This window comes from Aeromonas australiensis (assembly GCF_000819725.1).
In the GTDB taxonomy this organism is placed as follows: Bacteria; Pseudomonadota; Gammaproteobacteria; order Enterobacterales; family Aeromonadaceae; genus Aeromonas; species Aeromonas australiensis.
This window is the reverse complement of the sequence record NZ_CDDH01000056.1, coordinates 57,672-107,970: the sequence shown is the minus strand read 5'-3', so window position 1 is coordinate 107,970 and position 50,299 is coordinate 57,672. Positions and strand designations below refer to the sequence as shown.

General features: G+C 55.9%; 47 protein-coding genes, 2 tRNA genes and 1 pseudogene (1 of these 50 running past the window's edge). 23 read left to right on the top strand and 27 right to left on the bottom strand.

Annotation, left to right across the window (positions count from 1 at the left end):
- Positions 1-2,673 (top strand): type I secretion C-terminal target domain-containing protein (locus tag BN1117_RS19935; RefSeq protein WP_156129934.1); only part of this gene is annotated, 2,673 nt, incomplete at its 5' end.
- Positions 2,674-2,750: 77 nt separating this feature from the next.
- On the opposite strand, the gene BN1117_RS08890 is transcribed toward BN1117_RS19935, so the two are convergent.
- A complete protein-coding gene (locus BN1117_RS08890; RefSeq protein WP_040096642.1) occupies positions 2,751-3,245 on the bottom strand; it encodes a hypothetical protein in 495 nt (164 codons plus the stop codon).
- A 186-nt stretch (positions 3,246-3,431) separates the two neighbouring features.
- Here BN1117_RS08890 and BN1117_RS08885 point away from each other — a divergent pair, with 186 nt between their 5' ends.
- Positions 3,432-5,387 carry a sensor domain-containing protein gene (locus tag BN1117_RS08885; RefSeq protein WP_040096640.1) on the top strand — a complete coding sequence of 652 codons (1,956 nt, stop codon included), beginning with the start codon at positions 3,432-3,434 and terminating at the stop codon, positions 5,385-5,387.
- 63 nt (positions 5,388-5,450) lie between these two features.
- On the opposite strand, the gene rraB is transcribed toward BN1117_RS08885, so the two are convergent.
- Positions 5,451-5,786, bottom strand: a complete 336-nt coding sequence (gene rraB / locus BN1117_RS08880; RefSeq protein WP_026034893.1) for a ribonuclease E inhibitor RraB — start codon at positions 5,784-5,786, stop codon at positions 5,451-5,453.
- A gap of 265 nt (positions 5,787-6,051) precedes the next feature.
- On the opposite strand from rraB, the gene BN1117_RS08875 reads away from it, so the two are divergent.
- From BN1117_RS08875 to BN1117_RS08860, 4 genes are all read left to right on the top strand, one after another.
- Positions 6,052-6,127, top strand: a tRNA-Phe gene (locus BN1117_RS08875).
- A 4-nt stretch (positions 6,128-6,131) separates the two neighbouring features.
- A tRNA-Asn gene (locus BN1117_RS08870) sits at positions 6,132-6,207 on the top strand.
- Between the two features lie 370 nt (positions 6,208-6,577).
- The gene (locus tag BN1117_RS08865) at positions 6,578-7,852 is read left to right on the top strand and encodes an alpha/beta fold hydrolase (protein WP_040096638.1); all 1,275 of its coding nucleotides are present in this window, start codon (positions 6,578-6,580) and stop codon (positions 7,850-7,852) included.
- Positions 7,853-8,202: 350 nt separating this feature from the next.
- Entirely contained in the window at positions 8,203-8,928 is a 726-nt protein-coding gene (locus BN1117_RS08860) for a carbonic anhydrase (RefSeq protein WP_040096637.1), read from the top strand.
- Positions 8,929-9,014: 86 nt separating this feature from the next.
- Here the strand turns inward: BN1117_RS08860 and BN1117_RS08855 are convergent, their stop codons facing one another.
- Complete coding sequence (locus BN1117_RS08855) at positions 9,015-9,923, bottom strand: pseudouridine-5'-phosphate glycosidase (protein WP_040096635.1); 909 nt, start codon at positions 9,921-9,923, stop codon at positions 9,015-9,017.
- Positions 9,917-11,008 carry a PfkB family carbohydrate kinase gene (locus BN1117_RS08850; protein WP_040096633.1) on the bottom strand — a complete coding sequence of 364 codons (1,092 nt, stop codon included), beginning with the start codon at positions 11,006-11,008 and terminating at the stop codon, positions 9,917-9,919. Before BN1117_RS08850 ends, BN1117_RS08855 begins: the two co-directional genes overlap by 7 nt.
- 203 nt (positions 11,009-11,211) lie before the next feature.
- Here BN1117_RS08850 and BN1117_RS08845 point away from each other — a divergent pair, with 203 nt between their 5' ends.
- Entirely contained in the window at positions 11,212-11,712 is a 501-nt protein-coding gene (locus BN1117_RS08845) for an RNA methyltransferase (RefSeq protein ID WP_052441464.1), read from the top strand.
- Here the strand turns inward: BN1117_RS08845 and BN1117_RS08840 are convergent.
- Complete coding sequence (locus tag BN1117_RS08840) at positions 11,678-12,427, bottom strand: substrate-binding periplasmic protein (protein WP_040096631.1); 750 nt, start codon at positions 12,425-12,427, stop codon at positions 11,678-11,680. The genes BN1117_RS08845 and BN1117_RS08840 overlap by 35 nt on opposite strands.
- Positions 12,428-12,616: 189 nt before the next feature.
- Between BN1117_RS08840 and BN1117_RS08835 the strand changes: the two genes are divergently transcribed.
- Positions 12,617-13,048: a universal stress protein gene (locus BN1117_RS08835; protein WP_040096629.1), complete on the top strand. Its 432-nt coding sequence runs from the start codon at positions 12,617-12,619 to the stop codon at positions 13,046-13,048.
- 77 nt (positions 13,049-13,125) lie between these two features.
- Here BN1117_RS08835 and BN1117_RS08830 read toward each other — a convergent pair whose 3' ends face one another.
- From BN1117_RS08830 to crp, 4 genes are all read right to left on the bottom strand, one after another.
- On the bottom strand, positions 13,126-13,755 hold the full coding sequence (locus BN1117_RS08830) for a murein L,D-transpeptidase catalytic domain family protein (RefSeq protein WP_040096627.1): 630 nt from the start codon (positions 13,753-13,755) through the stop codon (positions 13,126-13,128).
- A 177-nt stretch (positions 13,756-13,932) separates the two neighbouring features.
- Positions 13,933-15,021, bottom strand: a complete 1,089-nt coding sequence (locus BN1117_RS08825; RefSeq protein ID WP_040096626.1) for a porin — start codon at positions 15,019-15,021, stop codon at positions 13,933-13,935.
- 326 nt (positions 15,022-15,347) lie between these two features.
- Positions 15,348-16,148 carry a putative RNA methyltransferase gene (locus tag BN1117_RS08820; RefSeq protein WP_040096624.1) on the bottom strand — a complete coding sequence of 267 codons (801 nt, stop codon included), beginning with the start codon at positions 16,146-16,148 and terminating at the stop codon, positions 15,348-15,350.
- A 125-nt stretch (positions 16,149-16,273) separates the two neighbouring features.
- Positions 16,274-16,912 (bottom strand): cAMP-activated global transcriptional regulator CRP, encoded by a 639-nt coding sequence (gene crp / locus BN1117_RS08815; protein WP_005335304.1) that lies wholly within the window; start codon positions 16,910-16,912, stop codon positions 16,274-16,276.
- Between the two features lie 300 nt (positions 16,913-17,212).
- Here crp and BN1117_RS08810 point away from each other — a divergent pair, with 300 nt between their 5' ends.
- On the top strand, positions 17,213-17,617 hold the full coding sequence (locus BN1117_RS08810; protein WP_040096622.1) for an OsmC family protein: 405 nt from the start codon (positions 17,213-17,215) through the stop codon (positions 17,615-17,617).
- Positions 17,618-17,677: 60 nt separating this feature from the next.
- Positions 17,678-17,974: an MliC family protein gene (locus BN1117_RS08805; RefSeq protein WP_040096621.1), complete on the top strand. Its 297-nt coding sequence runs from the start codon at positions 17,678-17,680 to the stop codon at positions 17,972-17,974.
- 132 nt (positions 17,975-18,106) lie between these two features.
- Here BN1117_RS08805 and BN1117_RS08800 read toward each other — a convergent pair whose 3' ends face one another.
- The 3 genes from BN1117_RS08800 to BN1117_RS08790 are packed head-to-tail and all read right to left on the bottom strand — an operon-like array spanning position 18,107 to position 19,802.
- Positions 18,107-18,640, bottom strand: a complete 534-nt coding sequence (locus BN1117_RS08800; RefSeq protein WP_040096619.1) for a DUF4136 domain-containing protein — start codon at positions 18,638-18,640, stop codon at positions 18,107-18,109.
- Between the two features lie 15 nt (positions 18,641-18,655).
- Positions 18,656-19,525 carry a phosphoribulokinase gene (locus BN1117_RS08795; RefSeq protein WP_040096617.1) on the bottom strand — a complete coding sequence of 290 codons (870 nt, stop codon included), beginning with the start codon at positions 19,523-19,525 and terminating at the stop codon, positions 18,656-18,658.
- 52 nt (positions 19,526-19,577) lie between these two features.
- The gene (locus BN1117_RS08790; protein WP_040096615.1) at positions 19,578-19,802 is read right to left on the bottom strand and encodes a YheU family protein; all 225 of its coding nucleotides are present in this window, start codon (positions 19,800-19,802) and stop codon (positions 19,578-19,580) included.
- Positions 19,803-19,899: 97 nt separating this feature from the next.
- On the opposite strand from BN1117_RS08790, the gene BN1117_RS08785 reads away from it, so the two are divergent.
- Complete coding sequence (locus BN1117_RS08785; RefSeq protein WP_040096613.1) at positions 19,900-21,051, top strand: GGDEF domain-containing protein; 1,152 nt, start codon at positions 19,900-19,902, stop codon at positions 21,049-21,051.
- Here BN1117_RS08785 and BN1117_RS08780 read toward each other — a convergent pair.
- The 3 genes from BN1117_RS08780 to BN1117_RS08770 all read right to left on the bottom strand — a co-directional run bounded on the left by BN1117_RS08780 (position 21,030) and on the right by BN1117_RS08770 (position 23,796).
- Positions 21,030-22,016: a hydrolase gene (locus BN1117_RS08780; protein WP_040096611.1), complete on the bottom strand. Its 987-nt coding sequence runs from the start codon at positions 22,014-22,016 to the stop codon at positions 21,030-21,032. The two genes, BN1117_RS08785 and BN1117_RS08780, sit on opposite strands and share 22 nt — an antisense overlap.
- A gap of 67 nt (positions 22,017-22,083) precedes the next feature.
- Positions 22,084-22,983, bottom strand: coding sequence for a chemotaxis protein (locus tag BN1117_RS08775; RefSeq protein WP_040096610.1), 900 nt, complete (start codon positions 22,981-22,983; stop codon positions 22,084-22,086).
- A 153-nt stretch (positions 22,984-23,136) separates the two neighbouring features.
- Positions 23,137-23,796: a hypothetical protein gene (locus tag BN1117_RS08770; protein ID WP_040096608.1), complete on the bottom strand. Its 660-nt coding sequence runs from the start codon at positions 23,794-23,796 to the stop codon at positions 23,137-23,139.
- Between the two features lie 39 nt (positions 23,797-23,835).
- Here BN1117_RS08770 and BN1117_RS08765 point away from each other — a divergent pair, with 39 nt between their 5' ends.
- Positions 23,836-24,039: a YheV family putative zinc ribbon protein gene (locus tag BN1117_RS08765; RefSeq protein ID WP_005335287.1), complete on the top strand. Its 204-nt coding sequence runs from the start codon at positions 23,836-23,838 to the stop codon at positions 24,037-24,039.
- A 144-nt stretch (positions 24,040-24,183) separates the two neighbouring features.
- Entirely contained in the window at positions 24,184-24,822 is a 639-nt protein-coding gene (slyD, locus tag BN1117_RS08760; protein WP_040096606.1) for a peptidylprolyl isomerase, read from the top strand.
- Between the two features lie 504 nt (positions 24,823-25,326).
- On the opposite strand, the gene BN1117_RS08755 is transcribed toward slyD, so the two are convergent.
- The 4 genes from BN1117_RS08755 to BN1117_RS08740 form a co-directional block, all read right to left on the bottom strand.
- Positions 25,327-26,805 (bottom strand): carboxypeptidase M32, encoded by a 1,479-nt coding sequence (locus BN1117_RS08755; RefSeq protein WP_040096604.1) that lies wholly within the window; start codon positions 26,803-26,805, stop codon positions 25,327-25,329.
- Between the two features lie 138 nt (positions 26,806-26,943).
- Complete coding sequence (gene smrA / locus BN1117_RS08750) at positions 26,944-27,525, bottom strand: DNA endonuclease SmrA (RefSeq protein WP_040096603.1); 582 nt, start codon at positions 27,523-27,525, stop codon at positions 26,944-26,946.
- Between the two features lie 189 nt (positions 27,526-27,714).
- On the bottom strand, positions 27,715-27,909 hold the full coding sequence (locus BN1117_RS08745; RefSeq protein ID WP_040096601.1) for a DUF3149 domain-containing protein: 195 nt from the start codon (positions 27,907-27,909) through the stop codon (positions 27,715-27,717).
- A 121-nt stretch (positions 27,910-28,030) separates the two neighbouring features.
- On the bottom strand, positions 28,031-28,933 hold the full coding sequence (locus tag BN1117_RS08740) for a TraB/GumN family protein (RefSeq protein WP_040096599.1): 903 nt from the start codon (positions 28,931-28,933) through the stop codon (positions 28,031-28,033).
- An 88-nt stretch (positions 28,934-29,021) separates the two neighbouring features.
- On the opposite strand from BN1117_RS08740, the gene BN1117_RS08735 reads away from it, so the two are divergent.
- Complete coding sequence (locus BN1117_RS08735) at positions 29,022-29,354, top strand: DUF1904 family protein (RefSeq protein ID WP_040096597.1); 333 nt, start codon at positions 29,022-29,024, stop codon at positions 29,352-29,354.
- A 91-nt stretch (positions 29,355-29,445) separates the two neighbouring features.
- Here the strand turns inward: BN1117_RS08735 and BN1117_RS08730 are convergent, their stop codons facing one another.
- From BN1117_RS08730 to BN1117_RS08715, 4 genes are all read right to left on the bottom strand, one after another.
- Entirely contained in the window at positions 29,446-30,273 is an 828-nt protein-coding gene (locus BN1117_RS08730) for an SDR family oxidoreductase (RefSeq protein WP_040096595.1), read from the bottom strand.
- Between the two features lie 141 nt (positions 30,274-30,414).
- Positions 30,415-31,818: an OprD family outer membrane porin gene (locus BN1117_RS08725; protein ID WP_040096594.1), complete on the bottom strand. Its 1,404-nt coding sequence runs from the start codon at positions 31,816-31,818 to the stop codon at positions 30,415-30,417.
- A 501-nt stretch (positions 31,819-32,319) separates the two neighbouring features.
- The gene (locus BN1117_RS08720) at positions 32,320-34,257 is read right to left on the bottom strand and encodes a methyl-accepting chemotaxis protein (protein ID WP_040096592.1); all 1,938 of its coding nucleotides are present in this window, start codon (positions 34,255-34,257) and stop codon (positions 32,320-32,322) included.
- Positions 34,258-34,362: 105 nt separating this feature from the next.
- On the bottom strand, positions 34,363-35,247 hold the full coding sequence (locus tag BN1117_RS08715; protein ID WP_040096591.1) for a DMT family transporter: 885 nt from the start codon (positions 35,245-35,247) through the stop codon (positions 34,363-34,365).
- 18 nt (positions 35,248-35,265) lie between these two features.
- On the opposite strand from BN1117_RS08715, the gene BN1117_RS20030 reads away from it, so the two are divergent.
- Together BN1117_RS20030 and BN1117_RS19840 are read left to right on the top strand one after the other, a co-directional pair.
- Positions 35,266-35,577 (top strand): YagK/YfjJ domain-containing protein, encoded by a 312-nt coding sequence (locus BN1117_RS20030; RefSeq protein WP_040096589.1) that lies wholly within the window; start codon positions 35,266-35,268, stop codon positions 35,575-35,577.
- A gap of 567 nt (positions 35,578-36,144) precedes the next feature.
- On the top strand, positions 36,145-36,756 hold the full coding sequence (locus BN1117_RS19840; protein ID WP_244463529.1) for a Fic family protein: 612 nt from the start codon (positions 36,145-36,147) through the stop codon (positions 36,754-36,756).
- 31 nt (positions 36,757-36,787) lie between these two features.
- On the opposite strand, the gene BN1117_RS19005 is transcribed toward BN1117_RS19840, so the two are convergent.
- The gene (locus tag BN1117_RS19005; RefSeq protein WP_234887775.1) at positions 36,788-36,853 is read right to left on the bottom strand and encodes a DUF4113 domain-containing protein; all 66 of its coding nucleotides are present in this window, start codon (positions 36,851-36,853) and stop codon (positions 36,788-36,790) included.
- A gap of 302 nt (positions 36,854-37,155) precedes the next feature.
- On the opposite strand from BN1117_RS19005, the gene BN1117_RS08700 reads away from it, so the two are divergent.
- The 7 genes from BN1117_RS08700 to BN1117_RS08670 are packed head-to-tail and all read left to right on the top strand — an operon-like array spanning position 37,156 to position 48,957.
- Positions 37,156-37,992: a WYL domain-containing protein gene (locus BN1117_RS08700; protein ID WP_209435235.1), complete on the top strand. Its 837-nt coding sequence runs from the start codon at positions 37,156-37,158 to the stop codon at positions 37,990-37,992.
- 51 nt (positions 37,993-38,043) lie between these two features.
- Entirely contained in the window at positions 38,044-41,319 is a 3,276-nt protein-coding gene (locus BN1117_RS08695) for an SNF2-related protein (protein WP_040096586.1), read from the top strand.
- A gap of 11 nt (positions 41,320-41,330) precedes the next feature.
- The gene (locus tag BN1117_RS08690) at positions 41,331-42,011 is read left to right on the top strand and encodes a DUF4391 domain-containing protein (protein WP_052441459.1); all 681 of its coding nucleotides are present in this window, start codon (positions 41,331-41,333) and stop codon (positions 42,009-42,011) included.
- A gap of 49 nt (positions 42,012-42,060) precedes the next feature.
- Positions 42,061-44,028 (top strand): site-specific DNA-methyltransferase, encoded by a 1,968-nt coding sequence (locus BN1117_RS19430; protein ID WP_040096584.1) that lies wholly within the window; start codon positions 42,061-42,063, stop codon positions 44,026-44,028.
- A gap of 9 nt (positions 44,029-44,037) precedes the next feature.
- Positions 44,038-45,144, top strand: a complete 1,107-nt coding sequence (locus BN1117_RS19425) for an AAA family ATPase (RefSeq protein WP_040096582.1) — start codon at positions 44,038-44,040, stop codon at positions 45,142-45,144.
- Positions 45,137-45,820 (top strand): DUF4276 family protein, encoded by a 684-nt coding sequence (locus BN1117_RS08675; RefSeq protein WP_040096581.1) that lies wholly within the window; start codon positions 45,137-45,139, stop codon positions 45,818-45,820. Before BN1117_RS19425 ends, BN1117_RS08675 begins: the two co-directional genes overlap by 8 nt.
- Positions 45,817-48,957 (top strand): type III restriction-modification system endonuclease, encoded by a 3,141-nt coding sequence (locus tag BN1117_RS08670; RefSeq protein ID WP_040096579.1) that lies wholly within the window; start codon positions 45,817-45,819, stop codon positions 48,955-48,957. The genes BN1117_RS08675 and BN1117_RS08670 overlap by 4 nt, the downstream gene beginning before the upstream one ends.
- A gap of 341 nt (positions 48,958-49,298) precedes the next feature.
- Here the strand turns inward: BN1117_RS08670 and radC are convergent, their stop codons facing one another.
- From radC to BN1117_RS08655, 3 genes and pseudogenes are all read right to left on the bottom strand, one after another.
- Complete coding sequence (gene radC / locus BN1117_RS08665; protein WP_040096577.1) at positions 49,299-49,784, bottom strand: RadC family protein; 486 nt, start codon at positions 49,782-49,784, stop codon at positions 49,299-49,301.
- A 110-nt stretch (positions 49,785-49,894) separates the two neighbouring features.
- Entirely contained in the window at positions 49,895-50,152 is a 258-nt protein-coding gene (locus tag BN1117_RS08660) for a hypothetical protein (protein WP_040096576.1), read from the bottom strand.
- Positions 50,153-50,191: 39 nt separating this feature from the next.
- Positions 50,192-50,299 (bottom strand): annotated as a pseudogene (locus BN1117_RS08655) (DUF932 domain-containing protein) (its annotated part continues 228 nt past the right edge of the window); the annotation flags it as partial.

The following is a 50,299-nucleotide window of genomic DNA, read 5'->3' as shown; positions in this document are numbered from 1 at the left end:
GGTGGTGCCGGGAACGACATTCTGATCGGCGGCAAGAACGCTACGTCGTCGGTGACTCTGGATGGCGGTGCGGGCAACGACACGCTGATTGCGCAAAGCCTGAAGGCGACCACGACCTATTACGGTGGGGACGGGCAAGATGTTGCCTATATGCCGGGTTCGATGAAGGACCTTAAGCTGGTGATGACAGGTTTGCCAAAGGACTGTAATTACCGGCTGGTTTATAAGGACCCGGTCACCGGGGCGGAGACCAACCACGACTTCTACAGCGTTGAGACCCTTTACCTGCAAGATGGCAAGTATGAGTTCAAGGATGGTCAGCTGACTAAGGTGGCAGATCTGGCGACCTTGAAGGTTGACGTCGATCTGATTGATACCGATGGCAGCGAGCGCTTCACCGATCTGACCATTACCGGCCTGCCGACTGGGGCCGTGGTGCAAGGCGGCAGCCTGCAGGCCAACGGCAGCTGGAAGGTGCCGGCCAGCATGCTGGATAAAGACGGGAAAGTGTCGCTGCAGGTGGAGTTGCCGACCGGTAGCGAGAACCTCAAGGTGACGGTCAAGGCCGGCTCGCAAGAGTATGACATGAATGGTCAGCCGATAGCCGGTGAAGTGAGATATACCGAAGCGGATACCGGCTTTATGGTCAAGCCCAGCAATCCGAACGGCGATAACACTGTCGAGGGGGGGCGTGGTGATGATGTATTGCTGGGAGATATAGGTGGTATCAAGACCTCGGTTGATCCGGGCAAAAACTACAATATCGCCCTGATTGTAGATACATCAGGCAGTATGAAATTTGGCCTGGATGGAAGGGAAAACCCGCCAGCAGGCCAGGACAGAATGACCTTGACGATTAACGCCCTGAAAGCGTTGGCCAATCAGTTGGCAGGCCATGATGGTGTCGTTAACGTGACGCTCATTGGCTTTAGTACCTCGGCGAGTTCACTGTTGACGATTAACGATCTGTCCAGAAGTAATGTGCAGTCGTTTATCGACAAGATCAGCTCGTTGAAGGCCGACGGGGCGACCAACTACGAGGATGCCTTTATCAAGGCTGCCGCGTGGTTCAACAGCCAGCCGGGCAGTGGCAGCGGGAAAACGTTCGAGAACCTGACCTACTTCCTGACTGACGGTAACCCGACGGTTTATAACGGGGATACTTCGGGCAGTGGTGGCACAACCAACGATATCGATATGCAGAAGGCCATCGACGCTTTTGCGAATCTGTCCGGCCAGAGCGAGGTCAAGGCGATCGGCATCGGTAATGGCGTGACCCAGGGGAACCTGGCGTATTTCGACAATACCAAGGTGGTCGGTTCTGGCAGTAAATATGAGAACGCTCAGTTGCTGAATGATTTTTCCGGCAATACGGGGCCGTGGAGCGCGAGTAGCTGGAGCAAGACTGGCGACCCATCAGGCTCAGTTGGAAGGTACAGCGGCTGGCTGGCGCTGACGGATAGACATGGTAATGGAGCATCGGTCTTTACTAGCGACAAACTCACCGTAGTAGCAGGGACTCAGACTGGTTTTAGCTTCGTTTTGAGCAAAGGAGTAGATCTCAATTCCGGGGATACTTTCTCGGTACAGCTGCAACGTTGGAATGGTTCGTCATGGGTCAGTGTAGGGGCCGCCATCACTAATGATGGAATTATTCAGAGCGGTCCATTGGTGAGTGGTGATTATCGTTATGTATTCACGATAAATGATGTGCAGCAGTATTGGGGAGATGATTCGACGGCAACATTGTGGATCGACAATCTGAACAAGGTGACCTACCCGCCGGTTGGCCAACCCGACATCATCACCACGGCAGACCAGCTTAAGGCGGTGCTGGTTGGCAGTTCGACCACCAATACACCTGCTGAGGTGGGGAATGATGTTCTGCACGGTGGCGCGGGCAACGATATCCTGTTCGGGGATGCCATCAATACCGATCACCTGCCGTGGGGCACGGCCGGCAACCCGACCAAGCCGGCAGACTGGGTCAATGGCAAGGGGCTGGATGGTCTGACCCAGTTCCTGACCTTGAAAAATGGCTATGCACCCAGCTCCCTTGAGCTTTACGAGTACATCAAGGGGAATGCCAAGTCATTTGATGTGGCGGGCGATACCCGAGGGGGCAACGACAAGCTGCACGGTGGTCTTGGGGACGATATCCTGTTTGGCCAGGGCGGTGACGATGAGCTCTATGGTGATGATGGCAAGGATATCCTTTATGGCGGCACTGGCAACGACAAACTGGATGGTGGTGCCGGGAACGACATTCTGATCGGCGGCTTGGGCAACGATATCCTGACCGGTGGTGATGGCGCAGATATCTTCGTATGGAACAAGGGGGATACCGAATCAGGCAAGTTGATGGTTGATACTGTCACTGACTTCAACCCAAGCCTGGGTGATCTGACACAGCGCGACAAGCTGGATCTGCGCGATCTGCTGGATCATGATGGGTCTAAAGATGAATCGTCATTGAAAGGTTTGCTGTCTGTGTTTGAAGAGAACGATGGTGTGCATCTCAAGGTTAGCGAGTCGGGTGTTGTGACCCAGGTCATCGTGTTGTCTGGTCACAACTTTGATTCTCTGACCGGTAATAGTGGTGCAACGGCTAGTCAGGTGATCGATTACATGTTGGCCAACAACATGCTGGATATCGACAAGTTGAACGGATAATCCAAAGGATATAGCTGTTCAAATACAAAAGCGGCAGAGCAATCTGCCGCTTTTTTTATCTTTGCAGGGAAGCGAAATCAGTTGCCGAGGGTGGCAAACAGGCTCTGCTCCAGGGTGCCGCGAGAGACACAGACCGGCTTGATGGAGGGGGCAGGTATGCGCTCGCCTGAGGATTCAACGAAGAACAGGTCGGTGTTGCCCTTGACGTTGACGGTGGCCACGCTGCTGTTGCCGCTTTGGGTGATGATCAGGTTGATCTGCAGGTTCGGGTTGCCCAGTGCAACTTTGGACCCCATGGTGCCGCAGTCCAGCCACTCCAGTCCGTCGGCTGACTGGTTGACGTTGGCGGTCATCAGGCCGGCACCGCGCTGGCTGTTTTCGATGGTGAGTCCATGATCGTTGAACCACTTCTCGGCGCGAGCCCACACCAGGTCCACCGGGATCGCCATCTCCTGAGTGTTGTTGGTTGCCTTGGCAATTGGCGGATTGTAGCGATAGGCTTCGCCACCATTATTATCGCCGGCACAACCAACCAGCAGCAGCGCCAATGCGCTCCCCATCATCTTTTTCATCTTGTTTCTCTCGTCCATATCACCAGGCCATTGGCCAACCGGCGCCTATTATCGCCGGAGCGACAATCTCTGTCAGCAACCATCCAGCGTTCGGTGTTATGGGGAGGTGATCGGGGTGCTTTACAAAATTGGTTTGCTATCATAGATTTGCTCGAAATTCCTCCATAAGCGCCCCATGTGAACAACATGATTACCCCGGATCTGCTGCAGCAGATCATCGACCAATTGCCAATGAGTATCTTCTGTCGAGATAGTCATGGGCGCTATCTGTTCGCCAATCGTGAGTTCGCCCGTGAAGCCAAGCTAGGGTCGCCTGCCGAGGTAATCGGCAAGACAGACGCAGAGCTGCCCTGGGGCGATGTATTTCGTAGTGAGGATGGGCAGCTGTTTGCCGGGGGCGTGCCGATGCTGTATCAGCAGCTCCATTGCAACCGGGGTGGTGATACCTGCTGGATGGAGGTGCACAAGGTGCCTCTTTACACCCCGCAGGGTGAGGCGTGCGCAGTATTCGGCGTGGTTAACGAAATTGCCCAGCGCAAGAGCCTTGAACAGACGGTCAAACAGCAGCAGTTGTTGCAGCGTTTTTTGCTGGATGCTATCCCGGATCTGATCCGTTTTGATGACCATGATGGCGTGCTGCTGGAGTGCAATCAGGCGTTTCTCGACTTTATCGGCCAGGAGGCGGATGAGGTACTGGGGCAGCAGCTGCCGTTCCGGTTGGCGGCGCCCCAGGGGATGGGGCACGGCGAGTGTTGTCTGCTAGATGCCCGTGGGCAGGGGCGACACATGGAGATCACCCGGGTCGATGTATCCGATGGTGATGGCCATTCCCTCGGAGTATTGACTCTTGGCCGTGATATCACCGGCCTGCGCACCACCCAGGCACAGTTGCAGCAGGAGCAACACTACGACAGCCTGACCGGGCTGCTTAAACTCACCCGGTTCTTGCAGACCAGTCGCCATCTGGGTAGCCGCGGCGCCACCCTGGTACTGGTCGACCTGCATCATTTTCGCGAGATCAACGATCGTTTCGGGATCCGGGTCGCCGACCGCCTGCTCAGTCAGGTGGCCAAGCGGTTGCAACAGCTGGTACCGCCGCGCTCTCTGCTCTGTCGGGTTGCAGCAGATGATTTTTGTCTGTTGCTGCCCGATTTCAATGAATCGCTGTCGGCATGGAGCCAGCATCTGCAACAGCAGCTGATGGAACACTATCAGGTGGAAGAGCATCGTATCCAGATCCCGGTGTTTCTGGGGCTGGCGCAAGGGCGGGCCAGTGATGCCGAGCGGTTACTCAGCCATGCCGAGGCTGCGCTGGCGCAGGGCAAGCGGCAGCAGCAGTACTGCACCCTGTTTGATCCCGAGCTGCATGCCCGGCTCAAGCGGCGTCAGCTGATCGCCGCCCAGTTGCCGCTCGCTATCAAGTCCGCCCAGCTGGTTGCCGTCTATCAGCCCATTATCTGTACCCGCACTCACCGGCTGCACGGCGCCGAGCTGCTCTGTCGCTGGCCCCATCCTGAGCTTGGGATGATCTCCCCCGACGAATTCATTCCGTTGGCGGAAGAGATGGGGATCATCGGCCAACTTGGCCAGCTGATGCTGGAGCAGGGGTGTGCCCAGCTGGCGCAGTGGCAAACTGCGCAGCCGGATATGGTGCTCTCCATCAACCTCTCACCGCTACAGTTCCGTGATCCGGCGCTCTGTGAACGGGTCTCTGCCTGCATCGCTCGCCATGGTCTCAAGGCCAGTCAACTGGAGCTGGAGATCACCGAAGGGGTGTTGATGGAGAACGCCGAAGAGATTGAGACCAACCTCGACAACCTGATTGCCGCCGGTTTTCAGCTGGCCATCGACGACTTTGGTACCGGTTACTGTTCGCTGGCCTATCTGCCGCGTTTGCAGGTGGCGACCCTCAAGCTGGATCGCAGCTTTACCCAAGGGCTGGCCAGCAACAGTGCCACGACAGCCATTGTGCGTTCTGTGATTGGCCTTGCCCATGAGCTTGGGATCCGGATCACCGCCGAAGGGGTGGAAACACCCGAGCAGCAGTTGTGGCTGACTGAGGCGGGGTGTGATCGGTTACAGGGCTATCTGTTCAGCCGCCCCCTGCCGCCGGCGGAGTTTGCTGCCAGCTATCTGGTGTGAGAGATCGTCAGAAACAACAAGGCCACCGCAAGGTGGCCTTGTTGTTTTACGATGGAGGCAGGATCAATCCTGGAAGTAGGTGCCCCAACCATCGTAATCCACCCCGTATTTTTCCAGGATGGGCAGCATCTTGGCGATATCGGCAACGATCGCTTCGACATTCAGCTTGCACTCGATGGTGGCATCGAAGCAGAAGATGGTGGCGCCGTCATCCAGCTCCATCTCTTCGGCATCGGTCACTTCAAAACCGGCCTTGAACAGGTCAACCGCTGCTTTTTCCAGACGGTCGAAATCCTGGCAGGCGAAGTGGTGCTCGATGTCGTAATCCGCATCGGGATTGCTGCCATCGGCCAGCAGTTCGTTGACGATCTCGGTGGTCTCATCACGCCACTCTTGCATATTCAGACTCATGTTGCCTCCAGGCGGTATCATTGCGGCAAAGCATACTCGCAGAGTGGATTCGGCTCAATGCGGCGGACCCACTGAACCTCGAATTTCCATCATATTGGCGCAGACTGCAGGGTGTTCAGAGGCCAGCAAGTGCATGAAACGGGACTGGAGTGGATAATAAATGGTCGCTTCGTTCGGTTGTTGAGCGAACGCACTTTTTATCGTGCCATCATGGTTGACACTCTGCGCTGGAAAGGGTTTAATGCGCGCCGTTGCCCAGATAGCTCAGTCGGTAGAGCAGGGGATTGAAAATCCCCGTGTCGGCGGTTCGATTCCGTCTCTGGGCACCATAATTCCTCCTTAGTTCAGTCGGTAGAACGGCGGACTGTTAATCCGTATGTCACTGGTTCAAGTCCAGTAGGAGGAGCCAAATTCGAAAAGCCCGCTCAATCGAGCGGGCTTTTTTCATTTCTCAGTTATTGCTTCATGTTGCCAGGTATGGCGGCTTATCTTCTCCCTCTTTGTGGCCCTGTTTCTCATTGGTTTCATCAGGTTCCCTTATCCATGCGGTCGGCCGGAATGGCTGCACACCTTTGCAGGTGAGCCATCTTTGGTGAATGACGCCATGGCGTCTATCTGCCCTGCAAAACAATTAATTCAGCACTGTTGAAGAGCGGCTTGTCTGGTGATGTTTCGATCTTTAAGCCATTGTTAACATTTTGGAAAACCGGAGTGACCCTGTGGCTGGGCGGGGATATGATGGGTTCAATGATGTTCCCATCCTGACGGAGAGATCCCAGATGAGCAGCCCCTTGAGCTATGTATTGGACGGCATTCATTGCGAGCCGCACTTTTTTACCGTTCCCCTCGATCATGATGAGCCGGATGGCGACAGCATTACCCTGTTTGCCCGCACCCTCTGTCGCAAAGAGAAGCTCGATGAGAAGCTGCCCTGGTTGCTGTTTCTGCAAGGGGGGCCGGGATTCGGGGCGCCGCGCCCGACGGCTAACAGTGGTTGGCTCAAGCGGGCGTTGCAGGAGTTTCGGGTGCTGCTGCTGGATCAGCGTGGCACCGGGATGTCGAGCCCCATCCACGGGCAGATTCTTGCCAAAATGACCCCAGCCGAGCAGGCTGAGTATCTCGGCTATTTTCGCGCCGACAGCATAGTGCAAGATGCCGAGTTCATCCGCCAGGAGCTTAGCCCCAAGCATCGCTGGAGCCTGCTGGGGCAAAGCTTTGGCGGCTTTTGCTGCCTGACCTATCTTTCGCTCTTTCCTGACAGCCTGAGGGAGGTCTATATCACTGGCGGCATCGCGCCGATTGGCCGCAGTGCCGAGGAGGTTTACCGCGCTACCTACCAGAGGGTGGCTGACAAGAACCGCGCCTTCTTCGCCCGCTTCCCCCACGCTCAACCCATCGCCAACCGGCTGGCCAACCATCTGCACCAGCACGATGTGCGGCTGCCCAACGGCCAACGCCTGACGGTGGAGCAGTTCCAGCAGCAAGGGCTGGATCTCGGTGCTACGGGTGCTTTTGAGGCGCTTTATTACCTGCTGGAAGAGGCCTTTATCGGCGACAAGCTGAGCCCGGCCTTTCTCTATCAGGTGCAGAGCATGCAGCCATTCAATAGCAACCCGCTGTTTGCCATTCTGCACGAAGCTATCTACGCCGAAGGGGAGGCGACTCGCTGGGCGGCGGAGCGGGTCAGAGGGGAGTTTCCTGCGGTGAACTGGGCTCCGGGCAAGGATTTCGCCTTCACCGGCGAGATGGTTTACCCCTGGATGTTCGAGCAGTTTTGCGAGTTGCTACCCCTGAAAGAGGCGGCCCATCTGCTGGCCAACAAGGCGGACTGGGGGGCGCTCTATGACTCGGCACAGCTGGCCCGCAACAAGGTGCCGGTAGCCTGCGCCGTCTATGCCGAGGATATGTACGTGGAGTTTGATTACAGCCGTGAGACCCTGCGTGGTCTTGGCAGCAGTCGCGCCTGGATCACCAATGAATATGAGCACAACGGTTTGCGCGCCGATGGTGAAGCGATCCTTGATCGCCTGATCGCCTTGAATCGCGACCGTTAATTGCCGTTATCGGCAACCATCGCGGGAGCCCGGACTCCCGCGATGGTCGTTATGGATGGTTGTTATGAAAGCGTGACTCCCTGAACCTTGCTCCGCGCCTGCCAGACGATGAGTGGATAGCCGGCTGATTAATTTTCCCCTCTTTCACTGTCTCTGCCGATCCCTCACCATATACTTGCCAAACGACTCTGTAGTGAGCCACGGTCAAACCGATTGACCAACTCGTGCTCGTTACTATTAGAAAGTCGCCCTGATGCTCTGTATCCCGCATATCTGATATGCCATCTCTGCATGCCCCGCTATCCGGGGGAGGGGGTGGTTGTGCTTTTCAATCAAGATAAGGATGTATGATGAGAAAGTCTCTGTTGGCCTGCTCCCTGTTGCTGTGCCCTGTCGTGTTTGCTGCGACCCCCCATTGGGGATATAGCGGTGAGGCGGGGCCTGCCCACTGGGCCAAGCTGACCCCGGAGTTTGGTCAGTGTGCGGGCAGCAATCAGTCACCGGTTAACCTGAGCGGATTGGTCGAGGCCAAACTGGCCCCGCTGGTACTCCACTATCTGGCGGGTGGCAACACAGTGGTCAACAACGGTCATACCGTGCAGGTCGGTTATGCTCCGGGTAGCACCTTGCAACTCGATGGCACCAGGTTTGAACTCAAGCAGTTCCACTTCCACGCCCCGAGTGAAAACCTCATCGAGGGCAAATCCTATCCGCTGGAAGGGCATCTGGTGCACGCCAGTGACAAGGGAGAGATCGCCGTGGTGGCGGTGATGTTCGAGGCTGGCAATGCCAATCCGGTGCTGGCGGCTGCCTGGGGTGAACTACCGGCCAAGGTGGGGGAGATCCAGGCCCTTAAGGCGCCGCTCTCTGCTGAGCAACTGCTGCCCAAGAATCGTGACTACTATCGCTTCAGCGGTTCCCTTACTACGCCTCCCTGCTCGGAAGGAGTGCGCTGGCTGGTGATGAAGCAGCCTGTTGAGGTCAGTCAGGCCCAGATCGACACCTTCAAGGCGGTGATGCACCACCCCAACAACCGGCCGGTACAGCCCCTCAATGGGCGCGTGGTACTGCAATAACACAGCGTTGCAATAGCGCAGTCGATAGCAAAAACAACAAAGAGGGCCGTGAGGCCCTCTTTGATATGGCTGGGTTTTGGTGTGGATTAAAGCGCGGCAGCGATCCGGGCACCGAGCGCCGCGTTGTTCAGTACCAGCTGGATGTTGGCCGCCAGCGAGTTGCCGCCGGTCAGCTCGCAGACGCGGGCCAGCAGGAAGGGGGTTGACGCCTTGCCCTTGATCCCCTGCTCGTCCGCTTCATGGAGCGCCCGGGCAATGGCCGCGTCGATATCGGCTTTCGGCATGGCGTGTGCGCTCGGGATGGGGTTGGCCACCACGGCGCCGCCCGCCAGTCCCAGCTCCCACTTAAGGCGCAGCGCCTCGGCGATGGCTGCCGGACTCTCCAGTCGATAATCAACTTTGAAGCCGCTCTCGCGGGTGTAGAAGGCGGGCAGCTCCTCGGTTTGATAGCCTATCACCGGCACCCCTTGTGTCTCCAGATACTCCAGGGTCAGCCCGATATCGAGGATCGACTTGGCACCGGCGCAGACCACGGCCACCGGCGTGTGGGCCAGCTCCTGCAGATCGGCGGAGATATCGAAGCTCTCTTGCGCGCCGCGATGTACCCCTCCGATACCACCGGTGGCAAAGACCCGGATCCCCGCCATGGCAGCGATGATCATGGTCGAGGCGACCGTGGTGGCTCCCATTCCCTTGCGCGCCAGTACGAACGGAATGTCGCGGCGGCTGCACTTGGTCACGCTGTGGCCAGCACGGCCCAGCGCTTCCAGCGCACCGGCATCAAGACCCACCTTGAGGCGGCCGTCGAGGATGGCGATGGTGGCCGGAATGGCGCCGTTATCGCGCACCACCTGTTCAACCTGACGGGCCGTCTCCACGTTCTGCGGATAGGGCATGCCGTGGGAGATGATGGTGGATTCGAGGGCGACCACCGGTTTGCCGGCGGCCAGCGCGGCAGCCACTTCCGGTTGGATATCGAGGTAAGCGTTCAGCATGAGTACTCCTCCAGTATGCGGTCAACGGCGGTCTTGCAGAGACCGGAAAAAACGGTATCGGAACAATTGACGGTGAGGGCGGCGCAGCCCAGGGCAAAGCGGGTGGTTTGGGCAATGTCGAGCTCTTGCAGCCAGGCGTGGGCGAGGCCAGCCATAAAGGCATCCCCGCCGCCGGTCACATTGAGCACAGGACTGCCCAGCACCGGCAGGTGGCCCTGCTGCTCGCCATCGCTGTAGAAGATCCCCTGTTCCCCCAGACTGAGGAACAGCCGCTTGACCCCGGCGCGGTGGAACCAGGCGGCCACCATGGGCCAGGTTTCGGGCCCGGCGATGGTCATGCCGCACAGCTGCTCGGCTTCGCTGCGATTGGGTTTGAGGGTATGGATCTTGCCGAGCCAGGGACGGATCTTCTCCACCTTGGCGACCGAAACAGTATCGACAAAGATGGCATGATCCCCCTGCCGCCCGAATAGCCAGTCGAGGGTGTGGGTGGCCAGATTGGTGTCGAGCACCCAGAGCCGGGCACCACCGAGAAAGCCGGTGAGCGGGGTCAGGCGGGCAGGGGTGAGCTGTTCGATAATGGCCATGTCGTTGATGGCGCAGCTCATCTCGCCGCTGCCATCGTGAATGCTGAGGTAGCAGGAGGTGGTGTGGCCATCGAGTACCAGGGTCTGGCGCACATCGACGCCGGCCCGCTGGCTCACCTCCAATAGATGGTGGCCATACTGGTCGTTACCGACCGCGGTCAGCAACCGGGTATCGCTGCCGAGCCGTGCCAGATTCTCGGCGATATTGCGGCCGACACCACCGGCCGAGGTGCGCACCTTGCCCGGGTTGGAGTCGCCTAGCAGCAGGTTGTCGTGACTGGTACCGCAAATATCCATATTGGCACCGCCGATCACCACCACGTAGGGGCCCTCTCGCAATACATAGCCTCTACCCTGCACATACCCCTGCCGGATCAGGCTGGAGATGTGGCTGGCCAGCGCGGAGCGGCTGATGCCAAGGCGGTCGGCCAGATCCTGCTGGACAATCATGGGATCCTGACGCAGCAGGGCGAGGATCTCTTGTTCACGACTCGTCATAGACAAACATCCATTTACAAACGTTTGTCCATTATTTCAGAAAAACGTTTGTCGGCTATCGGCTTGTACAAAAATTGCCGGTTTGCGCACAAAAAATCGACTTCCATGATGGGGTGATGAGTCGTTGAGCCTGGCGAGATACTTTTAACGGGTCGGTGGCACTGCAACGGCTTATAATGGCTGCCGCAAGAGGAGGAGAGATGATGGAAAAGAGTGCATTCTGCTGCGTGGGGCTGGTCAATCCCAAATCCCCGGAAAATGTCGGTGCCGTGATGCGGGCTGCGGGTTGCTACGGGGTGGACGAGGTCTACTACACCGGCAACCGCTTCGAGCTGGCCCGCCGCTTTGCCACCGATACCAAGCAGATGGTGGAGAAGATCCCGCTGCTCGGGGTGGATGATCTGATGGCGTTTATCCCGCAAGGTTGTGTGCCCGTGGTGGTCGATCTGATCGACGGTGCCACGCCGCTTCCCGACTATGTCCACCCTGAGCGCGCCTTTTATATCTTCGGGCCGGAGGATGGCACCCTCGATCCCGCACTATACGGGGCGGTGAAAGACGTGGTTTATGTGCCGACCCGGGGTTGCATGAATCTGGCGGCCTCGGTCAATGTGATCCTCTATGATCGCTTGGCGAAGAGGATGCGGAAAGGGGATGAGCGTAGTGTTTTCATTGAGCAGTCGCTTGCTGCTCCAGCTTCCTGATAAATCCTTGGTAGTAGTCATAAAGCTGATAGCGTTTATAGATTTCCGCCAGGGCACCGCTACGGATCAAGTCAGCCATCCCCTTATCCCAGAGCTGCAACATCCGGCTGCCTTGGGGGGTATCAGCAAAGATAGGGTAGGTCGGGATCCAGCGCAGTAAGGCGCGATGCAGATTGGGAGGGAGGTCATCCTCCCTGAAGAGCACGCCTGCTGTCAGAAAATAGCGATAGCGCTCTTTCTCTAGCAGTTGCAGGGCCATCTTGTCGCTATCGACCTCATGCCATTGCATGGTGACGGCAATGTACTGGTCGAATGCCCAGCCTCGCCGCCATATCACGCTCTGCCCTTCCAGACTTTTCTCCCCCTGCCACTGGGGCTGCCATTTTTTGAGCATGAACACGGTCAGGTCATCCGCTGATGCGGGATAGCGCGGTTGTTGTACACCAGCAACTTCATCGCGGTATACCCCCATCGCCATATCGCCTCCTTTTTTGGCAATGACCGCCCGCGCCCGTTTATAAGGCACGATATGAGGGGTGATTTGATAACCGTGTGGCTGATAGATGGCGCGCACCAGATCGAGATAAATGCCTTTGCCATCTTGTTGGCAGAAACCGGGCCAGTCATCGCAATAGATATGCAGCGGTTCAGCACGGCACAAGAGAGGGGCGCAGAGGCAGCTGACCAACAGACAACCGATACGTAGTAGGGACATATGCAGCCTCGCAGCGAGAGGGGTCGGGGCGTCGATGCTTTATTTTATACCACGGGAGAGGCAGCACCTGACGTGCTCCGGCTCTTGTATCATGGCCATTTTGCGACAGGGTCGAGAGTTATTGGCTGTGGGCTTGTTATCATGATGAAAAGATTCAATAGCACCTCAATCAGGAGAGGAGACTGCATTATGCCTTCGATTAAAACCTTGCTCTGTCCGGTCGATTTTTCCCAGATGTCTCAAGCTGTGCTTGACTATGCAGTCTTTATGGCGCAGAGCCATCAGGCCCAGCTCAAGCTGATCCACGTGGTTGATCAACTGCACGGTTTCGACAGCTACAAGATCCTGCATATGACGGCCGTTGAGATCACCCACGAGATGGAGCGTCAGGCCAGATCTCAGCTCAAGGAGTTGATTACCGGGTTGCCTGTGGCGGCAACCTTCGATATCCGTTTTGGTCGTGCCGCCGATGAAATCATCATTCAGGCCAAGGAGGACGAGGTCGAACTGATCGTCATGGGCAGCCATGGCCGCTCCGGGATCAGCCATCTGCTGGTAGGCAGTGTCGCCGAGTCTGTGGTGCGTCATGCACCCTGTCCGGTACTGGTGGTGCGCCAATAACGCACCACGTTTAGCGTGAAAAGCGTAACAAACAAGGCCAGCGATTGCTGGCCTTGCGTTTTCTGGAATGGTGCCCGCTAGCCGTGGGCGTAGATAACACTCCCCCCCTTGATGGTATCTATGATGGCCCTGGCCTGCTCTTTGGGCAGGGCGGGGCAACCCCAGCTGCGGCCCAGTTTGTCATATTTGCGCAGATGGGTCGGGCTGGCATAGGCGGCGCCGTGTACCACGATGGCCCGCTTGCGGGCATTGCAGTTTTTACCCGGTGACAAGCCATCGAGTCGCAGCGAATAGCCATGCTTGCCCTGATAGGTTTCCGCCGTGCGATAGACGCCAAGAGAACTTTGCCGAGAGTTGAGCTGGTTAGAGAAGCGTTCAGCATCCAGTTCACCGGAGTTGCGGCCATGGCTGACCCAAGTGTGATAAAGCAGCTTTTGGCGCTTCATATCGATGACAAACAGTCTGCGCTGGGTCGATGGCTTGCTGTAATCAATGATGGTGAGGATGGATTTTTGTTTATTGCCCACGCTCTGGTAGCTGATAAACGCTTTTTGAAAGGTTTGCCGGTCGAGTTTGCCGGCCAGCCCAAGTTGTTGGTAAAGGTGAGTGTCGATACTGGCGGCGGCTTTCCCGCTCCAGCCGAGGCTCACCAACAGCAGTAACTGCGGCCACAGGAGGCCCCACTGTTTTCCGGGTAGTGTTGTCATCCCTGCTCCTCTCTATTGTGCATCCTTGCATCTCCAGCGGGCTGCAATGACAGCTAGCCGCTCGATAGTTATATGCAAGGTCCTGAAATCGCGCAATAAAAAACCGGCCGCAGAGCGGCCGGAAGTTATTCAAACAGTAGACATTGGTTTCACAGGGTATAACTGACTTCCAATTACTTAGAAGTTGTACTGCAGAGCCACACCGACTACATCGTCAGTGTTCTGGCCCAGCTTGCTGGTAGAGTCAGCAACGGAATCCAGCAGGTTGACCTTGTAGTCAACGTAGGCGTTGAAGTTGTCGGTAAAGTTGTACCAGGCACCGATAGATACGTACTCGGTGTAGGTGTCATCGATACCGTGAGCGGTATCTTTCACGTCAGTGCGCAGGTAAGCCAGAGAAGGCTTGAACTTGCCGATGGTGTACTGGGCTACCGCTTCGTAACCGTCGTGCTTCTCGGCGTAGCCGTTGAAGCCATTCCCGATATACAGGTGGTTCTCGCCGTGCGCATAGGTGGCAGCCAGGTAGAGGTCACCTACAGCGTACTTGGCACCAAAGCCCATCAGCTTGGCATCCTTGTCGCCACCGAAGGCAGCGAATTGAGCTTGTTCATCGGTCTTGCCAGCCTGGTTGTAGGCAGCTGACAGGCCCAGACCCATATCGAAGTCATAGGAGGCAGCTACAGCAAAACCCTCTTTGGAACCTTTCTTGTTCCAAGTTGTGCCATTGGTGTTGAAGTTGGAGCGATCGGCATTCTGCGGGTCATTGTTGCCGGTGAACTGGGCACCCAGGGTCAGACCGTGGTAGGTGTACAGGTACTGAGCCAGACCGTTGGTACGGCCGGTACCGAATACTTCGGTGCCTTTGCCCAGACCGTCACCACCCCACTCAGGCAGCACGTCGGTGTAGTCGTTCACGATGCGGAACAGGCCATCCTGACGACCGTAGCTGAAGGCGCCGAAACGATCGTGCTTGATACCGGCATAGGCGTAACGCAGCTCGTCGTTGTCAGAACCGGAGGTCGGCAGGTTGTACTCGGCAAAGCCGAACGCCTTCATTTCGGGGGCGATCTTGGTTTCACCGCGCATGTTTACACGGAAATAGCTCTGGTCGCCTTCGGAGCCGTTGTCGTCAGTGCCGTAGTAAGCACCTTGTGCACGGCCACCGATCTCCAGCTTGGTATCGTTCTGGTTGTAAACGGTAGCAGCATGGGCGCCGCTCGCCAGCAGCAGGCTGGAGATGGCAATAGTCAGTGCAGACTTCTTCATATGCGTTATTCCTCTGGTGTAGACACGCCCGAATTTGTATTCGGATCTGTGAAATCGGAAAGAGTCCGATAGCCACACGGTAGGCGCCGAAACCTTGATGGGAGCTGAATTAGTCGGTGGTTAATTTTGGTAATTTTCGGAATAAAATATCGCTATTGATGTTTTTGTTGTTTTAATAATCCAATAAATTCATCGGGTTGGTTTTTTAATCTGTGACCAAGTGCTGCAGACGCTGGCGGGGATAAGTGGTCCAGGCTGTGAACCAACTCACGTTTTGCGGTTCAAAGGGGCGGCGAGAGCAGTGCCATCCTGCTCTCGCACTGGGATCAGAGCGGTTTTTGCCACAGAGTCAGCAGCAGATCCTGTTCCAGCTTATCCGGGCCCTGTTGAGCGAAAGCATGACGCTGCTCACCGGTGGCCCGCCAGCCGAGACGGCTGGTCTCCAGAATAAAGTTGCGCATGGCCTGATCCATGGTGAGGCTGAACTGGCAGCGCTGTTGAGCCACCGGATTGAGGCCGCCGAGGGTTGGCCAGCTGAGGGGGTGTTCCATGCTCACCGGATTGAGGCTGACTCGCAGTTGCCACTGATGGCGAGGGCCCGGTTGCAGATAGAGCAGATGGCCACCGGGGGCCAGCCAGCTGACCAGCTGTTCGGTCTTGACCTTGAGATCGTTGACCAGCAGCACCTGAGCCGAGCCCGGCTGCAGCGGCGCACGGGCGGGATCGGCAATGACAAACTGGCCGTCCGGCTGCGCTTTTTTGGCGGCAAAGATGGTGTTCTTGGCGATATCAACCCCGGCAAACTGCCAGCCTGGCAGGCGCTCTGCCAGCGCACGGCAGTAGTAGCCTTCACCACATCCCAGATGAACCAGCTCTTGCGGGGCAAGAGGGGAGAGCAGGGAGACCATGGCCTCGACCAGCGGTAGTTGATGTCCGGCTTCCAGAAAATGGTGCTTGGCACGCATCAGGGCACGGCTGTCGCTGTCTTTGGGATTCTTCTTGCCGGGAATAAGATCCAGATAGCCTTCTGGCGCAGGATCGAAGTGATGCTTATTGTCGCAATAGCGCCCCTGGGAGGCTTCATGAAGATGGAGCGGGCTGCGGCAACGGGGACATTGAAGGTGCATAGTAACTCTCTGGGCGAATGCCGGAACAGTGAAGGGCGTTCGGGATTATAGGGGAGAGGATCAAAAAAGGCTGCCGTAGCAGCCTTTTTTATCCCAAGGCCTCAGTCAGGCCTGCGGACGGGTCATCAGCGAGTGCCAAATACCACTATGGTCTTGCCGTGAGCAGAGATGAGCTCCTGCTCTTCCAGCATCTTCAGGATGCGGCCCACGGTTTCACGGGAGCAACCAACGATCTGGCCGATCTCCTGACGGGTGATCTTGATCTGCATGCCATCCGGGTGGGTCATGGCATCCGGCTGTTTGGCCAGATTAAGCAGGGTCTGGGCGATCCGGCCGGTCACATCCAGGAAGGCGAGGTTACCCACTTTCTGGCTGGTGTGCTGCAGCCGCTTGGCCATCTGGCCAGAGAGCCGCATCAGAATATCCGGGTTGACCTGGATCAGCTGGCGGAACTTCTTGTAGGAGATCTCTGCCACTTCGCAAGAGCCTTTGGCGCGAACCCAGGCGGAGCGCTCGGGGTTCTCGTTCTCCTCGAACATCCCCATCTCGCCCAGGAAGTCGCCCTGGTTCAGATAGGAGAGGATCATCTCTTTGCCCTCATCGTCCTTGATCAAGACGGCCACAGTGCCCTTGACGATGTAGTAGAGGGTCTCCGCTTTTTCACCCGCATGGATCAGGGTGCTCTTGGCGGGATACTTATGAATGTGGCAGTGCGACAAGAACCATTCCAGGGTGGGATCGCTTTGCGGTTTGCCAATGACCATGAGAATTCCTCTGTAGTGTCTTTTTATGGACTTGTGCGTCCGGGCAAGTTGCCAATCTTGCCATTCCTTGTATTGGTCGCAGTAGGATAAGAGCCTTTGTCTGTGCTGACAAGGCTTTGCGGGCCTTTGCAAGAGTCCTCCGAGTCATGCCTGCTGCGGTGCATCTGCCATTCTAGGGAAGATGACGGTGGGATGTGTTGATTTTGATCTATTTCCTTCTCAACTTCCCCTGTTCGGCAGAGAGATACAACTGCGTTATGCTATGGCTCCCTCATGATGAATAACTGGAGAGAGTAAGAGATGAAAGCCAAGGTCAGCTGGGTGGAAGGGATGAAGTTTGTGGGTGAGAGTGAATCTGGCCACAAGGTGATCCTGGATGGTGCCAACCCTGGGGAGGGGGTGAGCCCGATGGAGATGATCCTGCTGGCAGTCGGTGGTTGTAGCTCCATTGACGTGGTCTCCATCCTTGAGAAGGCGCGTCAGGTGGTGACGGCTTGTCATGTAGAGGTCAGTGGCGAGCGGGTCGATAGCGTGCCCCGGGTTTTCGACAAGATTAATCTGCATTTTGTGGTGACTGGCAAAGGGCTGGCGGAGAAGCAGGTTGCCAGAGCGGTGGATCTGTCGATGGAGAAATATTGTTCTGTTTCCCTGATGTTGGAAAAAGCGGTACAAATTACCCATAGTTATCAAATTCTTGAAGGCTGAAAACTGAAGCCTTGTTCCATCGACAGTGCCATCACACAGGCATGACATAAGGAAAGTGCAATGAAAAGATTGATCGCTTTGCTTCCCCTGTTGGGTCTGGCGGCGTGCAGCAGCCCGCAACCCACCCAGTATCAATACAGCCAATATCAGTGTGGCGAAGAGATGCTGGCCATCACCTATGATGCCCAGGCTGACATGGTGCAGTTTCCCTATGCCGGGGTTTACCACAAGTTGGCGCGTGTGGAGTCAGAGTCAGGCGCCAAATATTCTGATAGTGTCACCACCTTCTGGAATCAGGACAAGCAAGGACTGCTTAGCCAGAAAGGGGTGACGCTGCTGACCTGTACGCTTAAATAAGTGACCACAGATAGCTGAAGGTGTGCGGCTTTGTGTCCGAGTCTTGGCCGGCTTGGGTCAAGAGGTTGAGACCACACAAAACGGCTTGCCGCGAGGCAAGCCGTTTTTCTATCCATTATCAGCAAGCCAGCATTAGTGGTTTGGGACGCGATGAAGCAGTTCCGCGGCGAGCTGCTGGCTTAACAGCTGGCGCTGGCTATCTGCAATGCTCGTATCGCTGGTCAGCTGAATAATGCTGCTCCAGACCGCCTTCCCGGTGTTGCGATCGATGAGCACGATAGCCAGCGAGCCTTTGCGCTCATTGGCCGAGGCATATACCCCCGGAGTCATGCCAAGGCGGGCGAAAATTTCGCCGTCACTCATATCCTTCCCGCCAGCAACGCCGATGGCGACCCAGAGATCCGCCTCATCAAGGGGGGCACTCTGCCACCCCTTGCCATTGAGCTCCCGGCTAACCGCCTGCTGCATCGGCTCCAGCCACCCTTCCGCCAACTCACCGGCAAACTGATACTGTTCGGCCAGGGCGAAGCGCGGGGTAGCGCCATAGGTCCAGTCGCCCAAGGGGCGAACCACCATGGTACCGGACTCCAGCGTCGGGGCGGATGGGCCGCTGCTGCAACCGCCCAGCAGGGCGGCCAATACCACAGAGATAAACGCTAACCGCATTGTTAACTCCTTGGCTTAAGTGATCTTGCCGGTTTCGAGCAGTTGCTGGATGAGTGGTTTGAGGATCAACTCCATGGCAAACCCCATCTTGCCGCCCGGCACGACAATGGTATTCATCCGCGACATAAATGAGCCGTCGATCATCGACAACAGGTAGGGAAAATCGACCTGTTTTATGCCGCGAAACCGGATCACCAGCATACTCTCGTCCAGACTCGGGATCACCTTGGCGCTGAAGGGGTTGGAGGTGTCCACCGTCGGCACTCGCTGGAAGTTGATATGGGTGCGCGAGAACTGCGGGGTGATGAAGTTGATGTAGTCATCCATGGAGCGGACAATGGAGTCGGTCACCGCCTCGCGCGAATGGCCCCGCTCCGAGGTATCGCGAATGAGCTTCTGGATCCACTCCAGGTTGACGATGGGCACCACGCCGATGAGAAAGTCCACGTGGCGGGCCACATTGTGATCTTCGGTGACCACGCCGCCATGCAACCCTTCATAGAAGAGCAGATCGGTATCGCTGGGCAGATGCTGCCAGGGGGTAAAGGTGCCGGGCATCTGGTTGAAGGGGACCGCCTCGTCAAAGCTGTGCAGATAGCGGCGATACTGGCCGCTGCCATCCTGGCCATAGCCCTGAAAAAAGCTCTCCAGCAAGCCGAAGTCATTGGCTTCGGGGCCAAAATAGCTGATGTGGCGCCCCTGTTCGCGCGCCTTGCGGATTGCCACATCCATTTCCGGTCGGGTGTAGCGGTGAAAACTGTCACCTTCCACTACCGCCGCCTGATAACCCAACTGGTGGAACATGGATCGAAAGGCGATGGTGGAGGTAGATGTACCGGCACCGGACGAGCCGGTGACGGCGATAATGGGATGCTTGGCCGACATAGAGTGCTCTCTTCCTTGGGAGTTTCGTTATACGGGCTTGGACCCGAGATGGTCAAGACGGCTCGTTGAAACGATCACGCGGCACAATATTGACCGATTCATGCAACTCGCTATAGACGATCACGGCGATGCCTTGCTGTAATTGAGTCCTTACCATAGCCACCTTGGTTTCAAGTGGTACATCATGTTCGCCATATTCGGTGCCTTCCTGCAGCACAAAGTGCTCGATCAGGTTGGTCAGGGTCTCGCCGTCCAGTTCTTGCCAGGGGATTATCATGAAGGGATCTCGATGCAAAAGGGTATGACCGTCAGCTATTGTTGTGCGCAATAAAATGAGTGCAACCTCTTTTTACGCGTTTCGTGGAGTGTGAGACATGTTGTCTGAAGAGCAGCGCAGAGCCCCCTCAACGATGTCGGCTCACCTGGATCTTGCTCGTCGCCAGGCCATCAGTCGCGGCATGGTCTGGTTCTGGCTGCTGAATTGGCTGGTGGTGCTGTTTCTGGCGATCCGCCACCAGGTCTATAGCCAGGCTGGCCTGGCCAGTGATGGTGCTCTGCCATGGCATTTTCAGAGTGAGATGGGTTTTGTCATGGTGGTACTACTGCTGCTGCCGATGGTAGCTCTGCTATGTAACCATCTGCAGGATAGAGTCTGGCTATGGTGCGCGTGGGTCGTGATGTTTGCCTGGGGCAGCGTCTGGACCCTGCATATCTTCACCATTGGTGAGGTTGAGCTGCGAGGAGGTGTAAGTTATGCCAACGGGATCATGCGGCTCAATTTACTGGCTGCGCTGATCGCGTTCTATCCCGACCGACGCGTGTTGTATGCCTATCTCAGTGTACCGTTGCTATTTGGCGTTGCGCGCTTGTGGTGGCTGGAGGTGGATTTTCCACAACTTTATCTGCTTGAGGTGGTATGTACCATAATGGCGCTGGAGGTTGGTCGCCGGATGCTGCATCGCTGGTTTGAGCTTGCTGCAACTCGTGAGTATGACAATCTGGCCCTGTTGCGGCGCCTCGATGCCCTGGCCAAACAGGATCCACTGACCGGTCTTGCCAACCGGCGCCACTTCAATAGCGAGCTGGAACGCTGTCGGGCCCATAGTCGGTCGAGCGGTGCCCCGCTCGCTCTCATCCTTATCGATGTGGACTATTTCAAGCGCTTTAACGATCACTATGGCCATCAGGCGGGGGATGTTTGTCTGCGAGAGGTGGCGCAGCAAATGATGCGCTCGGTGCGCAGTGAGGTGGATCTGGCCGCCCGTTATGGCGGTGAGGAGTTTGTGTTGCTACTGCCAGATGCCGACGCGCAAAGTGCGGTCGCTATTGCGCAGCGTCTGCAGGATGGATTGGCCGAGCTGCAACTGGAGCATTTGGCATCCGAAGTTGCCAAGCGGGTAACCATCAGTCAGGGTATCGCGTTGCTTGCGCCCGCCGAGAGCGGGGAGCAGTTGCTGGAGCGGGCCGATCAGGCGCTCTATCGGGCCAAGGAGTCGGGACGCAATCAGTTCTGTGTTGCAGAGTGATCCAGTTCGGCAACCCAGCGTTCGATCCGTTCATCCAGCCAGAAGCGTGGCCGCCAGGGCGTGCCGTGCAGAAAGCCGACATGGCCGCCGCGCTGGCTCAGCTCATAGCGTACCGTGGGCGAGAGTTGCTCTGGCCGTGGGATGACAGCATTTGACATAAAGGGGTCATCGGCGGCGTGGATGACCAGGGTCGGGATCGGGATCTGGCGCAGCAGCGGCAGGCCGGAGCAGCTCTGGTAGTAGTGGCTGGCGCTGTGAAAGCCATGCAGGGGGGCGGTGACCTGCTCATCAAAATCGCGCAGGGTGGCAATCTGCTCCACTTGTCGGGGTTGCCAGCGTTCACTCGCTTTCTGCTGCTGGCTGATTTTGCTGAGCAGGTTGCGGCGCATGGTACGCAGCAGATAGTTCTGATAGACCTTCGAGAAGCCTTGATTGACCCGCTCGGCACAGCTCGCCAGTTGCAGCGGTGCCGAGACCACCACCGCCGCTTTCAATGCCGCAGGGCAGGCCCGCGCCAGCAGATTGACCAGCATATTGCCACCAAGGGAAAAGCCAATGGCGATCAGCGGTTTGCCCGGAAAGCGTTGGCTCAGCTCGGCAATCAGCTCCTGCGCATCACCGATGGCGCCGGAGTGATAGGCCTGCAGGTGGCGATTGGGCTCGCCGCTGCAACCGCGAAAGTGCATCAGCACGGCCTCTCTGCCCGCTCGCTGCAGATGAGTGAACAACCCCTTGGCATAGTGGGAGTGAATGCTCCCCTCCAGCCCGTGAAACACCACTATCAGCGGCCGTTCATCAAGGCTGACTTCCCCGCTCCAGGCGAGGTCGACAAAGTCTCCATCCTGCAGTTCAAACCGCTCTGCCACAAAACGGGCAGGGGTGCGGCGCAGCCATTTGGGCAATATGGTCTGCAGATGAGGATTGCGGGCCCACCAGGGGGCGTGGAAGTGGCTCTCGGTCAACATCGAGTGATTCCGGATCAGGCTGGAAGATGACAAAAAACGGCGAGAGAGAACCCTCGCCGTATCGGACTCACGCCAAGATGCGGTCGTGGTGCTCGGCGCCGCGCAGCATGGCCTGGATCAGCTCATTGGCCTCAAATTTGGTCAGCGCCTCGTGGGCTCCCACCTGATGGGCTCGCTCCACGCTGATCTCGCTGGAGAGGGAGGTGTGCAGGATGATGTAGGCCCCCGCCAGTTTGCTGTCGCTCTGCACCTCGAAGGCCAGCTCGTAGCCATCGAGCCCCGGCATCTCGATATCGCTCACCAGAATGTCGATGGGGGTTTGCTGGCGTGCTCGCCCTTGCATCAGGGTCAGTGCATCCTTGCCGTTGGTGCAGACCTCATAAGGGATATTGATGTAGTCCAGCGCCGCCGTCAGCTGACGGCGAGCGACCGAGGAATCATCGACCAGCAGGATCCGCATCGGCTTGATCCGCTCCCGCTGCACATCGGTCAGTACCGGATAGAGGTGGCTCGGATCATCCGGATAGACCCGGGAGAGGATCAGCTCCACATCCAGCAGCTGGATCAGCTGGTCATTGACCCGGGTCACGCCGGTTACGAACACATTGTGGCCGAGGGTGGCGGGGGGCGATTCGATATCGCGCCAGTTGCACTCGGTGATCTTGTCGATGCCCCGTACCAGAAAGCCCACCAGGGTACGGCGGCAGTCGGTAATGATAATGAAGCAGTGGGGCATCTCCTCCTTGCTGATGGGGCGATAGCCCACCGCCATCGCCATATCGATCACCGGAATGGTGGTGCCGCGCATATTGGCGGCCCCCAACACGGTCGGGTGCGAGTGTGGCATGGCGGTCAGCTGGGTGTAGGGCACTATCTCCTTCACCTTGAGGGTACCGATGGCAAAGGATTGCTTGGCTGAAAGATGAAACAGCAACATGCCCTGGGATTGATTGGCTTTGCTCGTCATGGCAGATGTCCTGTTGGTCGAAACGTTGGCAGTCACTTCAGGCCTCTAGCATAAAGGATTACGGAGGGGATGGCCCTTCCTTGTTAACGACCATCTGATAAAAAACTGGACTCGTTCAGCCAATTTCGTTGGCACACTCACACCGGTGTCCGGTTATTGATCGCCATCCTCGCCAACGCTCCACTGCTGGCAGGCAGCTTGCAATGCGGCCTCATCGGCATAACCCAGCTTGCTGGCCACCTGTGCGGGTTTGCTGCCGCCCTTGAGCAATCTGAGCGCCTGCAGCAGCTGCCACTGTTGTTGCAATCCACTCCCTTCCACCGGCGCATCGGCTTGTTGTGCCCACAGTTGCAGAGACTCCGGTTGGCCATTGGCCAGCGCTTGCCAACAGGCTTGCAGCTCATCGTGATCCTGTTGGCTGATGGCGCACTGTTGCAGCTCATCCAGGATCACCTGCAGTCGCTGACCATGGGCCCCTTGCCACTCTTTCGGACGTTGCCACCGGGCCAGCGAGTCGAGCAGGGCATCGAGCAGCGGGGTGGTCTGCAGCCAGCCAGCCTGCTGCGGCTGGGCCACGCGCAAAGAGACGCTCAGCTGATCGTACTCGCAACCGCTGAGGGGGCTGAAGGCAGCGAGGGCATCGGCGCAGAGCCAGAAGCTGCTGCCTGCCGGCAGCAACAGCTCATGTTGACCCAGTCTCAGCAGTGCGGCGCCCCGGGTGATCCGCAACAGCTGCCCGACCGGGCTCCGCTTGCGGTTGCCGGCCTGCAGGCCCTGACAGGAAAAATGGTGGTACTCGATGGCGTGATGCATGTAAAAACCCTGATATGATGCTGCCTGGAGGTAACAAATATGGAAACCAGACGTAAAAAACGCTTCATTGCCGGTGCAGTCTGCCCGGCGTGCGGCAAGTTGGACAACATGATGCTGTATCTGGAGCATGGAGTCGAGAAGGTGACCTGCGTCGCCTGTGGCGATACCCAGGTACAAACGCCTGCCGAGGTCGACAAGCAGACTCGCGAGGCGGAAGAGGTGATCGGGGTGTTTCGCCCCTGATGAAGAAGCCGCGAGTAGAATGCGGCCCTTTATCGCTAATGCTGCAGTCGTTTTTTTCGACACGTCATGGCGCTGCGCAGCATATGCGCGGCCCGCTTTTTAGGGTATTCTGGGCCCGTTTTTTTCTATCCGCAGGATCCTGACATGAAAGTAGCTCCTCTGAGCGTGGTTACGCTGGAATACACAGTCACCGACGAGCACGGTGAAGTCATCGACAGCACTGTCGGCAAAGAGCCGCTGGTCTATCTGCACGGCACCCGTTACCTGGTCTCAGGCCTGGAAGCCGAGCTGGAAGGTCGCGCGGTAGGTGAAGCCTTCGAGGTGACCCTGGCACCGAGTCAGGCCTACGGCGAATATGACGAGACCCTGGTACAAGAAGTACCGGGTGAGCTGTTCGACGGCATGGAAGTCTCCGAAGGGGATACTTTTGTGGCTGAGACCGATGATGGCCACCGTCCGGTCACCGTAGTTGAAGTCTCTGAAGAGTTCGTCAAGGTGGATGGCAACCATCCGCTGGCTGGTGTGACTCTGGGCTTCAAAGTCGAGATCAAGGACGTGCGCGCCGCTACTGCCGAAGAGCTGGCCCACGGCCACGTTCACGGTGAGGGTGGCTGTGGCCACGATCATGGTCATGACCACGATCATGAGCACGGTCATGGTGGTTGCTGTGGTGGTGCTGGTCACGATCATGGCCACGACCACGGTGACGACCATGCTGATGGTCAGGGTAAAGGCGGCTGCTGCGGTGGTGGCGGTTGTGGTGGCAAGGGCCATCACCACTGATCACGGCCATGTGGATGACCAAAAACCGCGTTAGCGCGGTTTAATCTGATGGTCAGCCTGACCCACAGCCCAGCAGGCTAAGCGTGCTGGGCTGTTTCTTTGCTACTTCAGAACAGCATAAGGGCAACTATCACAGGCTTTTGCCTATTAATGGCTGTGATCATCAGTTTGCGATGCCTAAGTACGTGCCCCAAGTCTGCAGCATCACTCCATGTCTACCATCAGCGCTCTAACCCAGTGTAATGATGCGTTTTATTGGCACGTCATGCCAATAGCTGCCAACCGGGAGCGGAGCCTTTAGTTCCTACCTCACCTTCTGATTATCAGGATAAGCAGATGAGGTTATGTGTACTGCGTGTTCACACAGAGCGAGGTTATCTGCGAATGAATGCCAGGCTAGCGCGGTATAATGTGAAAAAACCAGTAAAAACAATGCCAGTCAGACTTAACTGACTGGCATTCGGCTAATAGTGGCGCTGTTCTGTTTTTATCTTCCGGTGCCCATCACTTCAGGTAGCGCCGCTCCAGATGCTGGCGCAGCCAGTGCGGATTGAGCGCTTCACCGGTGGCGCGACGCACCAGCTCGTCGGTGCTGTGCAAGCTCCCCTGTGACCAGATGTGGCGACCGAGCCACTCGAAAATTTCAGGCAGGCGGCCCGCCGCGATCACCTCACCCATGCTGCCCAGCTCTTTCTCGAGTGCAAAGCGCAGCTGGGCGGCATACATGGCACCCAGGGTATAGCTCGGGAAGTAGCCGAACGAGCCGTCGGTCCAGTGAATATCCTGCATACAGCCATTGCGGTAGTTGCCCTTGGTGGAGAGCCCCAGCCACTGCTGCATCTTGGCGTCCCACAGCTCGGGGATGTCGGCCACCTCGATCTTCCCTTCCACCAGATCGCGCTCCAGCTCGTAGCGCAGGATAACGTGGGCCGGATAGGTCACCTCGTCTGCATCGACCCGGATAAAGCCCGGCTCGACCCGGTTGTAGAGTTTGGCCAGATTGTCCGGCGCAAATGCCGCCTGCTCGCCGAAGTGGTGACGAATGCGTGGCGCCAGCAGCGCGAGGAAGGCGGGATCATGGCCCAGCTGCATCTCGCAAAACAGGCTCTGGCTCTCGTGAATGCCCATGGAACGAGCCTCTGCTACCGGCTGGCCCAGCAGATGGCGCGGCAGCCCCTGCTCATAACGGGCGTGGCCGGTTTCGTGCACTATGCCCATCAGGCTGGAGACAAACTCCTGCTCGTTGTAGCGGGTAGTGATCCGCACGTCGGTCGGCACGCCGCCACAGAAGGGGTGGCTGCTCACATCGAGGCGGCCGTGGGCGAAATCAAAGCCGAGCAGTCCCATTACCTCCTGACCGAGCGCCTGTTGGGTCGGGATGGGGAAGGGGCCTTGTGGCAGCAGCAGTGCATCGCCCTTCTGCTGTTCGCTCACGGTCTGAATAAGGTTCGGCAACCAGCTGGCGAGATCGCCGAAGATCTGATCGAGCCGCGCGCTGGTCATGCCCGGCTCATAGAGGGCCAGCATGGCGTCGTAGGGGCGCACGTCAAGCGCATCGGCCCGCAACTGCGCCACCTCACGGGAGAGTTTCACCACCTCCTCGAGATTGGGGGCAAAACCGGCCCAGTCGTTGTTCTTGCGCTGGCTGCGCCAGGCGTGCTCGCACTTGCTGCCGGCCAGCGACAGCGCTTCGACCAGCTCACCGGGCAGCAGGCTGGCATCTTGCCACTGGCGCTTGATCTCACGGAGGTTGGCGAGTTGCACTTCATCCAGCGGTGCGCTCTCGGCCCTGGCAATCCAGTCGCCCAGCTCGGGAGCGGTGCGCTTTTGGTGGATCAGCAGACCGAGTTCGGCCATCGCTTCGGCGCGGGCATCATTGCCCCCTTCCGGCATCATGGCCGCCTGATCCCAACCGCAGATGGCGGCGAGGTGGCTAAAGCGGTGGATCTGCTGCTGATGTTGTTCAAGCTTTTGATATGACATGGGATTGTCCTTGTTATCGTCCCTGATGGTATGCCGCCCCGTACCTGGCATGATCGGGGCTGGTCGATGCTAACACCGCAGCCGCATCGTTGGCCACTTTCACGCAGACAGGCAACAAGCGTGGTGGTGAGAGGAGGGTTAGCCGAGCCGCTTCTGGTGCCGTTCGCGGTTTTCCGCTTTTTTCCGTTCGCTTTTGCGCAGCAGCACATAGAGGGCGCCGCTGCCGCCGTGGCGACGCTCGGCGCTGTGGATCGCCATGACGGCGGGCAGTTGCGGCAACCAGGCGCTGACATAGCTTTTCAGCAGGGCGCGCGGGGTGCTGCGCTCCCCCTTGCCGTGCAGGATCAGCAGGCAGCGGATATCCCGGACTTCACAATCCGCAATGAACTGCACCAGGCTCTGGCGCGCTTCGTTGAGGGTTTTCTGGTGCAAGTCCAGGCTGGCCTGCAGCTCGTATTTGCCGAGCCGCAGCTTCTTGTAGACCCCCTCCTGCACCCCATCACGCTTGAAGCCGACGATCTCGTGCGGATCGCGCATCTCGACAGCCTCCATGGTGAGGTGGTCAAGGGCGAGTTGTTCGGCAGTAGCAGCCTGTCGGCGAGCCAGTTGTGCCTCGGTCGGGACGTTTTTTGCCCCTTGGGGATGGATGTTGTCGCTGCGAATGGGCCGCACGTCGGCTACTTCATTCATAAATAGCGAGAGTTCGTCGTTATGAGACACGGCAGGCTCCCCATAAGAAAAAGTGGGGGCCATTATAACGGCCGCAACCGGCACAGAAAACGGGGAAAGCGGGAGGGGATAAGAGGGGAGCCCAGCATGGAAGCCTGTGCCGTCTGGCCCCAGAATCACTGCCGCGCACCATAAAACAGCACAGGCGGTCAGTGTGAACTGCCGCCTGTGGTCAGAGGATTATTGTCCTTCCTTAGATTGCTGAGAATGGGGTTGCTGAGAAGGGGGTTGCTCTGCATGGGGCGGTTGTGCGTGCAACACCTTATAGATGAAGTAGACAGCGTAAGAGCTGATCAGCAAGAAGGTGCCGATAATCACCAGCATCGACATCAATCCCACGCTGTTGCCAAACATCAGGTCCAGCCAAAAGTCCATTTTATTGCTCCTGTCACCCGGTTGATGACAGGCATGATAAATACCTCTTTGCCCTGTCCGGGATGATCCCGATCAACTCCCTTGCAGGTTATTTAATAACCATCGCGATCTGTGATCGTTCTCACTGGACTCCTTGCGAGCGAGCCTGCACAGGGCCTGGTGTGGTGAGTGGGGTAATGCGCCACCCTTGCTGCTCCAGCAACGCCAGCAACCCCTGTTCGCCGTAAAGGTGCAGGGCCCCTACCACGATAAAGCTCTCGTTGGGCAGGGTGGACCATTTTTTCAGCCAGTTGTGGTTGCGCTCGGCCAGTAGGGTCTGCTCCATCCAGCTCTGTAGCGCGGGGGGAGCCATCTCCTCCTTGAGCAGATTGATAAGCATCGCTTCATCTCCCTGCTGCCACGCCTTCATCACGGCGGCGAAACCACTCTCCAGCATCGGCAGCTCATCCAGAGTGCTGGCGAGCATCAGGGTCTGGTTGTCACCCACGCTGGCCAGATAACCGAGCTGCTCCAGCAGGGTTTCAAAGCCCACCACCGGTTTGCCCTCTTTGGCGGCCCGGACGGCAAAGTGCTGGTCTATCCCGAGTTCACTCTTGAAGTCGGAGCGGGCCATGGCGGCCTGGGTCAGGGTAATGGCGGCAAACCAGGGGCGCAGGGTGGCGAGGGTTGCCTCGTCGATGCCATAGCGGGCGCCCGCCATCAGGGTGCGTTGATAGAGCTCGGCAGGCAGATGATCCTTGAGCGGCTTGCCATCCACCAGTCGGGTGAGGGAGCCGGTCTGTTGCCACTGATCCGGCGTGATGCTGTGCATGTCCACCTCCATCACCAGTGCGCGGCTCTGTAGCCAGGCCCGCTCGACCGGCTCGGGTAGCGGATAGAGGGCTGGTTTGCCCGCATGGATGGAGCCCAGCAGCCAGTGTTGCTGGTTGCCCTTGCTCACCCGATAGAAGGCGGGGTCGGCAAAGGCGTGCAGCGGTAGCAGCAGGCAGAGCAGGAAGGCAAAGAGGGTGCGATGAAATCTCATGAGGATCCTTAATGTGCGCCGGGTGACTTCTCTTGCTGACAATAGCCCCTATGATAAGTCCTCATTTCAGATAACCAAGAGGTTTGCCATGCCCCATCTTCGTTTTCGCGCCGTGACCCTCGATACCCTGCAACAGGTGAGCGGCCCGCTGCTGGCCGAGCTTTGCGAGCTGACCGGCGGCAAGCCGGAGTTTGTCACCATGGAGCGGATTGATAGCTGCTGGATCCGCAACGGCGAGCCAGAGGCGGGATTTCCGTTTGTCGAGCTGCACTGGTTTGCGCGGCCGCAGGAGATGCAGGACGCCGCCGCGCGCCTTATCACCAGCCATTTGAAGCGGGTGCTGGGGGAGCAGACCTATGTGGTGGTGCAGGTGTTCCCCTTGGTCAAGAGCGCCTACTACAGCAATGGCGAGCACTATTGAAGAGAGGGGCAAACAAGGTTGGTGGATCGGGTGATGTCACTACCTGGCTAACCCAACCCGGGCGATGGGATGCTTGTCGCCAATCACGGGATCAGGCCGATTTGGCCAGCAGTTTATCGAGCCAGCGAGTGGGCAATACCCGTCGCAAGAAGGCAAACAGCCGGGTCGGCGTGGTCACCGGATAGCGTGCCTTGGGATGGGCGTGGGTCAGCGCATGGAGCAGCGGCGGGATGCAGGCTTCGCTCGGCAGGGTAAAGCCGCTGGTGGCCCCCTCTTTTTCCAGCCGTGTCAGAGTCTGGCGGTAGGCCGACTGATGACGGCTCTGGGCCGGATCGATATGACGCAAGAAGGCGCTGCGGGCATTGGCACGAAAACGGGTATCGATGGGGCCCGGTTCAATCAGGCTGATATGTACCCCGCTACCCGCCAGTTCGAGGCGCAGGGTATCCGAGTAACCCTCCAGCGCAAATTTGCTGGCGTTATAGGCGCCGCGATACTTCATGGCAACCAGCCCCAGCACCGAGCTGTTCTGCACTATCCGCCCCTCTTTGGCCTCCAGCATCGGCGGCAGCACCTGACGGATCAGATGGTGCCAGCCAAACAGGTTGACATTAAACTGCTCACGTAGCGCCTCGGTGGGCAGATCTTCCAGCGCCCCGGGCTGGCCATAAGCGCCGTTGTTGAACAGGCCATAGAGGCGCCCACCCGCCAGATGGAGCGCCGCACTGGCACCCAGTTCGATGGAGGCAGAATCCGCCAGATCCAGCTGTACCGCCAGCAATCCCTGTTGCTGCAAGCGGGCCACATCTTCCGCCTTGCGCGCCGAGGCGATCACGGTAAAACCGTGCTGCCCGAGCGCTTGTGCGGCGGCGAGGCCAATACCGCTGGAACAACCGGTGATCAGAACAAAACGGGGCATGATGGCGTCCTTGTGACTGCTGACAAAAGCGTGCTGGCGGGTGAGCGGATAAAATCCTTATCCGGTTCGCATGTTAGCCTGCCAACCGGCAAAAAGAAAACCGGGCCAAGTGGCCCGGTTTGCTGACATCGTATTGCCTGATTACATGATGGTAAACGGAGCAATGATGTGGAACTTGACGTCACGCTCGGAGGTAAACATGTTGGGATAAGCCCAGCTACCCAGTTCATCTTGCTTGTTGTTGTAGTCGGTGAAGTGCAGCTTGAACAGGGTGCCTTTCAACTTGCCATCTTGCACGGTGTACATGACATCGAAGTTAGCTGCCCACTCTTTACCGTTTTTCAGTGTGCTATCACCATTTTCGGCATCCCAGCCATAGGCGCCGGAGACACCCACTGCCCAACCAGGAGCTCCCACCAAGTCATCCAGAGTACGAGTTACACCGGCGAACAGTGCTTTCTCATTATTGTGGTTCCAATCAGACCGAGAGTCCCACCAAATTTCGTTAGCACCCTGAGAGTTGGCGTAACCAGTAGTCAGACGAGGTAAATAGTTACCTAGTTTTCCTTCTGCCTTGCTCCACAACCCTTCTACACGAAAAGCGTATGGGCCCACACCGAATGCAGCAGTAATTGCTTGCTGCCATGCCAGACCATCGTAGTCATTGTTGTCAGTTTCAGAACCGTAGAATTGATAACTGGTAGATAGGCCACCCAGAACGTCAAACTTGTGAGCCAGTTTGAAGTGGTAGCTATCCATATAGCCTTCGGACTGACCGAAGGAACCAGTCACGGCAGTGCCATTTTCGAAGGTATAACGAGCAGCTAAACCGTGGATATAGTCAATGCTGTTTTCATCATTGAATGCAGCATTGCCCGCATACATGCTTGCTTTAGAGAATCCTGCAGTCTCTTTAAACCAAGGCGCCTTATACTCGTCAGCGATGGCGTAGGTCAGGTAGAGACCACCGAAGTTGCCTTCAACTTGGCCACCACGGTAGGTACCCGGTTGATAGGACCAGTTAACACCGATGACACCCGGCACGTAAAGCTGGGTGTAACCACCCTTGGCGGTCACACTATCGCCAAACTTGAATTTCAGTGCCGCGTTGGAAAGACTGAAGCCATCTTCTGAGAGACCATCCAGCTTTCCACCCCATTTTCTGCCTGCAAAGCTGAATTCATTTTCCTCGTTAACACCATTACTCTCGTCAACAGATAGGTCATAGGCCCCGAAACCACCTAGATCCAGACCGATAAAGTTCCACGCATAACCCGAGTTAAAGTTCAGTGCGGCTTGAGCGGTACCATGGCTAAGATTGGAATGATATTTTCCATCGCCAGTAGCGCCACCTTGGATGCGCTGACGATCACGCTGGAAGTAGAACAGACCGCCGGTCAGTTTGGAGTCTTTGACGAAGGTTTCATAGGACTGGCCATATTCCGGGCTCATCATGTCCTGAGCTGCCAACGCCATACCGGGGGCGACCAGAGCGGCTACCACAGCGGCACTCAAAGCGGCGCGCTTGAAGATCACTTTTTCCATTTGTATTGCTCCTGATTTTATGGACTTAGCTTTTTTTTCCGGCAGTTGGCATCGGGCCTACCGCTCGGTATTGGCATTGCAATCAAAACCCCGAAGGGCAAAAAATCTTGTCTTGGTTATCTGCGAACCCGGATGTCTTGGCACATCTCATCGTTGGCAGTCCTGATCATCACAGCTTGTTTTTTATGTTCCGATTCTTGGCTATCGGACAACCCCAAGAGTACGTTCGCGGTGCGAAATATCAATGAAAAGTTCCCTCAACATTTCAAAAGTATGACCGAGTGCAAATAATCACGGGCAAGGTCGTAAACAGCCTTATGGCAGGCAGAGCGGTAATGAGAACGTTTTCTTGTGGCGGTAACCAGGCTGGTGCGGGTTTGCATCCTATGTGGGTGAAGAGGCGTCAGTTAACCTGCTGATAACAGATAATTTTGTGCTACAAAAAAACTTTCCCTCTGGTTGAGGGAAAGTGATCTGGTGGGGATGCGGGGCGAATAGGGCTCAGCCTTGCTGGCCGAGGATGCGGGGGATCTGCTGCGCCTGATGGTGAATATGGGACGAGACCTGCACCGAGAGCTGACTCACCTGACGGGCATGCTGGTGGATACGGGCGATCAGATCGGCAAAACTGGCCAGCTTGTGTTCCTGACTTTTGGCGTTGTCGGCGCCCTGCAGGGCGATCACTGCGGTGTTGCGGGCGATCTCCCGCACCGCCTGGGTGGTCTGGCGCAGTTGCTCCGCCTGTGCCCGCTGGCGGCTTGATTCGCTGGTGATCCGGTTCAGTACAGTGCCAAGCTGTTCACCGGATTGGGTCAGGCGCCCCAGAATATCGGTGATCTGGTTGAGGGATTGCTGGGTATTGGCCGAGAGGTGGCGCACTTCATCGGCGACCACGGCAAAGCCGCGTCCCTGTTCCCCTGCGCGGGCCGCTTCGATGGCGGCGTTGAGGGCCAGCAAGTTGGTCTGCTGAGCGATATGACCGATCACATCGACAATGGCCGTCACATCGGCAACCGAGCGGGTGAGGGCTTGCAGCGCCTCATCGCTCTCGTCAATCGCCAGTCCGGTCTGATGAGTGGCGTGCAGCATGCTGCCCACCAGATCTTCGCTCTGGCTCATCGCCTGTTCGTTATGGTGGGCATGCTGGGCGATGTCGGCGGCAACCTGATGAACCTCTCCGGCCAGCTGGTTCAGCTCATCCATCATCTGGCCGCTCTCGTCGACCACCTGTTCGGTGGTGCGGGTGCTGTGATGGATCTCGTCAACCTGACTGACCATCCCTTGCAAACTGAGTGATACCGCAGACAGCTGCCCCTCTTTCTGTTGTTGATCCTGCTGCAGGCGGCCGATCAGCCGGTTGTAGCTGGCAACAATATCGGCCAGCTCGTTGCGATCGCGCCCGGCAGGCAACGGCTCGGCCTGTCCCGTCTGATCGAGTTGCATAAAGGCTCCGCGTAGTCGCAACAAGGGGGTGAGCAGCCAGCGTCGTTGCACCAGCGCAAACAGCAGGGCGACTATCACCAGGCAGAGCGCCAGCGTACCGAGGATGGTGGCCAGCTCCTGATTGACTGCTTGCCGCTCGTGGGCAAGTTGTTCCCCCATCTGTCTGGTCGCTTGCAACATCGCCATGATGTCTTGCTGCACGGTCTGGCGGCCGGCCTGTTGCTGTTGCAGCGCCGTGCGGCTGTTGGCCAGCTCCTGCGGATAGCGGCCCAGCAGCGAGCGCAATTCGCTGCGCGGTTGATCTCCCAGCTCCTTGCGTACCGGCTCCCCCAGGGTGAATTCATCGGCGGGCGCCTCTTCATACAGGCCGAGCAGCGGCAAGGCTTGCAGTGCTTGCGCCTGTTTTTGCAGTGCCTCCAGCTCGAAGTGGATCCCTTCGAGCAGCTTCTCATTGCCCTGCTCCATATAGCTTTGGCGCAAATGGGCGAGACGCGGCAGGCCCGCCAGGATCTCTGCCGCGCTACGGCGATATTGCTGTGCCGCGGCAGATTGTTCCGTGCTGGCGCCTTGCTCCCCATAGCGGATCAGCGCCATGGCCTGGCTGCCCAGCTCACTCTCAGCATTTTGCAGCAGCAGCTGGCTGTTGCCCGAGAGCTTGCCTGCGGCCTGATAGTCGTGCGCGATGCGCTGCGCCATCTGTTCGAGTTGCTGTCTGAGCGGGGCTGCCACGGCATCATCCCTCGCTGCCAGCGAGGAGAGCGCTTGCTGGCGGATCTTCTCCGCCGCGGTCAGTTGCTGTGGATCGCCGCTGTTGAGGTAGTCACGCAGACTGTTTTGCAGGGTCACGGTCACCAGTTGTTGCAGCGTCTCGTGCTGATGCTGGGCCTGATTGGTATGGGCAAGCTGTTGCCAGCCGTGGTAGAGGGCCAGCGCCTGTCCTCCCGCAACCAGTAACAGAACAAGGGAGGATAGGGTGGCGTAATGGGCGATTTTCACGGGGTAATTCCTGTCAGCACAGACCATTGGGGAGCGTGGCCCGAGCCTAAACAGGGATGATGGCGTTTTTATGACAACATGGTCAGGCTGCCCAATTTTGCCGACTTAACTGGCAGGTGATGCCAGCGCTCTGTTGCGTTGGCCCAGCATACCCAGCAGGGCGCCTCCCATGATAAGTGCGCCAGCAAGCAGATGGCGCGAGGTTAGCGTTTCTCCATTGAGCAACACCAGCAGCAAGGTGCTCAGCAGTGGTGTCAGGTAGGCCAGCGCACCAATCCGCCGTGGATCCCCATCCCGCAGTGCCAGATACCAGGTCACAAAGGCCGCCCCCATCGGTCCCAGCGCCAGCCCGATGATGAGGCTCCAGTCACTGGTGGGGATCTGCGCGAGCGGCAGGGGTCCCTCCAGCAGACGGGCAAGCAGCAGCGCCAGCAAACCTGCGGGCAGGCAGGCTGCCGCAGTGACCACGGCGGGGGCTGGTGGCAGACGGCGCGACAGCACAGAGTAGGCTCCCCAGACGACAGCTGCACCGAGCGCCAACAGGTATCCCGGCAGATAGACCTGCTGCAGTTGCAGCTCGCCATTGACCATCACCAGCATGGAGCCCGCCAGACCGAAGGCGCCAGCCAGCAGATGACGGGCATGGAGTGGATGGCCGGGCAGCAACAGCGGGGTGAACAGAATGATACAGAGCGGCCAGAGGTAGTTAATCAGGTTTGCCTCCAGCACCGGGGCGTGGCGAAAGCTCATAAAGAGCAGCAGATGGTAGAGCAGCAATGCCGTAACCGTCACCAGCCAGGTAATGGGGCGGGCACGCCACTGGCGCCAGAACGGCAAAGCTCCGACCCCGCAGAAAAACAGCACCAGCCCGACCAGCACCAGTGGTGACACGCTGGTAACCCGTGACGTCAGCGCCGCCAGTGAAGCCCACAGCACAATGGTCAGCAGTGCAAAAGCGGTGGATCTATCCCACCAGGAACATCCGGACATCCAACACTCCTTTGCAAGATGAAACAGGGCTTGGCCTCAAAGACCAGCCAAAGGCAAGCAGTCTATCAGAGCGCGCAGGCACTGAATGCAGAAAGGAGAGGGTCATCACCGTTGGGTGGTGGGGCGGGCGGATTCATTGTTGCCAAAAACGACCTGCAAGATTGTAAAAAAATGGGATTGGTGCATTTTCCCAATAATGCTGAGTATCTCATTGAGCGGAATGATACCGAGTCACTCAAGAAGATGCTTGTGCGGACAGCCTATCTGGCTAAAAACGAGACAAAGAGACGCGGAGAAGGATACCGCTGTTTCGGGGGGAGTAACATTTGAAGGCTTATTGGTGTTGATAAAAAGACTTTTACTGCAGTTTTAGATGGCATCAGATCCGGGAGTTTCTGCTCCCGGATCTGTTAAGCTAACCCTCATTTGTTATCGCATCAGTTGGAGTAACCCATGGCAGCTTATTCCCCTCCCTTCACCCTGACCCACGCCATGTTGAGTCGGGTGGCGGACATCGCAGACTTGGTGGGGTAGTGGCGGTTTGCTCAGAGCTCCCAGGTGCCGATGCTGCGTCGAGAGAACCGGATCCGCACTATCCAAGCCTCCTTGGCGATTGAGCACAACACACTGAGTGTTGAACAGGTGACGGCAGTGATTGAGGGAAAGACGGTGTTTGGGCTTCCACGGGAAATCCAAGAGGTCCGTAATGCGTTCGCGGCCTATGAAGCAATGCCTGATTGGGATCCAGCTTCAGCTGATGATTTACTTGGTGCTCACAGACTCCTGATGCGTGGACTCTGTGATGATGCGGGTCACTGGCGTAGCGGTGGTGTAGGTATCTATCGAGGCGAGTAGTTGGTGCATATGGCTCCCCCTGCGAACCAGGTCCCTCGTCTGATGGAACACCTATTGACCTGGCTGGCTGAGACCGAGGCTCATCCGCTGATCGCTTCCTGTGCCTTGCATTATGAGTTGGAGTTTATTCATCCATTTGCGGATGGAAATGGTCGGATGGGGCGTTTATGGCAGGCGGTGATATTGAGTCGCTGGCAGCCTGTAATGGCTTTCTTACCAGTGGAGACGATGATCAACGCTCGGCAAGATCACTACTATCAGCAGCTAAGTCAGGCTGACAGTCGCAGTGATTGTACCGAGTTTATCCTCTTTTTATTGGAAGCGCTGCGCGATGCGCTGGCCCAGGCGATTGCGATTCAACCAGCAGCAGTATCACCTCATCAGGAGAAAATGCGGGTAGAAATGAGGGTTGAAACGCAGGTAGAAAAGCGGGTCAAAACACCCCAGGCCATCTTGGCGGAACTGGCGGAACTGGCGGAACTGGCGGAACTGGCGGCTGAGCCGACCATAACGCTCAAGCAAGTTGCAGAGCGGATTGGCAAGTCGACCAGTACAGTGGAGAGAGCTGTGGCCGTGCTTGTCAAAGACGGGCGATTGCGCTTTGTTGGGCCGCGTAAGAGCGGACGTTGGGAGGTATTGGATCCTGACGCGTAACCATCTAGCCCCGCAACTAACCGACTCAGGGCTACCTGGCCACCGGCAGGTCCTCCCAGCGGGTGGTGTAGCAGGGGCTCAGGTGCTCTTGTCGCATCATCCACTCAGGCGACCCCGTACCTTGGCTGGCAACAGCCGCAGCCTCGGCTTGAGCTGCAAGGTCTTTACCGTGAAGCCGCCATCGAGTAGTGCAATCACCACATCACCCTGACGCTGTTTATACGCTGGATAAATCAGCCGATAAGAGCCGCATAAGGCAGTTTTATCACCAAGCTCACATCAAGGCATCATTTTGATTGCATGACTTGTTCGTTATGATAGCTTAAGTCTCTATTGAACATATCTGACCGTAACCGCATGCAGGTTCTAGACGAGCTTCCCTACGCCCAGCGAGAGCGCTTGGCGTATATCGATTTTTGCCTCAACTACTTTGGCTCTATCACCCGTGCTGCGCTGATTGAGCGCTTCTGTATTGGTCCTGCAGCTGCAACCCGAGACTTTGGGACCTATAAGGAGTTTTGTGCGGGCAACCTGGTGTTGCGTCCTCAAAACAAGGTCTATGAGCGGACTCCTGCATTCAAACCGTTGTTTGACCATGAGCCTACCGCCGCACTCTCTTGTCTGGCTTTTGGTTTTGGCAATGGCATCACACAACCACATTTACCGAATGCGCGTTGCTTGGCACCACAGCAATTGATCCAGCCCAAGACTGAAATGTTGTCAGCTCTAATGCGTGCCATTCACCTGCAAAAAGCAATCAGCTGTAGCTATGTATCGCTCTCGTCCGGGCGGACACTGCGTGAACTGGTGCCCCACAGCTTGGCCAATGATGGCCATCGCTGGCATGTCCGAGCCTTTGATCGGCTCCGGCAGGCGTTCCGGGATTTTTCCTGTTCGCGCTTTGACTCTGTCTTTTTGTTAAATGATGTTCCGTCGGGAAAAGAGACCCGTGAGTTCGATCATCAGTGGAACCGAATTGTTGATTTGGAGCTGATCCCGCACCCTGCGATAGCTCATCCAGAGGCCATAGCGATGGACTATGGCATGGTTGATGGTAAGCGTGATGTGCAGGTCCGTGCCGCATTGGCGGGCTATCTGCTCAACTACTGGAATGTGGACTGTTCCCCTGAGCACAACTTGCCTGCCGAGCGCCATCCGCTGGCCTTGAACAATCAGGCCACCTTGTATGGCGTAGAGAATCTGATGTTGGCTCCAGGTTATGGGGCGAACCATTAATGAACAGTCGTTGGATAGCATTTCCGAAGCGTGGTCACATAGGTCCCAAGCATGAAGCTGATTGATAACATTAATTCTCTATTGGGTGATGAACTCAAGAACAGCTTGTTGCCGGGAGCCAAGCTGAAGATTGCTGCCTCGTGTTTTTCTATCTATGCCTACGAGGCGTTGAAGCAGCAGTTGGAACAAGTGGATGAACTGGAGTTCATCTTTACGGCGCCCACATTTGTTGAAGAAGAAGCGGTCGATAAGCTGAAGAAGGAAAAGCGCGAGTTTCATATTCCAGATGAAGGAAAGGAACGCGCCTTCTTCGGTAGCGAGTTCGAGATTCAGCTAAAAAACAAGCTGACCCAGAAGGCGATTGCGCGCGAGTGTGCAGACTGGATCAGGCGCAAGGCAAAGTTCCGCTCCAATCTGACATCGGCTCCCATGCAACAGTTTGCTATTGTCGAGTCGGCTCCCCAGAACATGGTCTATCAACCCCTGCAAGGTTTTACTGCCGTTGATTTGGGTTATCAAAAGGGTAATGCTGTATCCAACCTCGTTATGGGAATGGATGAAGTTAGCTCAACTCAGACCTTTCTTTCGGTATTTGATCAGGTCTGGCACGACAAAGAAAAACTGACCGATGTGACGGATCGCCTGGTGCAATACATGAGCACCGTCTATCAGGAAAACCCGCCGGAACAGATCTATTTTCAGTTGCTCTACAACCTGTTCAATGAGTTCCTAGAAGATATCAATGAAGACGTTTTGCCCAATGATAAAACGGGCTATCGCGACAGTCTGATCTGGCAAAAACTTTTTAATTACCAGCGAGATGCGGCCACCGGCATCATCAACAAGCTGGAAACTTACAACGGTTGCATACTGGCGGATAGTGTGGGTCTGGGGAAAACCTTTACTGCATTGGCTGTCGTGAAGTACTACGAGCTGCGCAACAAGTCGGTACTGGTGCTATGTCCAAAAAAACTGGCAGAGAACTGGACCAACTACAACAGCAACTTCACTACCAATCCATTTGTTAAAGATCGTTTTAACTTTGATGTGCTTTGTCACACCGATCTGCAGCGCACCAAAGGCGAGTCTCTGGGCATGTCGCTTAGCCGGGTGAACTGGGGCAATTATGATTTGGTGGTGATCGATGAGTCTCACAACTTCCGTAACAACCAGGCCTACAAGGAACAGGAAACTCGCTATCAGGCGTTGATGAACAGGGTGATTCGGTCGGGTGTTAAAACCAAGGTTCTGATGCTCTCGGCAACGCCGGTAAACAACAAATTCAGCGATCTGAAGAATCAACTGGCACTGGCGTATGAAGGGGATTCCGCTACGCTGCACAAGAAACTTGATACCCATCTGGGGATAGATGAGATATTCAAGCGGGCTCAGAAGGCATTTAATAATTGGGCTGAACTGGAGCCCGAGAAGCGCACTGCCACGGCTCTGTTAGCGGCCTTGGATTTCGACTTCTTCCGGCTGCTTGATAGCGTCACCATTGCACGCTCTCGTCGGCATATTCAGACCTTCTACGATACCAAGGATATTGGTCGGTTCCCTACTCGCAATAAACCCTTGTCGTTTCAGCCTCCGTTGACACAGCATGCCGGGGTCATTGGCTTCAATGAAATTTTCGAGCAGCTCTCAGGCCTACGTCTGGCTGTGTACGCGCCGGTGAGTTACATACTGCCGAGCAGAATGGCCAAGTACGAGGCCATGTACGACACAAACGTGCAGGGGGGGAAGAGCCGACTCCGTCAGGCAGACCGTGAGAAGGCCTTGCAACGGCTGATGACGATCAACCTGCTCAAACGTCTGGAAAGCTCGGTCCAAGCCTTTCGTCTGACTCTACAGGGGTTGCAGCGCCTGTTAAAGGAAGCATTGGGCAATATTGATGCCTTTAAGCGCAAAGGCTCTGACAGTGGCATGGATGAGGCTCGTGTGCTTACAGGGGCGCGGGATTGGGATCTGGAAGATGAGGGGGAACTGGAAGAATTGGCCGATGCCTTTTCTACCGGCGGCAAAATCAAAATCAACTTGGCAGACATGGACATTCTCAGCTGGGAACGGCACCTGAGCGATGATCTGAACATCATCGATGGGTTGCTGACCGAAATGGCCAAGGTGACACCACAACAAGATGCCAAACTCGCCCATCTTAAAAACTTGTTACAACAAAAATGGCAAAACCCAATCAATCCTGGTAATCGCAAGGTTCTGCTTTTCACTGCATTTGCTGATACGGCCGATTACCTTTACGAACAGCTAGCGCCTCTGTGCCAGCAACATAGGTTGCACCTTGGCAAGGTCACTGGCAGTAGCGCGGCCAAATCAACTGTTGGCAAGGGGTATGACTTCCAGAGTCTACTGACGCTCTTTTCTCCTCGTTCGAAAGAGAAAGCCCATATCCTGCCTGATGAGCCAGCCGAGCTGGATCTCTTAATTGGGACAGATTGCATTTCCGAAGGCCAAAACCTGCAGGATTGCGATTACCTGGTGAATTACGACATTCACTGGAACCCGGTACGCATCATCCAGCGTTTCGGGCGCGTCGATCGTATCGGCTCGCTCAATGAGTGCATTCAGCTAGTCAACTACTGGCCAGATATCAGCCTTGATGAGTACATCAACCTCAAAGAGCGGGTTGAGAATCGCATGGTGATCTCCGATCTGACTTCAACAGGGGATGATAACGTGCTGACCGCTCAGGCCAACGATGTGGCCTATCGCAAGGAGCAGCTTAAGCGCTTACAAGAGGAAGTGATCGACCTGGAGGATGTCAAAAGCGGCATCTCGATCACCGATCTCGGTTTAAATGAGTTCAGAATGGATTTACTGAACTATCTGAAAACCCACCCTGATATTACACACCTGCCCAATGGGTTACATACCGTCGTGGCTGCCGACCCCGCGCGGGGCCTGATTCCTGGTGTCATTTTTGCGCTGCGTAATCGCCATGCCGGAGTGAATATTGATCAGCAAAACAGGCTACATCCCTACTACCTGATCTACATGGCGGATAATGGCGACGTCGCTATCAACCACCTGCAGGCTAAGCCTTTGCTGGACCGGATCCGCGCCGCCTGTAAGGGCAAGGAAAGTGCTGACGAAATGGCTTGCCAGCTGTTCAATCAAGTAACGCAGGATGGCCGTAAGATGGCCCACTATTCGGCGCTGCTGGATCAGGCTATTCATGCCATGGTGGCGGTGAAAGAACAAAGTGATATCGACAGCCTGTTCAGTGGGGGGCCGACAACTGCGCTCAAGAATGAGATTGCGGGGCTGGATCAGTTCGAGTTGATCAACTTCATCGTGGTACAGGGATAAGAGCAGATAGCATGACATCCCATTATCGCTTTCCGCGCTCTACCGAATTGAACCGCCGCCTCCCCAAAGAGGCGCTGTATCAAAGACTGAACCCGACGGCGGCCTTGCGGCAGTTGTTTGTGACCCAGGTGCAAGAGATTAACTGGTCGCACAAGCTATCATCCGACACCCTGAATATGGTCGCTGGGGGCGACTATCAAGAAGTGCAGGTATTTGATATTGAACTTAAAGCAGCTGTTTGCGAATTAGATGAACAGCTCTTGCGTGCTATTGATGGGCAGATAGTGCACCCCATTTTTTTTCGTATCCATCGGCGAGTGGGGGAGCAGCACCAGATCCAGTACCAGTTGGCGTATAAGGCGCCCGCCGTGGTTGGCTCAGATAAGGTGAAAATTGGCGATTATTTTGCGTCAGACTGGCTGCCCATGCCTGAGCCAGATTCGCTGGTGGCGTTGCCGGTGGCGCTTGATATCGCCCAGCTCTATCGCATTTTGCTGCAAGGTGTGACACCGCATCCGCCCAGATCGGAAGAGCCGTTACGCGACTGGATCATACGGCTTGATGAACTGACCAAGCTGGATAAACGCATTAGGCGTTTGCAATCGCAACTGCAAAAAGAGAGGCAGTTTAACCGAAAAGTAGAGTTAAATCGTGAGCTGAATGCGCTAAGACAGACGCGACAAGCCTTGTAGGCGTAACCTTATTTCTACGTTTTGTTTGGCATCACCAACAGGAATTCTCATGGAAAAACTGAAAATGCATAGCCCCAATCTGGTGGCCCAGAATATTGAGCAACTGGCGGCTCTGTTTCCCAACTGTGTGACCGAATCACAAGGCAAGGATGGCGAGCTCAAGCGCGCCATCGATTTTGATCTGCTCAAACAAGAGCTCTCGGCCCATATCGTCGACGGGCCGCAAGAGCGTTACCAGCTGAACTGGCCCGGTAAGCGCGAGGCACTGCTGACTGCCAATGCGCCGATAGCCAAAACGCTGCGGCCTTGCCGCGAAGAGAGCGTTAATTTTGATACCACCCAGAATCTCTTTATCGAAGGCGATAATCTGGATGCGTTGAAATTGCTGCAGGAATATTACCTTGGCAAAGTAAAGATGATCTATATTGATCCGCCATATAACACGGGGAAAGATTTCATCTATAAAGATGATTTTGCCGAAGATGTTGAGGGGTACCTTACTCGAACCAATCAGAAGGACGAGTCTGGCGGTAGGCTTGTAGCAAACGTTGAATCAAATGGGCGTATGCACTCAGACTGGTTAAGTATGATGTATTCAAGGCTTAGGATTGCGCGCAATTTGTTGCAAGACGATGGAGCTATATTCATATCCATTAACCACAAAGAGCTTGGAAACATCCGAAAAATTGCCGATGAAATTTTTGGTGAAGACAACATGCTTTGCATGTTCGCTTGGCGTACTGATGGGAATTTTGATAATCAGGCAAAATTTAAGTATTGCCACGAATATATACTGGCTTACGCAAAACAAGAAACAGCATTCCTGCATCCACTTGTTGTTGATCCAGGGACTCCAGCTGAAAGTAAGATATTTCGCCCTGAAATCAGAAATACTATTGTCAAAAATGGTCCTAAGAACCCCCCTAGCGAGATAACACTTCCGATCGGTTTTCCCGCTGCATTTGACAGTGGAACTGTCTCGGTGCGCACTGATTCGTGGCCACATGTTCGCGAAGAAATCACCGTTAAAGCTGGAAAGTTAACCCATAGGGCAAAGGTTTACAGCGGCTGGAGCTCCAAGGAGCTCCTTGAAGATTTTATTCGCAACAAATGCCAGTCCATTTTTGATGGAAAGGGTCAAGAGACCGTATTCGAAATCACATCAAGTGGCGCGATTGAAGCTGTCAAGGTCCGTGGTGAACCTAGTCATGTAATTTCGATGCTCTCTGGCTTTGGGGGGCCACAAAAGGCTACTGCCGAATTGATGGATTTGGGAGTTCCGTTCGACGACTACCCTAAACCTGTTGAGCTAATCAAATATCTTTTCAGTATGGTTAGGGATAAAAACTTTATTGCAGTCGACTTTTTTTCTGGGTCTGCAACAACTGCTCACGCGATTTTGAAACTTAATGCTGAAGATGGTGGGGGGCGGCGATTTATTATGGTGCAGCTTCCCGAACCATGCGGTAATAGTACACAAGCCTACCAGGCGGGATATAAAACAATTGCTGAAATAGGCAAAGACCGAATTCGCAACGCTGGCAAGAAAATGCTCGGTGGCGAATGCCATGAGGGGTGGAGCAAGGACATTGGCTTCCGTGTGCTAAAAATTGATTCATCCAATATGACTGATGTCTATTACAACCCGGATGCCATTATTCAAGACGATCTCTTTGCTCAAGTCGACAATATTAAGGCCGACCGCACCGAAGAAGATCTGCTGTTTCAGGTGATGCTGGACTGGGGTGTGGATCTGATGGCACCGATCCTGCGGCAAACCATTGATGGCAAGAGCGTCTTCTTTGTGGATGCCGATGCCGAGCATAAACACGGTGCCCTGGTGGCCTGCTTCGATAAGACCGGCGGCATTGACGATGCCTTTATCCGTCAATTGGCGACCTTTAGCCCGTTGCGCCTGGTGTTCCGCGATGCCGGGTTTGCCTCCGATGCGGTCAAAATCAACGCCGAACAGCTGCTCAAGCAGCTCAGTCCGTTGACCGAGGTTAAGGCGATTTAAGGAGCCGGTATGGGCACATCACTGGATACCCTGACGATCAAAGGGTTCAAATCAATCCAAGAGCTGAACGACTTCAAGCTCAACAGCCTGAATGTGATTGTCGGCGCCAATGGCGCGGGCAAGAGTAACTTGATCGCCTTCTTCAAGATGCTGCGGGCGCTGATCGATGGTAACCTCAATCGCTTTGTGCGTGATAGCGGCGGGGCCGGGGCCCTGCTGTTTAATGGCCGCAAAATGACGCCTCAGCTTTTCTTCGAGACCCACTTCGGCCAGCGCGGCTATCGCTTTAGCCTGGTGCCCACCCCGGCCGATGAGTTGGCACTGGAAGATGAAGCCCGCTACTACGCGGCAGGTAGTAGTGGCTGGTGGGTGCTCGGTGACAGCAACGATGGCAAGTCCAGGCTGGTGGCCGAGGTGTTGGAAAACCAACCGGATGCGCGTTATTCCCGCCCTGTGTATGACGCCATCGCCTCATGGCAGATTTACCATTTCCATGACACCAGCGCGAGCGCCGGGATGCGCAATTACGAGATAGTGCAGGATAACAAGCAGCTGCGTACCGACGCGGCCAACATAGCGCCGTTTTTACTCAAGCTGCGCGACACTTATCCCGCCGAGTACAAGGCGATCCTCAAGGCGGTGAGGTTGGTTACGCCTTTTTTTGAAGACTTTATGCTGGAACCGCGTCAAAGCGGCGCACGCGAAGAGATCAATATCAGCTGGCGGCAAAAAGGCTCCGACTACCCGATGCAGCCCTATCACCTCTCTGATGGCTCGATCCGGTTTATCTGCCTGGCGACGGCACTGCTACAACCCAACCCGCCGTCTACCGTCATCATTGATGAACCAGAGTTGGGATTACACCCAGCCGCCATCGCGATCTTGGCCGAGCTAATTCAGCAGGCTTCCCTGCGCACCCAGGTGATTGTCGCCACCCAATCTCCGGCCCTGATCGACCAGTTTGCCATTGACGATATTGTTGTGGTGAACCGCAAGGGGGGCGCTTCGACCTTCGAGCGGCTCAATGAGGACGATTATGCACAATGGCTGGAGGAGTATTCGGTCGGTGAGCTCTGGACCAAGAATGTGATCGCCGGGGGCCCGCGTTATGAGTGATTACATCGAGGTGATTGCCATTGTCGAAGGCAAGACTGAGCAGGTGTTTGTTGAATCGCTCTTGCAGCCTTATCTGGCGCAGCAGAATATTTTTATGAGCGCGACCCAGGTGAGTAAACCTGGGCAAAAAGGTGGCGATGTCCGTTTCAGTCGCGTCAGTCGTGATATTGAGCGCCATCTCAAACAGCGGCCTGATACCTATGTCACCACGCTGGTGGATTACTATGGCGTCAAGGAGTGGCCCGGTCTGGATACCCTGCCTGCAGGTCTTGAGCCGGTCGGGATCGCTGCACACCTTAACGGCGCAGCCAGAGCCAGTGTGGTCGAACAGTGTGCTGCACAACAAGCCGAGCGCCGTTTTATCCCCTTTATTGCCGTCCATGAATTTGAAGCCTGGCTCTTTAGCGATAGTGCCATTTTGGCCGCAGAGCTGGGCATACCAGAACCACTGGTTGCGCGTGTGCTTGAAGAGAGCGGTGAACCAGAATCTATCAATAATGGTCGGGAAACGGCCCCCTCCAAACGACTGGATGGTTGGTCAGGTGGCAAATTTGCCAAAACAAGCAAAGGGATTGCCATTGCTGAGCGCATTGGTATTGCACAGATGAGAGCACAATGTCCGCTCTTTAATGCGTGGATTGCGCGATTTGAGGCGCTGATGCAGGAGAGCGTATGAAACTGAAATTCAAACACCAGGCCTACCAGGCCGAGGCAGTGCAGGCGGTCGTAGACTGTTTCAAGGGCCAATTGCCCAATGATGCCGCCCGCCATTACAAGATTGATCCGGGCGCGGTGGCAACAGGTCACTCCGGCTCCACCACCTATGAAGAGGCTGGGTTTAAAAACGCCGAGATCCAGCTGTCTGAGGCACAACTGCTGGCCAATATCCAGGCAGTCCAAACCCGGCAGAATTTGCCCCACTCCAGCGCACTCAATGATTACCGCGATCGCGATGGCAAAAAATTAACCAAGTACCATCCTGGTGCCAAGCTCAACCTGGACATCGAGATGGAGACCGGTACGGGTAAGACGTACTGTTATATTCGGACCATTTTTGAGCTGAACCGCCAGTATGGCTGGAGCAAGTTCATTATTGTGGTGCCCAGCATTGCCATTCGTGAAGGTGTCTACAAGTCGCTGCAAATTACCGCAGAGCACTTCCAGCAGGATTACCAGAAACAAGCCCGGTTCTTTATCTACAACTCCAAGCAGTTACATCAGTTGGAGAGTTTCTCCTCCGATGGCGGTATCAACATCATGGTTATCAACGTGCAGGCGTTTAATGCCCGTGGTGCCGATGCTCGCCGGATCTACGGTCAAGAGAAGATATTGGCCGATGGAACAAAGACCATGGAGGGATTGGATAGCTTTCAGTCTAGAAAGCCTATCGATATCATCAAGGCTAACCAGCCCATCATGATCCTCGATGAGCCGCAAAAGCTCGAAGGGGCAAAAACCCTGGAGTCGCTGACTGAATTTAATCCGCTGTTTATTCTGCGTTACTCGGCAACGCACAACTCGCTGCACAACAAGGTGCATCGCCTCGATGCGCTGGATGCCTACAACCAGAAGCTGGTGAAGAAAATCGCCGTGCGTGGCATAACGACACGGGGCCTAGCGGGGACCAATGCTTATCTCTATCTGGAAGGGATTGAAGTGTCGGCCAGCAAACCGCCTGTGGCGCGCCTTGAATTCGAGATCCGTTCCGCCAGTGGCGCCATCAAACGTGATGTGCGCAAGGTGAATAAGGGCTATAACCTGTTTGAACATTCGGGAGAATTGGCTCAGTACCAAGGTTTTGTTGTCTCAGACATCAATGCCAATACTGATACCATTAGCTTCACGAATGGTGTTGAGCTGGTGGCCGGTGATGCCTGTGGCGATGTCAGTGAGTCGGCGCTGCGCCGGATGCAGATCCGCGAGGCGGTCAAGGCGCATTTTGAAAAGGAGCGCCAGCTATTTGATCAGGGGATCAAGGTGCTGAGCCTGTTTTTTATCGATGAAGTGGCCAAGTACCGTGATTATTCTGCGGCTGATGAAAAGGGCGAATATGCCCGTATCTTTGAAGAAGAGTACCAACTGGAATTGGATGCCCATCTTGGCCAGTTTGATTCCCCTTATCTGCACTATTTGCGCAGCATCCCGGTCGAAAAGACCCACAATGGTTACTTCTCTATCGATAAAAAATCCAAGCGCATGGTTGATCCGAATGTGGGCAAGAAGGCCACGGAAACCGATGATGTGGATGCCTATGATTTGATCCTAAAGGATAAAGAGAAGTTATTGAGCTTTGAGGAGCCAACCCGCTTTATCTTCTCACACTCGGCACTGCGGGAAGGTTGGGATAACCCGAATGTGTTTGTGATTTGTACCCTCAAACACAGCGACAATACCACTACTCGACGTCAGGAGGTGGGCCGTGGCTTGCGTCTGGCCGTCAATCAGTTTGGTGAGCGGATGGATGATCCCATTCGGGTACATGACATCAACCGTCTGACTGTGGTCGCCAGCGAGAGCTACAAGGATTTTGTCTCGGCACTGCAGAGTGATATCAGTAAGTCGCTCTCTACCCGACCGCAGAAGGCGGACGAGCATTATTTCGTCGGCAAAGTGCTGAAAACTGAACAGGGCGATTTAAAAATCACCGAGGATATGGCCAAAAAGATTTATCGCTATCTGGTCAAAAATGATTATACCGATGAGCAGGACCGCATTACCGATGCCTATATCAGTGCGCGCAAGGCGGGTACGTTAGCGGCCATGCCGGGTGATCTGCAGCCCTATAGTGATCCGATACTGGATGTAATTGATACCATCTACACGGACAAACAGTTGCCCTCTATCGACGATGATCGCAAGGGCAAGATCAATCCGCTGAATAGCAATTTCGATAAGAAAGAGTTCCAGGAGTTGTGGCAACGAATTAACCACAAGGCCATCTATCAGGTCGATTTTGATTCCGCAGAGTTGATAACTAAGGCGGTTAAAGAGCTGGATCAGCATCTGCGTGTAGAGAAACTCCATTTCAATATCGTGCGGGGTGAGCAAGTTGACAAAGCCACCTATGAGCAGATGAAAACAGGGCAAGGATTCACCGTATCGGAAACGGAGCGGGAGGAGTACCAGCATTCGGTGCACTCGACGGTCAAATATGACCTGTTGGGTAAGGTCTGTGAATTGACCAAGCTCAAGCGCAGTACGGTTGCGGCCATATTGCAGAAGATCCAGAAGGTGGTGTTCGACCAGTTCCGCAACAACCCTGAGGATTTTATTAGCCAGACAGCTCGTCTGATTAATACACAAAAGGCCACCATGGTGGTGGAGCATCTGACGTATGACCTGCTTGAAGATAAGTTTGATAGCAGCATCTTTACTGCTGGGCAATCCAAGCAAGATTTCGTCCATGCAGGCCAGCCGTTGAAGAAGCACATCTATGATTATCTGATCACCGATTCGGACGTGGAGCGCAAACTGGTCTTTGGTGATCCGAAATCCGATGATCCTGGCGGACTTGAATCAGCCAAGGAAGTGACCGTCTACGCCAAGTTACCGCGAGGCTTTTCCATACCGACACCGGTTGGTGACTATAACCCGGACTGGGCGATTGCGTTCGAAGAGGCAGCCGTCAAGCATGTCTATTTTGTTGCAGAGACCAAGGGCTCGATGGAGTCACTGCAACTCAAGGCTATGGAGCAAGCCAAGGTCGATTGCGCCAAACGCTTCTTCGAAAAGCTGAGCGAGCAAATCTCCTCGAAAAAGGTTAGTTACAGCGTCGTGGACAGCTTCAAGAGCCTGATGAATATTGTTAGGTAATGGCTAAATAAAGTCTCTGAGTCAGAAAACCCTGACTCAGAGACTTGTATCACACTATCTGATTTAAAAAGAAAAGCAGTAACAAATTTTTGAATTACGCCGACATGCTGAATTGTGAAAAACAAGCCAATCAACAGAAGTCTTGATGCAGATTCGTCAACTCAGGATTAACAACTTTCGGGGCATCGCAGCCTCAGCCATCCCCTCATATTAGCGAGGCGTGGTGCGGTTTCTTAGGGATGATCTCTGTTCTGGACCAGCTAATACCAAACAGATAGACCCCATGCTTAACCACGATATCATCCTTAACCACATCGATGGGCTATGACCAGATGGAAGGTTCATAGTAGCCCCCGTTCTGCTAGCGACACAATTCCCTCTGTTGCAACCACTAAATGATCCAGAGTGCGGATATCGACCAGTGCCAATGCGCTTTGCAATCGCTGGGTGATCTCGATATCTGCCCGGCTGGGTTCCGGGTGGCCGGAGGGGTGGTTATGCACCAGCATCAGAGCCGCAGCATTGAGCGCAAGCGCCCGTTTGACGGCTTCCCTTGGGTAAACGGAGGCACTGCTCAGAGTGCCGCGAAACAGCTCCTCATATGCCAGGATCCGATGCTGGTTGTCCAAGAACAGCATGGCAAATATTTCATGCTCTCTGCTCTGCAACAGGGTCTGTGCCAAGTGTTTATCGGTAATAGCTTCTCCCTTGGCCAGTTTCTGCCGGGCAACAGCTTGGGCGATGGTGAGCAGGTCATCGTCGGTGACAAGGTCAGTCACCCGGTAGGTGCCGGGTTGCTCCCCGGCGATCAGTTTGTGATGCAACATGATGGTGCTCCATACGCCATCGCCCCACCACGTGGGGTGCGGCAGGGTAGGCGAAGTAGTTGGTTAATGGGTTACTGAATGGGGGAGACCGCAGGCTTGGTTGGCTGTGTTCAGGCCGCCAGGGTGTGCGGGGTGTAGTCGTGCAGCGGAATGTGGTAACTGGTGGCTAGTAGGGTGCCGAACTGGGTTAGCCAGCGGTGATCCGGGTGATCGCACAGCCATTGCGCCAGTCTGTCACCCCGTTCGTTTTCATAGCGTAGGTAGAGGGCGTTACCAGCCACCGGCTGGCCTTGGTCATGCACTGCTTCAATCTGACCGTTGTGCTCAAGATAAGCCTCCAGCTCGATGGCGATCACGGTGTTAATCATCCTTATGCTCCTGTTGCTGAATGGGGTCACTCTCTACCCGAGCGAGCCCGCGGTCTCTAGCTCAAAGCCACCGGCTTCTACCAGGTCTTGATAGAAGTGCAGCACCTCGTGAGGCTGTACCACGTTGTAGCGGCTTTAGACCACCGA

Excerpts from the sequence above, each read along its gene's own strand:
- BN1117_RS08890 (WP_040096642.1), bottom strand. The coding sequence starts at position 3,245 with ATGAAAAAGATGATGGGGAGCGCATTGGCGCTGCTGCTGGTTGGTTGT.
- BN1117_RS08885 (WP_040096640.1), top strand. The coding sequence starts at position 3,432 with ATGATTACCCCGGATCTGCTGCAGCAGATCATCGACCAATTGCCAATG.
- rraB (WP_026034893.1), bottom strand. The coding sequence starts at position 5,786 with ATGCAAGAGTGGCGTGATGAGACCACCGAGATCGTCAACGAACTGCTG.
- BN1117_RS08865 (WP_040096638.1), top strand. The coding sequence starts at position 6,578 with ATGAGCAGCCCCTTGAGCTATGTATTGGACGGCATTCATTGCGAGCCG.
- BN1117_RS08860 (WP_040096637.1), top strand. The coding sequence starts at position 8,203 with ATGAGAAAGTCTCTGTTGGCCTGCTCCCTGTTGCTGTGCCCTGTCGTG.
- BN1117_RS08855 (WP_040096635.1), bottom strand. The coding sequence starts at position 9,923 with ATGCTGAACGCTTACCTCGATATCCAACCGGAAGTGGCTGCCGCGCTG.
- BN1117_RS08850 (WP_040096633.1), bottom strand. The coding sequence starts at position 11,008 with ATGACGAGTCGTGAACAAGAGATCCTCGCCCTGCTGCGTCAGGATCCC.
- BN1117_RS08845 (WP_052441464.1), top strand. The coding sequence starts at position 11,212 with ATGGAAAAGAGTGCATTCTGCTGCGTGGGGCTGGTCAATCCCAAATCC.
- BN1117_RS08840 (WP_040096631.1), bottom strand. The coding sequence starts at position 12,427 with ATGTCCCTACTACGTATCGGTTGTCTGTTGGTCAGCTGCCTCTGCGCC.
- BN1117_RS08835 (WP_040096629.1), top strand. The coding sequence starts at position 12,617 with ATGCCTTCGATTAAAACCTTGCTCTGTCCGGTCGATTTTTCCCAGATG.
- BN1117_RS08830 (WP_040096627.1), bottom strand. The coding sequence starts at position 13,755 with ATGACAACACTACCCGGAAAACAGTGGGGCCTCCTGTGGCCGCAGTTA.
- BN1117_RS08825 (WP_040096626.1), bottom strand. The coding sequence starts at position 15,021 with ATGAAGAAGTCTGCACTGACTATTGCCATCTCCAGCCTGCTGCTGGCG.
- BN1117_RS08820 (WP_040096624.1), bottom strand. The coding sequence starts at position 16,148 with ATGCACCTTCAATGTCCCCGTTGCCGCAGCCCGCTCCATCTTCATGAA.
- crp (WP_005335304.1), bottom strand. The coding sequence starts at position 16,912 with ATGGTCATTGGCAAACCGCAAAGCGATCCCACCCTGGAATGGTTCTTG.
- BN1117_RS08810 (WP_040096622.1), top strand. The coding sequence starts at position 17,213 with ATGAAAGCCAAGGTCAGCTGGGTGGAAGGGATGAAGTTTGTGGGTGAG.
- BN1117_RS08805 (WP_040096621.1), top strand. The coding sequence starts at position 17,678 with ATGAAAAGATTGATCGCTTTGCTTCCCCTGTTGGGTCTGGCGGCGTGC.
- BN1117_RS08800 (WP_040096619.1), bottom strand. The coding sequence starts at position 18,640 with ATGCGGTTAGCGTTTATCTCTGTGGTATTGGCCGCCCTGCTGGGCGGT.
- BN1117_RS08795 (WP_040096617.1), bottom strand. The coding sequence starts at position 19,525 with ATGTCGGCCAAGCATCCCATTATCGCCGTCACCGGCTCGTCCGGTGCC.
- BN1117_RS08790 (WP_040096615.1), bottom strand. The coding sequence starts at position 19,802 with ATGATAATCCCCTGGCAAGAACTGGACGGCGAGACCCTGACCAACCTG.
- BN1117_RS08785 (WP_040096613.1), top strand. The coding sequence starts at position 19,900 with ATGTTGTCTGAAGAGCAGCGCAGAGCCCCCTCAACGATGTCGGCTCAC.
- BN1117_RS08780 (WP_040096611.1), bottom strand. The coding sequence starts at position 22,016 with ATGTTGACCGAGAGCCACTTCCACGCCCCCTGGTGGGCCCGCAATCCT.
- BN1117_RS08775 (WP_040096610.1), bottom strand. The coding sequence starts at position 22,983 with ATGACGAGCAAAGCCAATCAATCCCAGGGCATGTTGCTGTTTCATCTT.
- BN1117_RS08770 (WP_040096608.1), bottom strand. The coding sequence starts at position 23,796 with ATGCATCACGCCATCGAGTACCACCATTTTTCCTGTCAGGGCCTGCAG.
- BN1117_RS08765 (WP_005335287.1), top strand. The coding sequence starts at position 23,836 with ATGGAAACCAGACGTAAAAAACGCTTCATTGCCGGTGCAGTCTGCCCG.
- slyD (WP_040096606.1), top strand. The coding sequence starts at position 24,184 with ATGAAAGTAGCTCCTCTGAGCGTGGTTACGCTGGAATACACAGTCACC.
- BN1117_RS08755 (WP_040096604.1), bottom strand. The coding sequence starts at position 26,805 with ATGTCATATCAAAAGCTTGAACAACATCAGCAGCAGATCCACCGCTTT.
- BN1117_RS08745 (WP_040096601.1), bottom strand. The coding sequence starts at position 27,909 with ATGGACTTTTGGCTGGACCTGATGTTTGGCAACAGCGTGGGATTGATG.
- BN1117_RS08740 (WP_040096599.1), bottom strand. The coding sequence starts at position 28,933 with ATGAGATTTCATCGCACCCTCTTTGCCTTCCTGCTCTGCCTGCTGCTA.
- BN1117_RS08735 (WP_040096597.1), top strand. The coding sequence starts at position 29,022 with ATGCCCCATCTTCGTTTTCGCGCCGTGACCCTCGATACCCTGCAACAG.
- BN1117_RS08730 (WP_040096595.1), bottom strand. The coding sequence starts at position 30,273 with ATGCCCCGTTTTGTTCTGATCACCGGTTGTTCCAGCGGTATTGGCCTC.
- BN1117_RS08725 (WP_040096594.1), bottom strand. The coding sequence starts at position 31,818 with ATGGAAAAAGTGATCTTCAAGCGCGCCGCTTTGAGTGCCGCTGTGGTA.
- BN1117_RS08715 (WP_040096591.1), bottom strand. The coding sequence starts at position 35,247 with ATGTCCGGATGTTCCTGGTGGGATAGATCCACCGCTTTTGCACTGCTG.
- BN1117_RS20030 (WP_040096589.1), top strand. The coding sequence starts at position 35,266 with ATGAAACAGGGCTTGGCCTCAAAGACCAGCCAAAGGCAAGCAGTCTAT.
- BN1117_RS19840 (WP_244463529.1), top strand. The coding sequence starts at position 36,145 with ATGGAACACCTATTGACCTGGCTGGCTGAGACCGAGGCTCATCCGCTG.
- BN1117_RS08695 (WP_040096586.1), top strand. The coding sequence starts at position 38,044 with ATGAAGCTGATTGATAACATTAATTCTCTATTGGGTGATGAACTCAAG.
- BN1117_RS08690 (WP_052441459.1), top strand. The coding sequence starts at position 41,331 with ATGACATCCCATTATCGCTTTCCGCGCTCTACCGAATTGAACCGCCGC.
- BN1117_RS19430 (WP_040096584.1), top strand. The coding sequence starts at position 42,061 with ATGGAAAAACTGAAAATGCATAGCCCCAATCTGGTGGCCCAGAATATT.
- BN1117_RS19425 (WP_040096582.1), top strand. The coding sequence starts at position 44,038 with ATGGGCACATCACTGGATACCCTGACGATCAAAGGGTTCAAATCAATC.
- BN1117_RS08675 (WP_040096581.1), top strand. The coding sequence starts at position 45,137 with ATGAGTGATTACATCGAGGTGATTGCCATTGTCGAAGGCAAGACTGAG.
- BN1117_RS08670 (WP_040096579.1), top strand. The coding sequence starts at position 45,817 with ATGAAACTGAAATTCAAACACCAGGCCTACCAGGCCGAGGCAGTGCAG.
- radC (WP_040096577.1), bottom strand. The coding sequence starts at position 49,784 with ATGTTGCATCACAAACTGATCGCCGGGGAGCAACCCGGCACCTACCGG.
- BN1117_RS08660 (WP_040096576.1), bottom strand. The coding sequence starts at position 50,152 with ATGATTAACACCGTGATCGCCATCGAGCTGGAGGCTTATCTTGAGCAC.